The organism is Pseudomonas sp. GW821-FHT11G12, assembly GCF_058808055.1.
The window spans coordinates 522,297-578,528 of record NZ_JBXARH010000003.1; the positions used below are offsets into that span (position 1 = coordinate 522,297).

Annotated in this window: 53 protein-coding genes and 1 tRNA gene (2 of these 54 running past the window's edge); 14 read left to right on the top strand and 40 right to left on the bottom strand. The window is 60.8% G+C overall.

All coding sequences use genetic code 11. The features are described from left to right. The 4 genes from AC1RR7_RS13670 to AC1RR7_RS13685 form a co-directional block, all read right to left on the bottom strand. Positions 1-436 carry the start of a glycoside hydrolase gene (locus tag AC1RR7_RS13670; RefSeq protein ID WP_493157689.1) on the bottom strand. The gene continues 1,817 nt to the left of window position 1, outside the view, so only the first 436 of its 2,253 coding nucleotides appear in the window; the start codon lies at positions 434-436; the stop codon falls past the left edge of the window. A gap of 90 nt (positions 437-526) precedes the next feature. Continuing rightward, the gene (locus AC1RR7_RS13675) at positions 527-3,592 is read right to left on the bottom strand and encodes an efflux RND transporter permease subunit (protein ID WP_493157691.1); all 3,066 of its coding nucleotides are present in this window, start codon (positions 3,590-3,592) and stop codon (positions 527-529) included. Then, positions 3,589-4,653 (bottom strand): efflux RND transporter periplasmic adaptor subunit, encoded by a 1,065-nt coding sequence (locus tag AC1RR7_RS13680; RefSeq protein ID WP_096821882.1) that lies wholly within the window; start codon positions 4,651-4,653, stop codon positions 3,589-3,591. Before AC1RR7_RS13680 ends, AC1RR7_RS13675 begins: the two co-directional genes overlap by 4 nt. Next, positions 4,650-5,753, bottom strand: a complete 1,104-nt coding sequence (locus tag AC1RR7_RS13685; protein ID WP_192559479.1) for an efflux RND transporter periplasmic adaptor subunit — start codon at positions 5,751-5,753, stop codon at positions 4,650-4,652. Before AC1RR7_RS13685 ends, AC1RR7_RS13680 begins: the two co-directional genes overlap by 4 nt. 144 nt (positions 5,754-5,897) lie before the next feature. Between AC1RR7_RS13685 and AC1RR7_RS13690 the strand changes: the two genes are divergently transcribed. Continuing rightward, the gene (locus AC1RR7_RS13690; RefSeq protein ID WP_493157693.1) at positions 5,898-7,094 is read left to right on the top strand and encodes an AAA family ATPase; all 1,197 of its coding nucleotides are present in this window, start codon (positions 5,898-5,900) and stop codon (positions 7,092-7,094) included. 45 nt (positions 7,095-7,139) lie between these two features. On the opposite strand, the gene AC1RR7_RS13695 is transcribed toward AC1RR7_RS13690, so the two are convergent. The 13 genes from AC1RR7_RS13695 to AC1RR7_RS13755 all read right to left on the bottom strand — a co-directional run bounded on the left by AC1RR7_RS13695 (position 7,140) and on the right by AC1RR7_RS13755 (position 19,896). Continuing rightward, a complete protein-coding gene (locus AC1RR7_RS13695) occupies positions 7,140-8,018 on the bottom strand; it encodes a transporter substrate-binding domain-containing protein (RefSeq protein ID WP_305833345.1) in 879 nt (292 codons plus the stop codon). Beyond that, the gene (locus AC1RR7_RS13700) at positions 8,015-8,812 is read right to left on the bottom strand and encodes an amino acid ABC transporter ATP-binding protein (protein ID WP_493157696.1); all 798 of its coding nucleotides are present in this window, start codon (positions 8,810-8,812) and stop codon (positions 8,015-8,017) included. The genes AC1RR7_RS13695 and AC1RR7_RS13700 overlap by 4 nt, the downstream gene beginning before the upstream one ends. Further along, positions 8,809-9,468: an amino acid ABC transporter permease gene (locus AC1RR7_RS13705; protein WP_493157698.1), complete on the bottom strand. Its 660-nt coding sequence runs from the start codon at positions 9,466-9,468 to the stop codon at positions 8,809-8,811. The genes AC1RR7_RS13700 and AC1RR7_RS13705 overlap by 4 nt, the downstream gene beginning before the upstream one ends. Beyond that, positions 9,449-10,114 (bottom strand): amino acid ABC transporter permease, encoded by a 666-nt coding sequence (locus AC1RR7_RS13710; protein ID WP_096821876.1) that lies wholly within the window; start codon positions 10,112-10,114, stop codon positions 9,449-9,451. Before AC1RR7_RS13710 ends, AC1RR7_RS13705 begins: the two co-directional genes overlap by 20 nt. 471 nt (positions 10,115-10,585) lie before the next feature. Continuing rightward, positions 10,586-11,383 carry a MetQ/NlpA family ABC transporter substrate-binding protein gene (locus tag AC1RR7_RS13715; protein ID WP_096821875.1) on the bottom strand — a complete coding sequence of 266 codons (798 nt, stop codon included), beginning with the start codon at positions 11,381-11,383 and terminating at the stop codon, positions 10,586-10,588. A gap of 164 nt (positions 11,384-11,547) precedes the next feature. After that, a complete protein-coding gene (locus AC1RR7_RS13720) occupies positions 11,548-12,480 on the bottom strand; it encodes a sigma 54-interacting transcriptional regulator (RefSeq protein WP_493071524.1) in 933 nt (310 codons plus the stop codon). Positions 12,481-12,535: 55 nt separating this feature from the next. Further along, positions 12,536-13,117, bottom strand: a complete 582-nt coding sequence (locus tag AC1RR7_RS13725; RefSeq protein ID WP_085712674.1) for an alpha/beta hydrolase — start codon at positions 13,115-13,117, stop codon at positions 12,536-12,538. 169 nt (positions 13,118-13,286) lie between these two features. Further along, the gene (locus tag AC1RR7_RS13730; protein ID WP_003220570.1) at positions 13,287-13,688 is read right to left on the bottom strand and encodes an ExbD/TolR family protein; all 402 of its coding nucleotides are present in this window, start codon (positions 13,686-13,688) and stop codon (positions 13,287-13,289) included. A gap of 1 nt (position 13,689) precedes the next feature. Further along, positions 13,690-14,415: a MotA/TolQ/ExbB proton channel family protein gene (locus tag AC1RR7_RS13735; RefSeq protein ID WP_011331927.1), complete on the bottom strand. Its 726-nt coding sequence runs from the start codon at positions 14,413-14,415 to the stop codon at positions 13,690-13,692. A 45-nt stretch (positions 14,416-14,460) separates the two neighbouring features. Further along, positions 14,461-15,273 (bottom strand): energy transducer TonB, encoded by an 813-nt coding sequence (locus AC1RR7_RS13740; RefSeq protein WP_041475106.1) that lies wholly within the window; start codon positions 15,271-15,273, stop codon positions 14,461-14,463. Between the two features lie 379 nt (positions 15,274-15,652). Beyond that, positions 15,653-15,979: a hypothetical protein gene (locus AC1RR7_RS13745; RefSeq protein WP_007952780.1), complete on the bottom strand. Its 327-nt coding sequence runs from the start codon at positions 15,977-15,979 to the stop codon at positions 15,653-15,655. A 189-nt stretch (positions 15,980-16,168) separates the two neighbouring features. Then, complete coding sequence (locus AC1RR7_RS13750) at positions 16,169-17,512, bottom strand: aryl-sulfate sulfotransferase (protein WP_493157700.1); 1,344 nt, start codon at positions 17,510-17,512, stop codon at positions 16,169-16,171. Positions 17,513-17,535: 23 nt separating this feature from the next. Next, positions 17,536-19,896, bottom strand: a complete 2,361-nt coding sequence (locus AC1RR7_RS13755) for a TonB-dependent receptor (protein ID WP_102620575.1) — start codon at positions 19,894-19,896, stop codon at positions 17,536-17,538. A gap of 165 nt (positions 19,897-20,061) precedes the next feature. Between AC1RR7_RS13755 and AC1RR7_RS13760 the strand changes: the two genes are divergently transcribed. Both AC1RR7_RS13760 and AC1RR7_RS13765 read left to right on the top strand, forming a co-directional pair. Continuing rightward, a complete protein-coding gene (locus tag AC1RR7_RS13760) occupies positions 20,062-21,006 on the top strand; it encodes a LysR family transcriptional regulator (RefSeq protein WP_096821871.1) in 945 nt (314 codons plus the stop codon). 101 nt (positions 21,007-21,107) lie between these two features. Then, a complete protein-coding gene (locus AC1RR7_RS13765) occupies positions 21,108-22,718 on the top strand; it encodes an alkaline phosphatase family protein (RefSeq protein WP_273536936.1) in 1,611 nt (536 codons plus the stop codon). Between the two features lie 113 nt (positions 22,719-22,831). On the opposite strand, the gene AC1RR7_RS13770 is transcribed toward AC1RR7_RS13765, so the two are convergent. Beyond that, on the bottom strand, positions 22,832-23,740 hold the full coding sequence (locus AC1RR7_RS13770; protein WP_273536938.1) for a TauD/TfdA dioxygenase family protein: 909 nt from the start codon (positions 23,738-23,740) through the stop codon (positions 22,832-22,834). A 181-nt stretch (positions 23,741-23,921) separates the two neighbouring features. On the opposite strand from AC1RR7_RS13770, the gene AC1RR7_RS13775 reads away from it, so the two are divergent. Continuing rightward, complete coding sequence (locus AC1RR7_RS13775; RefSeq protein WP_039764497.1) at positions 23,922-24,842, top strand: LysR family transcriptional regulator; 921 nt, start codon at positions 23,922-23,924, stop codon at positions 24,840-24,842. Positions 24,843-24,881: 39 nt separating this feature from the next. Here AC1RR7_RS13775 and AC1RR7_RS13780 read toward each other — a convergent pair whose 3' ends face one another. Next, positions 24,882-25,895: an ABC transporter substrate-binding protein gene (locus AC1RR7_RS13780; protein ID WP_011331920.1), complete on the bottom strand. Its 1,014-nt coding sequence runs from the start codon at positions 25,893-25,895 to the stop codon at positions 24,882-24,884. Positions 25,896-26,199: 304 nt separating this feature from the next. On the opposite strand from AC1RR7_RS13780, the gene AC1RR7_RS13785 reads away from it, so the two are divergent. The 3 genes from AC1RR7_RS13785 to AC1RR7_RS13795 are packed head-to-tail and all read left to right on the top strand — an operon-like array spanning position 26,200 to position 30,235. Then, the gene (locus AC1RR7_RS13785) at positions 26,200-27,798 is read left to right on the top strand and encodes an ABC transporter permease (RefSeq protein WP_273536941.1); all 1,599 of its coding nucleotides are present in this window, start codon (positions 26,200-26,202) and stop codon (positions 27,796-27,798) included. After that, complete coding sequence (locus tag AC1RR7_RS13790) at positions 27,795-28,610, top strand: ABC transporter ATP-binding protein (RefSeq protein ID WP_096821867.1); 816 nt, start codon at positions 27,795-27,797, stop codon at positions 28,608-28,610. The genes AC1RR7_RS13785 and AC1RR7_RS13790 overlap by 4 nt, the downstream gene beginning before the upstream one ends. Positions 28,611-28,624: 14 nt before the next feature. After that, the gene (locus AC1RR7_RS13795; RefSeq protein ID WP_493157703.1) at positions 28,625-30,235 is read left to right on the top strand and encodes an arylsulfatase; all 1,611 of its coding nucleotides are present in this window, start codon (positions 28,625-28,627) and stop codon (positions 30,233-30,235) included. Between the two features lie 221 nt (positions 30,236-30,456). Here AC1RR7_RS13795 and AC1RR7_RS13800 read toward each other — a convergent pair whose 3' ends face one another. Continuing rightward, a complete protein-coding gene (locus tag AC1RR7_RS13800; RefSeq protein ID WP_493157705.1) occupies positions 30,457-31,530 on the bottom strand; it encodes a fatty acid desaturase in 1,074 nt (357 codons plus the stop codon). 100 nt (positions 31,531-31,630) lie between these two features. Between AC1RR7_RS13800 and AC1RR7_RS13805 the strand changes: the two genes are divergently transcribed. Beyond that, positions 31,631-32,635: an AraC family transcriptional regulator gene (locus AC1RR7_RS13805; protein WP_102620567.1), complete on the top strand. Its 1,005-nt coding sequence runs from the start codon at positions 31,631-31,633 to the stop codon at positions 32,633-32,635. 15 nt (positions 32,636-32,650) lie between these two features. On the opposite strand, the gene AC1RR7_RS13810 is transcribed toward AC1RR7_RS13805, so the two are convergent. The 4 genes from AC1RR7_RS13810 to AC1RR7_RS13825 form a co-directional block, all read right to left on the bottom strand. After that, complete coding sequence (locus AC1RR7_RS13810; RefSeq protein WP_493157708.1) at positions 32,651-33,874, bottom strand: type II toxin-antitoxin system HipA family toxin; 1,224 nt, start codon at positions 33,872-33,874, stop codon at positions 32,651-32,653. Further along, positions 33,867-34,115, bottom strand: a complete 249-nt coding sequence (locus tag AC1RR7_RS13815; protein WP_085746304.1) for a helix-turn-helix domain-containing protein — start codon at positions 34,113-34,115, stop codon at positions 33,867-33,869. Before AC1RR7_RS13815 ends, AC1RR7_RS13810 begins: the two co-directional genes overlap by 8 nt. A 114-nt stretch (positions 34,116-34,229) precedes the next feature. Further along, positions 34,230-35,618 (bottom strand): heavy metal sensor histidine kinase, encoded by a 1,389-nt coding sequence (locus tag AC1RR7_RS13820; protein WP_493157710.1) that lies wholly within the window; start codon positions 35,616-35,618, stop codon positions 34,230-34,232. Further along, the gene (locus AC1RR7_RS13825; protein ID WP_102620564.1) at positions 35,608-36,288 is read right to left on the bottom strand and encodes a heavy metal response regulator transcription factor; all 681 of its coding nucleotides are present in this window, start codon (positions 36,286-36,288) and stop codon (positions 35,608-35,610) included. Before AC1RR7_RS13825 ends, AC1RR7_RS13820 begins: the two co-directional genes overlap by 11 nt. 136 nt (positions 36,289-36,424) lie before the next feature. On the opposite strand from AC1RR7_RS13825, the gene AC1RR7_RS13830 reads away from it, so the two are divergent. Next, complete coding sequence (locus tag AC1RR7_RS13830; RefSeq protein WP_493157713.1) at positions 36,425-36,907, top strand: GlcG/HbpS family heme-binding protein; 483 nt, start codon at positions 36,425-36,427, stop codon at positions 36,905-36,907. Positions 36,908-36,923: 16 nt separating this feature from the next. Continuing rightward, complete coding sequence (gene uraH / locus AC1RR7_RS13835; RefSeq protein WP_102620562.1) at positions 36,924-37,334, top strand: hydroxyisourate hydrolase; 411 nt, start codon at positions 36,924-36,926, stop codon at positions 37,332-37,334. Positions 37,335-37,352: 18 nt separating this feature from the next. Here uraH and AC1RR7_RS13840 read toward each other — a convergent pair whose 3' ends face one another. Further along, entirely contained in the window at positions 37,353-38,036 is a 684-nt protein-coding gene (locus tag AC1RR7_RS13840; protein ID WP_493157715.1) for a Crp/Fnr family transcriptional regulator, read from the bottom strand. 85 nt (positions 38,037-38,121) lie between these two features. On the opposite strand from AC1RR7_RS13840, the gene AC1RR7_RS13845 reads away from it, so the two are divergent. Continuing rightward, entirely contained in the window at positions 38,122-38,646 is a 525-nt protein-coding gene (locus tag AC1RR7_RS13845) for an Mpo1 family 2-hydroxy fatty acid dioxygenase (RefSeq protein ID WP_096821862.1), read from the top strand. 84 nt (positions 38,647-38,730) lie between these two features. Here AC1RR7_RS13845 and AC1RR7_RS13850 read toward each other — a convergent pair whose 3' ends face one another. The 6 genes from AC1RR7_RS13850 to dibA form a co-directional block, all read right to left on the bottom strand. After that, a complete protein-coding gene (locus AC1RR7_RS13850; protein WP_102620559.1) occupies positions 38,731-39,720 on the bottom strand; it encodes a sulfate/molybdate ABC transporter ATP-binding protein in 990 nt (329 codons plus the stop codon). A 3-nt stretch (positions 39,721-39,723) separates the two neighbouring features. Next, the gene (gene cysW, locus AC1RR7_RS13855; RefSeq protein WP_493157717.1) at positions 39,724-40,596 is read right to left on the bottom strand and encodes a sulfate ABC transporter permease subunit CysW; all 873 of its coding nucleotides are present in this window, start codon (positions 40,594-40,596) and stop codon (positions 39,724-39,726) included. Between the two features lie 13 nt (positions 40,597-40,609). Continuing rightward, positions 40,610-41,428 carry a sulfate ABC transporter permease subunit CysT gene (gene cysT, locus AC1RR7_RS13860; protein WP_007952818.1) on the bottom strand — a complete coding sequence of 273 codons (819 nt, stop codon included), beginning with the start codon at positions 41,426-41,428 and terminating at the stop codon, positions 40,610-40,612. Between the two features lie 70 nt (positions 41,429-41,498). After that, positions 41,499-42,512: a sulfate ABC transporter substrate-binding protein gene (locus AC1RR7_RS13865; RefSeq protein ID WP_096821860.1), complete on the bottom strand. Its 1,014-nt coding sequence runs from the start codon at positions 42,510-42,512 to the stop codon at positions 41,499-41,501. Positions 42,513-42,644: 132 nt separating this feature from the next. Next, positions 42,645-42,827, bottom strand: coding sequence for a sulfur starvation response protein OscA (oscA, locus tag AC1RR7_RS13870; protein ID WP_085733386.1), 183 nt, complete (start codon positions 42,825-42,827; stop codon positions 42,645-42,647). A 190-nt stretch (positions 42,828-43,017) separates the two neighbouring features. Next, complete coding sequence (gene dibA, locus AC1RR7_RS13875) at positions 43,018-44,937, bottom strand: phosphodiesterase DibA (protein ID WP_096821859.1); 1,920 nt, start codon at positions 44,935-44,937, stop codon at positions 43,018-43,020. Between the two features lie 146 nt (positions 44,938-45,083). On the opposite strand from dibA, the gene desA reads away from it, so the two are divergent. Then, complete coding sequence (desA, locus tag AC1RR7_RS13880; RefSeq protein ID WP_493065909.1) at positions 45,084-46,268, top strand: delta-9 fatty acid desaturase DesA; 1,185 nt, start codon at positions 45,084-45,086, stop codon at positions 46,266-46,268. 145 nt (positions 46,269-46,413) lie between these two features. Beyond that, entirely contained in the window at positions 46,414-47,403 is a 990-nt protein-coding gene (locus AC1RR7_RS13885; protein WP_493157719.1) for a GGDEF domain-containing protein, read from the top strand. A 25-nt stretch (positions 47,404-47,428) separates the two neighbouring features. On the opposite strand, the gene AC1RR7_RS13890 is transcribed toward AC1RR7_RS13885, so the two are convergent. The 3 genes from AC1RR7_RS13890 to gabD form a co-directional block, all read right to left on the bottom strand. Then, positions 47,429-48,640: a response regulator gene (locus AC1RR7_RS13890; RefSeq protein WP_102620557.1), complete on the bottom strand. Its 1,212-nt coding sequence runs from the start codon at positions 48,638-48,640 to the stop codon at positions 47,429-47,431. 141 nt (positions 48,641-48,781) lie between these two features. Beyond that, positions 48,782-50,059, bottom strand: a complete 1,278-nt coding sequence (gabT, locus tag AC1RR7_RS13895) for a 4-aminobutyrate--2-oxoglutarate transaminase (protein ID WP_493157721.1) — start codon at positions 50,057-50,059, stop codon at positions 48,782-48,784. A gap of 185 nt (positions 50,060-50,244) precedes the next feature. Then, entirely contained in the window at positions 50,245-51,687 is a 1,443-nt protein-coding gene (gene gabD, locus AC1RR7_RS13900; RefSeq protein WP_085712649.1) for an NADP-dependent succinate-semialdehyde dehydrogenase, read from the bottom strand. Positions 51,688-52,132: 445 nt separating this feature from the next. Between gabD and AC1RR7_RS13905 the strand changes: the two genes are divergently transcribed. Further along, positions 52,133-52,209: transfer RNA gene (locus AC1RR7_RS13905), tRNA-Arg, on the top strand. A 66-nt stretch (positions 52,210-52,275) separates the two neighbouring features. On the opposite strand, the gene AC1RR7_RS13910 is transcribed toward AC1RR7_RS13905, so the two are convergent. The 6 genes from AC1RR7_RS13910 to pgaD all read right to left on the bottom strand — a co-directional run. Further along, on the bottom strand, positions 52,276-52,545 hold the full coding sequence (locus AC1RR7_RS13910; RefSeq protein WP_219737388.1) for a hypothetical protein: 270 nt from the start codon (positions 52,543-52,545) through the stop codon (positions 52,276-52,278). Between the two features lie 20 nt (positions 52,546-52,565). After that, positions 52,566-53,063: a hypothetical protein gene (locus tag AC1RR7_RS13915; RefSeq protein WP_493157724.1), complete on the bottom strand. Its 498-nt coding sequence runs from the start codon at positions 53,061-53,063 to the stop codon at positions 52,566-52,568. Further along, entirely contained in the window at positions 53,060-53,641 is a 582-nt protein-coding gene (locus tag AC1RR7_RS13920; RefSeq protein ID WP_493157774.1) for an RNA polymerase sigma factor, read from the bottom strand. Before AC1RR7_RS13920 ends, AC1RR7_RS13915 begins: the two co-directional genes overlap by 4 nt. Before the next feature lie 29 nt (positions 53,642-53,670). Beyond that, positions 53,671-55,362 (bottom strand): vWA domain-containing protein, encoded by a 1,692-nt coding sequence (locus tag AC1RR7_RS13925; protein ID WP_493157726.1) that lies wholly within the window; start codon positions 55,360-55,362, stop codon positions 53,671-53,673. An 88-nt stretch (positions 55,363-55,450) separates the two neighbouring features. Next, positions 55,451-56,011 carry a YbhB/YbcL family Raf kinase inhibitor-like protein gene (locus AC1RR7_RS13930; RefSeq protein WP_085733396.1) on the bottom strand — a complete coding sequence of 187 codons (561 nt, stop codon included), beginning with the start codon at positions 56,009-56,011 and terminating at the stop codon, positions 55,451-55,453. 103 nt (positions 56,012-56,114) lie between these two features. Continuing rightward, positions 56,115-56,232, bottom strand: the final stretch of a protein-coding gene (gene pgaD, locus AC1RR7_RS13935; protein ID WP_096821852.1) for a poly-beta-1,6-N-acetyl-D-glucosamine biosynthesis protein PgaD. 413 nt of this gene lie beyond the right edge of the window; only the last 118 of its 531 coding nucleotides appear in the window; the start codon falls outside the window, past its right edge — the gene reads right to left on this strand; it ends in the stop codon at positions 56,115-56,117.

The following is a 56,232-nucleotide window of genomic DNA, read 5'->3' on the forward strand; positions in this document are numbered from 1 at the left end:
GATTCAAAAGAAACGAATGCCACACCGGATCGCCGCGCGGCACGTAGTGCCCCTCGGCCAGAGGCCAGATCAGCCCCTTTCCCATCGCGCTGGCGGGCTGACGGAGAAACTCCAGTTCTGCGGGCTCACGCGCCGTGATCGAGAAGGACAGATCACGTTGATCGAGCGTGGCGCTGAGGGTCCAGGCTCCGTCATCCCATTGCCAGTCGACGCGGTTGTCGCGCCTGATCAACTGACTGACCTTGTGCGGGGCAATCCCCGTCGACGCCTGCACCGTCTCCCGGCCCACAGGAGTGATACGGACAGCCAGCGTTGCCGGATCGAGTTGCACGCGCCACAACGAGTTTTCCAATAGCGTGTCGGCCCACGACAGGGACGACAGGCATAAACCGGCAATCAGCAATAACGCGCGCAGCCAGCAAGTAACGGTAAGCATCAGACGTCCCTTCTCCTAAAGGAGGAGGGACGTTAACCGAATACGCCGACGCTGTAAGTCAGGCCCTTCGCAAATATGTAACAAGCGCACTCACTGTGCCGATGACGAGGCGTCCTTCTTCGGCTCGCGAATCTTGTACCAGGCCACATACAGCGCCGGCAGAAACAGCAGCGTCAGCAACGTCGCAATCACGATCCCGCCGATCATCGCGTAGGCCATCGGCCCCCAGAACACTTCCCGGGCGATCGGGATCATGCCCATGCTCGCCGCCGCCGCGGTGAGCAGGATCGGCCGGCGCCGGTGCTCGGTCGCTTCCACCACCGCATCCCAGGGCGCGTAGCCTTTTTGCTCGTACTCTTCGATCTGCGTCACGAGGATCACCGAGTTGCGGATGATGATGCCGATCAGCGCCAGAATCCCCAGGATCGCCACGAAGCCCATCGGCGTACCGGTCGGCACCAGCGCCAGCACCACGCCGATCAGCCCGAGCGGCGCGACACTGGCCACCAGGAACAGCTTCTGCACGCTGTGCAACTGGATCATCAGGAAGGTCGCCATCAGGAACAGCATCAGCGGCAAGACCTTGGCAATCGGCCCCTGCGCCTTGCCGCTCTCCTCGACCGTACCGCCAGTGGCGACTTTGTAGCCCACCGGCAGTTTGGCCGCGAAGGCATCGATGGTGGGCTTGAGGACTTTCACCAGATCGGTCGGCTGGATTTCATCGCGCACCGAGGCCTTGATGGTGATGGTCGGCAAACGGTCGCGACGCCACACCAGCGGCTGCTCCAGTTCATATCGCACCGTGGCGAAGGCCAGCAGCGGAATCGACGTGCCGTTGGGCGTGACGATCTGCAGGTTTTGCAGGGTTTCCGGTGTACCGCGTTCGGAATCCACCGCGCGACCGACCACGTTGATCAGGTAGATATCGTCGTCGACCTGGGTCAGCGGCGAGCCACTGACAATGCTGTTCATCAGGTTGGCCACATCTTCCGATGACAGGCCGAGCTGACGCGCCTTGTCCTGAGCGATGTCGATGCGCAGGACTTTGCCGGGTTCGTTCCAGTCGTAAATGATCTCGCCGATATGCGGGCTCTTGTCCAGTTCGGTGGCCAGGTCGATGGCGTGCTTGCGCACCTGATCGACGTCCTTGCCGCTGACCCGGTACTGGATCGGACGGCCCACCGGCGGGCCCATTTCCAGGGCTTGCACGTAACTGCCGATGCCGACGAAATCCTTGCGCAGACGATCACGCAGGCGCTGGCTCAAGGCTTCGCGGGCCTTGAAGTCTTTGCTGACGATCACCAGTTGCGCGTAGTACGGGTTCTGCAATTGCTGATCCAGCGGCAGGTAGAAACGGATTGCGCCCTGGCCGATGTAAGTGCTCCAGCGCACGATGTCCGGGTCGCCCTTGAGCGAGGCTTCGAGCTTGTCGACGGCCTTGCGGGTTTCATCGATCGAGGCGTTTTGCGGCAGGTTCAGGTCAACCAGGATTTCCGGGCGATCGGACGACGGGAAGAACTGGTTCTGCACAAAGCGCATGCAGAACACTGCAAGGACAAAACACAGCACCGTGATACCGATCGCCCACCAGCGATTGCGCATGCACCACAGCAGACCGCCATTGAACGCCCGCCCGATGCGTCCGGGTTCGGCTTCATGGGGTTTTACGTTGGTGCTGAGGATGTGCACGCCGATCACCGGTGCGAAGAACACCGCCACCACCCACGACACGATCATTGCCACCGCGATCACCGCGAACAGCGTGTAGGTGTACTCACCGGCGGAGCTGGCGTTGAGACCAATCGGCACGAAACCGGCCACTGTCACCAGCGTACCGGTGAGCATCGGAAACGCTGTGGAGGTGTAGGCGAACGTCGCCGCCTGCTCCTTGCTCTCGCCCATCTCCAGACGCGTCACCATCATCTCCACGGTGATCATCGCATCGTCCACCAGCAACCCGAGGGCGATGATCAATGCACCCAGAGAAATCCGCTGCATGGTGATGCCGCTGTACTCCATGTACACAAACACCATCGCCAGCACCAACGGGATCGAGCACGCCACCACCAGCCCGGCACGCACGCCGAGGCTGATGAAACTCACCACCAGCACGATGACCACCGCTTCGAACAGCGCACTGGTGAAGCCACCGACCGCCTCTTCCACCACCACGGCCTGATCGGAAACCGTGTGCACGCCAACCCCCACCGGCAGGTCGGCGGTGAGTTCATCGATGCGCGCGTGCAGGGCCTTACCGAATGCCTGAACGTTGCCACCCTTCTGCATCGCAATGGCCAGGCCAATGGCCGGCTTGCCGTCGAAGCGGAACTCCGGCGTTGCCGGGTCGACATAACCGCGACTGATCTCGGCGATGTCGGCCAGACGATAGAAGCGGTCATTGAGCTTGAGATTGACCTCGGCCAGATCCTTTTCCGAGGCGAACTGCCCGGAGGTGCGCACCGAAATGCGTTCCGGTCCGGCCTCGATCACACCTGCCGGGGTCACGGCGTTCTGCGATTGCAGGCCCTGCACCACCTGACGCTGGTCGATGCCCAGCGCCGCCAGTTTGCGGGTCGAGAAGTTCAGGTACAGCACTTCGTCCTGCTGGCCGATCATTTCGATCTTGCCCAGCCCCGGCACACCGCGGATCTCGGCGCGGGCCTGCTCCACATAGTCGCGCAACTGACGCATCGTGAGGCCGTCAGCCGTGAACGCATAGACCGAACCGAAGACGTCACCGAACTCGTCGTTGAATCCCGGCCCCTGAATGCCCTGGGGAAACTGGCCGCGAATGTCGTTGATCTTCTTGCGTACCTGGTACCAGATTTCCGGAATGTCCTTGGCGCTGGTGGTGTCGCGCAGGTAGACGTAGACCGTTGACTCGCCGGGGCGCGTGTAGCTTTTCACGTAGTCGAGGGAATCGAGTTCCTCGAGTTTTTTCTCGATGCGGTCCGTGACCTGCTTGAGCGTTTCCTCCTGGGTCGCACCCGGCCACTTGGTCTGGATCACCATGGTCTTGATGGTGAACGACGGGTCTTCCTCGCGCCCCAAATTGATGTACGAGAACACCCCCATCAGCAGCCCGACGAACATCAGGTACCAGACGAACGACTGATGCTTGAGGGCCCATTCGGAGAGATTGAAAGACCCTTTCATTGACTGTCCTCGTCGAGTTTCACGGCTTGTCCGGGTTTGAGGCTGTTGACGCCGGCGCTGACCACACGCTCGCCGGACTTGACCCCACCGGCCAGCACCACGGTGCTGTCGGTGCGGCTGGTCACGCTGACGTCACGCGGGGCAACGGTTTTGTTTTGCGGGTCGATCACCCAGATCCGGGTTTTGCCGTCGGCCTCCTGCAAGGCTGTCGCGGGCAATTCGATTCGCGGCTTGATCGCCGAACTGAGGGTCACGCTGATCGCCGTACCGAGGCGGAATCCGGGCGGCGTTGAAGCCAGCGTCAAACGCGCGCGGCGGGTACGGGTGGCGCTTTGTGCCTGAGGCTCGATTTCACGGATGACGGCCGTGGTGTTGATGCTCGGATCGAGTTGCCCGGCCACCAGAAACACCACGTCGCTGGGAATCTGGTCGACCAGCGTGTCCGGCAGATCGATCACCGCTTCCTTGATGTCCGGTTGCGCCAGCGTCACCACTTGCTGGCCGGCCGTCACCACTTGCCCGGCCTCGGCGTTCCAGGCGGTGACCACGGCTTTGTGGTCGGAACGCAGTTCGGTATAGCCGAGCTGATCCTTGCTCTGGTTCACCGCCGCCCGCGCCTGATCGAGGGACGCCTGGGTGGTCTTCAGATCAGTGGTGGCGATGTCCAGTTGCGCCTGGGCGCCGACGCCGCGATCAAACAGCGCCTGCTGCCGCCGAGCGTTGGCCTGGGCGTTGATCAGTTGTGCTTCGACTTTCGCCAGATCGCCCTGGGCCGAACGCAACTGGTTCTGCTGGTCGGACGGATCGAGGGTGGCGAGCAAGGTGCCCTTCTGCACCTCGGCGCCGACATCGACGTTGCGGCTGGCGATGCGCCCGCCGACGCGAAAACCGGTGTTGCTCTCGTAGCGTGCCTGAATGCTGCCAGCGAAACGGCCGAGGTTTTCCTCGCTCAGCGCTTCGACCTTGATCGACAGCACCGGGCGCACCGGCTCCGGCGGTGGCTCGTTCTTGGAACAGGCACCCAGCAGCAGCCCGATCGACATCACCCACAAAGGCTTCATGGCTGCGCTCCCGATTGCAGATCCTTGTAGGTGTTCTCGGCGATCTCGACTTTCATCCCCGGATGCAGCAGTTGCCCGCCGGCAATGATCACTTTCTCGCCGCCCGTGAGGCCGGCGCTGATAATCACGTGCCCGGTCAGGTAGCGGCCGACGGTGACGTTGTGCAGTTGCGCCTCACCTTTGTCGTCCACCATCCACACCGCAGGTTCGCTGATGTTTTTGGTCAGGGCCGACCACGGCAATTCCACCGCCGATTTGCCGCTGCCCTTGGCGGTGGCGCTGACCACCGAACCGAGCTGCATGCCCTGCGGCAGACTGTCGAGGGTAACTTTGACCTGCACCGTGCCGGACTGCGCCGACACCGCCGGGGTGATTTCGCGCACGGTGCCGGTGGTCTTGATTTGCGGATTGTCGAGCAGGCTGACGACGATCGAACGCTCCGCCGGGCGCTCGGCCAGCAGCGATTCGTAAACGTTGAACACCGCGTCGCGGTCGCCGTCCCGGGCCAGGCTGAAAATCGGCGCGGTGGCCTGAACCACCTGGCCGACTTCGGCCTGACGCTCGGTGATGATGCCGGGTGCATCGGCGATCAGCGCGGTGTAACTCAGTTGATCCTTGGCATTGGCCAACTGCGCCTGGGCCGCGCTCAAGGCACTCTGGCTGCTGCGCAATGCGGCTTGTGCGGAATCGTATTCGCTCTGGCTGGTGTAACCCTTGGGCAACAGTTTCTGCTGACGGACGAATGCGGCGGCGCTCTGCTTGACCCGCGCCTGCTCGGCCAGCACCTGGGCCTGGGCGGAGTCGACGTTGGTCTGCAAGTCCTTGGGATCGAGTTTGGCCAGCACTTGTTTGGCCGAAACGCGGTCACCGACATCGACCATGCGCTGGATGATCTTGCCGCCGACCCGGAACGACAATTCGGTCTGCACCCGCGCCTGAACGTCACCGGTGAGGGTCACGGACGCCGCGAAGTCCGCGGGTTTGACCTCTTGTACAAAGACCCGTGGCAGGTATTCCTGAGGCGGCTTCTTTTCGCTGCAGGCCGCGAGCAAAGCGAGCAGGCTCAGCATCACCGCTGTTTTCAATCCGGGACTCGCCATGCAGACTCCTTCCTGTGTACGAACGTGCAAGTGACGGTACGACTGTGAGCTTAGAACAGGGTTCAACCTTCGTCCGGGCGATATATGCATTTATGTGCAGCAGGTATCCTGACCCGGAATTCGGGGCACCCAAGAAGGATTTTCATGCTCAAGACCCTCGCGGTAGCCAATTACCGCTCGATCAACAAATTGGTAATCCCGCTGGGTTGGCTGAACCTGATCACCGGCCCCAACGGCAGCGGCAAGTCCAATCTTTACCGGGCGCTGCGACTGCTGGCGGAAACCGCTCAGGGCGGCGTGGTCAATGCGCTGGCCCGTGAGGGCGGGCTGGACTCGACGTTCTGGGCCGGGCCGGAAACCATCAGCCGGCGCATGCGCAATGGCGAAGTGCCGATTCAATCGACGGTCCGCCAGGGCGTGAAACGTCTGCGGCTGGGGTTTGCCGGAGAGGATTTCAGTTACTCGATCAGCCTCGGGCTCCCCGACTCCAACGGGCATTTCATGCTGCCTGGAGACCGTGTACCGACCCCTTCGCGCTTCAGCCTTGATCCGCAAATCAAGCGGGAATGCATCTGGGCCGGGCCGCTCTATCGACCTGCCAGCTTGCTGGTGGACCGCGACGGGCCAATGATTCGCACCCGTGATGGTCGCACCTGGGATGTCATGGCCCAGCACACGCCGACATTCGACAGCCTGTTCGATCAGGTCGGCAGCCTGCGCACCTCGCCGGAAGTGTTCCAGATGCGCGAGTTCATCCGCCGCTGGCGCTTCTATGATCACTTTCGCAGCGACGCCGACGCCCCGGTGCGCCAGCCACAACTGGGCACGCGCACGCCGGTGCTGCATCACGACGGCCGGGATCTGGCGGCAGCCTTGCAGACCATCCGCGAAATCGGCGACCCCGAGGCGCTGCAGGCCGCGATCAGCGATGCGTTTCCCGGCGCACGGTTGAACATCGCGCCGCTGGCGGGCGGACGCTTTGCCATCGAGTTTTTTCAGGAAGGGTTGTTGCGACCGCTGTCGGCGGCAGAGTTGTCGGACGGCACGCTGCGTTATCTGCTGCTGGTCGCCGCACTGCTGACGCCACGTCCGCCGTCGCTGATGGTGCTGAACGAACCGGAAACCAGTCTGCATCCGGATCTGTTGCCGGCGCTGGCGCGGTTGATCATTCGCGCATCGCAGGAGTGTCAGGTGTGGGTGGTTTCACACGCACGGCGATTGATTTCGGCGTTGCAGGAAGATGAGGAATGCAATTGCATCGTGCTGGAAAAAACCCTCGGCCAGACCGGGATCGTCGGGCAGAGGGTGCTGGATGAGCCGGCGTGGAACTGGCCGGATTAGCTTGTTGATGATCGTTCCCACGCATGCGTGGGAACGATCATCGGCTTAGCCCTGCCACTTCCCGCCTTCGACAATCACGCTCTCAGGCTTGGTGTCATCGCTCAGCTCTTTACGCACATATTGGTCATACAGCTTGAGCAGGTATTTCTCTTCTCCAAGCTTGGCCAACTCCGCATTCACCCAATCGCGCAATTCGATGTTGCCCTTCTTCACCGCCGGTGCAATCGGGGCTTCAGCACCGAGTTTTTCATCCAGCACGCGGTAGCCCGGGTTCTGCTTGGCCCAGCTGAACAGCACCAGATTGTCCTGCGCGTAAGCATCGCCACGGCCGTTGGCCAGGGCTTGCAGGGACTCGGAGTTTTTCTCGAACTTCAGCAGTTTCCAGTCCGGGTGATTCTTGGTCAGCCAGATATCGGCAGTGGTGCCGGTGGTTACGATGGTGGTGCGGGTCGCCAGGTCATCCAGTTTCTTCACTTCGCTGCCCTGAGCCACCAACGCCTGCACCGCGACTTTCAGGTTCGGGTTGGTGAATTCCACCGCTTCCTTGCGCTCCGGGGTCACGGTCATGTTGGCGAGGATCAGGTCGACCTTGTCGCTTTGCAGGAACGGAATGCGGCTCGCCGGCTCCACGGCCACGAACTCGACCTTGTTTTCATCGCCCAGCAGATCCTTGGCGAATTGACGGCCGATGTCGGTATCGAAGCCGACATAGCGACCGGCTTCATTGACGAAACCGAACGGCGGTTTGTCGGTGAATACGCCGACGATCAGTTTGTCGCGGGCCTTGATCTTGTCCAGATAACCGGCCGGCGCGGTGCTTTCGCTGGCGACTTTCGGCTTGGCCGGTTCTTCGGTCTTGTTGCAGCCGGCCAGCAGCGCGAGGCTGATCAGCGGTAATGCGAATAGAGCTTTGGCAGTTTTCATGGCAGTTCCAGTTCCTTGGTTTGAGTCGTTTTAGACGAAGTCGTTGAAGGCAGGGCTTCGACGTAGGAGAACTTCTCCAGGAACTGCTGCGCGCGTGCGGTTTGCGGGTTCGTAAAGAAAAGCTCGGGCGGGTTCTGTTCAAGGATGCGCCCGGCATCCATGAACACGATGCGATCGGCCACTGCGCGGGCGAAGGCCATTTCATGGGTGACGATCAACAGGGTCATGCCTTCGCGGGCCAGGCCCTGAATCACTTCCAGCACTTCCTTGACCATCTCCGGGTCGAGGGCAGCGGTGACTTCATCGAAGAGCATGACCCGCGGGTTCATGCACAACGAGCGGACGATGGCGATGCGTTGCTGCTGGCCGCCGGAGAGCTGGCGCGGGAAGGCATCACGTTTGTCCAGCAGACCAACGCGTTCGAGCAATGCTTCGGCTTGCTGCCGTGCTTCGCGGCGTTCGCGTTTCTGCACCTTGAGCGGGCCGAGCAGCAAGTTATCGAGCACGCTCATATGCGGGAACAGGTGATAACTCTGGAACACCATGCCGATCTGCTGGCGCACTTCACGCCAGTCGGTGGCCTTGTCCAGCAGTTCGCGGCCGGCGAATTTCAAGTGACCGCTGTGGGCGGTTTCCAGGCCGTTGAGGCAACGCAGCAGTGTGCTTTTTCCGCAGCCGCTGGGGCCGAGGATGACGATGACTTCGCCGGATTTCACTTGCAGGTCGATGCCCTTGAGCACCTGCTGTTCGCCGAAGAATTTGTTGAAACCCTGAAACTCGATCAATGCGCTCATGCTTGCGTCCAGCGCCGCTCCAGCACGCGCGAGGCGGCCGACAGCGGGTAGCAGATGAAAAAGAAAAACAGGAACAGCGCACCGTAGATCAGCACCGATTCGTAGGTGCGCTCGATGATCTGCTGGCCAACCTTGATCACATCCACCACGCCGATCAGCACCGCCAGCGAACTGGTCTTGATGATCCGCGTGTAGACGTTGATGGTCGGTGGCGTCATGCGTTTCAGCGCCTGGGGCAACAGCACGTAGCCATAGAGCTGCGCCGCGTTCAGACCGACCGACAGCCCCGCTTCACGCTGCCCGCGCGGCAACGAATGCAGCGCACCGCGCGCCACTTCGCCGACCTCGCTGGCGCCCCACAGCGACAGCACCAGCACCGCGCACCAGAAACTCGGCAGGCTCAGGCCAAAGAAAATCGGCAAGCCAAAAAACAGCAGGTACAACCAGACCAGCACCGGAATCGCCCGGAACAGCTCCAGATAAATTCGCAGCACCGCGTTCAGCCACGTCACGTTGAGCGTGCGCAGCACACCGTAGAGCACGCCGCCGACGGTACTGATGGCGATGCTGAGGAACGAGATCGACAGGGTTTGCCCGGCGCCTTTTGCCAATTGCGGCAACGACACCCAGAGCAGTTCAAGACCCGAACTGGCCATGCTGGAGCCTCCTTTCCAGACGGCTCAACAGCAGCGACAGCGGCAGGAACAACAGCACGCAGATCAGCGTCAGCACGGCGAGCATTTCGTAGGTTTTGTAGTAGAGCGCGATGTAGCTCTTGGTGGTGTAGAGAATCTCCGGCACCGCCACGGCCGAGACCACGGTGGTCTCCTTGAGCAGGAAAATGAAATTGGCGAACAGCGACGGCAGGCTGAGGATCCCCGCTTGCGGCAGGATCACGTAGCGCAGCAACTGACCGTGGGACAAGCCGATGGAACGACCGGACTCCAGTTGCGCCTGAGGCACCGCATCGACGCCGGCGCGCAGCACTTCGGTGAGGTAGGCGCCGCCGAGAAAAGTCATGGTGATGATTGCGGCAGTGAAACCGGAAACCTTGATCCCCAGTGCCGGCAAGGCGAAGTAGACGAAGAACAACTGGATCAGCAGTGGCGTGTTGCGCGCCAGCTCCACATACAGCCCGACCAGCTTTTGCAGGTAAGGCGTGCGGAACACCAGAATCGTCGCATTGAGCAACGCCACCAGCAGCGAGGTGCCAATGGCGATCAAACCGACCTGCAGCGTCACGCCCACGGCTTTGAGAAACGCCGGCAGGGTGCTGAGGATAAATGCGTAATCGAAGTTCATGAAACATCCTGACGCCGCTCGGTAAGCGACGGTGGTGCAGTCCATGGGCAGCGGATAGCTGTCCGGCAGGCACCGACTTTAAAGGTATAAAAAGAAGAATTTAAATACCGATAAAGCATATTGATATCACACAAAAAACTAATCGACGGGTTTGCCGGGAAGGAGGAGGAAGGCTATTGTCCCCAGCGCTGTAGGACGGATCTTTTTTTCATCAAAGCCCTCCAAGGACGAACAGCTTTTGGCCAGACTCCCTCGGCCGAACCCCATAACAAGGAAGAGAACATGGACGTAAAAGTGCCGCAGCGACTGGATCCGCATGAGATTGTGAAATTGTTGGTGGCGTTGCGCCGGGCGTTGAAGACCGGGATAGCGTGAGCTTAAAAACCCCTCACCCGCACACACAAAAACGCCGATGACCATCACTGGCCATCGGCGTTTTCATACCTGAAGGGGTTGTGTTGCTGCGTCAGATCAGAACGCCGGCAGTACCGCGCCGTTGTACTTCTTCTCGATGAACGCTTTGACTTCCGGGCTGGTCAGGGCCTTGGCCAGCTTCTGGATCGCGTCGCTGTTCTTGTTGTCCTCACGGGCCACCAGGAAGTTCACGTAAGGCGAATCGGCACCCTCGATCACCAGAGCATCCTTGGTCGGGTTCAACTTGGCTTCCAGCGCGTAGTTGGTGTTGATCATGTCCAGGTCGACTTCTTTCAGAACACGCGGCAGCAGGGCCGACTCCAGTTCCTTGAACTTGAAGTTGTGCGGGTTCTTGGCGATGTCTTTTGGCGTCGCCAGGGCGTTCTTCGGATCTTTCAGTTCGATCAGGCCAGCCTTCTGCAGCAGGATCAGTGCACGACCGCTGTTGCTGCCTTCGTTCGGAATGGCGATGGTGGCGCCGTCCGGCAGCTCGGCCAGGGTCTTGTACTTGCTCGAGTAGCCGCCAAACGGTTCAACGTGCACACCTTGCACGGTCACCAGGTACTTGGCTTTGTCGTCCTTGTATTTGCCCTGGTTGAAGCTGTTCAGGTACGGCAGGGTCTGGAAGTAGTTGGCGTCCAGACGCTTCTCGCCAACCTGTACGTTCGGCTGTACGTAGTCGGTGAAGACTTTGATTTCCAGATCCACGCCTTCTTTGGCGAGGGTCGGTTTGATCAGTTCGAGGATCTCGGCGTGCGGAACCGGGGTCGCGGCGACAACCAGTTTCTCGCCGGCCTGCGCCAGGGAAGCCGTCAGAGCAGCCGCCAATGCGGTAAACAACAGAACCTTTTTCATGCAGTGTCCTTATCGAAAATCGGTCGTCATCGACGACGGCATTAATACGTGTGCCAGCGATGTGCTACTGCTGGCGTGAAGCGGACAATACCGGGATTTTTTATTCCCGGACAATAACGTTTATTCAGCTTCATATTCCATTTTGTTCATGTTGAACAAAATGGTTACAACGCCTCGCTCAGGCTCAACAGTAATTTTTTCAATGCCTTACGTTCCTCGGCTGTCCCTTTGGCAGTGATGCTCGCCACCTGACGTTCGATCTGAACCAGCGTCCCAGACACCTCGGGCAGGTTCAGGTGCTCCGGCAGAATTTCCTCGCCAGTGCTCACCAGCAACGCAAAATGAATGACGTTTTCCAGCTCCCGGGTGTTGCCCGGCCAACTGTGTTGCTCCAGCACCTCCTGCGCCGCTTCGCTGATCAGCGGCACCGGTAGATCCAGGCGCTGGCTGTAGATGCCGAGGAAGTACTCGGCCAACGACAGAATGTCGCCGACCCGCGCGCGCAACGCCGGCAGTTCCAGATGCCCCTCGCTGAGATAGTGATAGAGCCGCTCGTGGAATTTCCCCGCCGCCACCGCTTGCGCCAAATCGATGCTGGTCGCCGCCACCAGGCGCACATCCACCGGGCTCGGTTGATGGGCACCGACGCGGGTGACTTCGTGGTTTTCCAGCGCGGCGAGCAACTTGATCTGGATCGGCAACGGCAGGTCGCCGATTTCATCCAGGTACAACGTGCCGCCGTTGGCCGAACCGAACCAGCCAGCGCGGCTGCTGGCCGAGCCGCTGTAACTGCCGGCGGCGTAGCCGAACAACTCGGCATCGGCATACGTCGGACTGATCGCCCCGCAATTGACCGAGACAAACAAGCCGCTGCGATCACTGGCGCGGTGGATATGGCGGGCGAGCAATTCCTTGCCGGTACCGGTCTCGCCACGAATCAACACCGAAATCGAGCGCGGTGCGAGTTGGGCCATTTCCTCGCGCAGCTGGCGCGAGCGTGGATCGACGAACACCAGCGCCTTCGCGCGAATGCTCAGGGGACTTTTTTCCGCATCGGGAAAGGTCAGCAACGGCTGACCGAAGGTTTCGAAACTCATGGCAGACTCCCGCCCCAAATCGCCGGGAGACGGGGGCGCTGAAAAAAAAAAATGGTCAGGCACGACGCCGGGCGTGGTGTTCCATGCGGTTTTGCAGGCGATACAGATAAGCGAATCCCTGCTCCCAGCGTTGATGCCCGGACTTCACGTTGATATGGCCGGCACCCGCGAGAATTCCCGCCTCGGCACCCCAGTTGCGTGCCAGCTCCAAGGCACGCGGTGCACTGACGGCGGCGTCGTTGTCGGAGCTGACGACCTGGCTCGGGAACGGCAGCAGGTCGGTCGGAATCGGTGCGAAATTGCGCAGTGCCGGCACGCAGGCCGGACGTTCTACATCCGCAGGCGCGACCAGCAGCGCACCGCGCACCTGACGCAAATGCTGCAACGGCGCGGTGGCCGCCCAGTGCGCCACGGTGATGCAACCCAGGCTGTGGGCGATCAGGATCACCGGCGTGCTGTCGGCGGCAATCGCCTCGGCCAGCGCCGCGACCCAGTCTTCACGACGCGGCGTCAGCCAGTCGGCCTGCTCCACCCGCGCGCTGTTCGGCAGGCTGTTCTGCCAGTGGCTTTGCCAATGATCTTCTGGCGATCCTTGCCAGCCCGGCACAATCAGATAGCGGATTGATTCGTTGCGCATGGGGGAGCTCTCCTGCGTCGTGTCTGTTCCTGAAGGAGTATAGGGACGGGATTTATATTCGTTAAGGAATAAGAAGCTATTTATTAAGACCTGAAAAGAATATAAATCCTCGGGCAAAAAAAGGGGCCGCACCCTGCCAAGGAGACGGCCCCGGAAAAACGTGAAACCCTTATCGTGCAGTGATCACCGACAGTTTGGTGATGCCTGCCCGCTCAATCGAAGCCATGGCTCGCGCCACTTCGCCGTAATTCACCCCGTCGTCAGCCTGCAATTGCACGCGCACTTCCGGGTCCTTGGCCTTGGCCGACTTGAGGTTGAACTCCAGCAGGTCCGGCTGGATTTCGTCCTTGTTGATAAACAGTTTTCCAGCACCGTCGATACTCACCACCAACGGGTCTTTCTGCTCGACCGGCGCCACCGCTTCGGTCTTCGGCAGGTTGATCGGTATCGCGTTGGTCAGCAGCGGCGCGGTGACGATGAACACCACCAGCAGCACTAGCATCACGTCGACCAGCGGCGTCACGTTGATCTCGCTCAGCACCTCGTCGCTGTCTTGCGTGGAGAAGGCCATATCAGGACGCCTCCTTCACTTTTGTTGCGTTGCCCTGGGCCGCAGCCTTGTGCGCGGTCGGGTGGATCAGCACGCGGAACGAACTCTTTTGCGCCAGGCTGTAGAAGTCGTGGGCAAAGTCGTCCAGGTCCGCCGCCGTCAGTTTCAGACGACGCAAAAAGTAGTTGTAAACCAGCACCGCCGGCACCGCGACCGCGATCCCCACCCCGGTGGCGACCAGCGCTGCACCGATGGGACCTGCGACCGTTTCCAGACTCGCCGAGCCTGCCGCGCTGATGCCTTTCAACGCTTCCATGATTCCCCACACCGTGCCGAACAGACCAATGAACGGCGAGGTACTGCCAATACTCGCAACCACCGCCAGACCGGTTTCCAACGAACGACGCTCGCGGACGATCTGCTGACGCAAGGCACGTTCGAGGCGATCCTGATGGTTGATCGCCTGGCTCAGGTCATTGGCCTGAGGCGCCTCGCCCACTTGAATCGCCGCATAACCGGCCTGTGCCACCCGCGCTGCTGCGCCGGGCTGGGTTTCGCTCAACTCGGCGGCGGAGTCCAGACTCGACGCCGCCCAGAAGCGCTTGTGAAATTTGCGATCCTGCGCCTTCAACCGGCCGAACTGCACAGCCTTGAGCAATGCCAGGCCCCAGGTGGCGACAGAGAAGACCACCAGCAGCCAGATCACCGCGCTTTCGATGGATTCCAGTGGAGATGCCAGTAACGTCATGATGTGTTCCCTCGTGTAAACGTTTAGCGCGAAATTGGTTTCGGTTTAATGAATCTTGAAATCGATGGGCACGCTGACCCAGCCGTCCTGGGCGACATCACCCTGCTTGGCCGGCACGAAGCTCCAGCGCTTCACGGCGTCCAGCGCCGCGTCGTCGAGCTGTTGCCGGCCACTGCTTTTCTGAATCTGGATCTCGCCCGGTTTGCCGCTGGCCAGTACGTGCACCCGGAGCAACACCGTGCCTTCCCAACCGCGACGCTGGGCCAGCGACGGGTATTCCGGCGCCGGGTTCTTCAGGTACGCGGCGTTGGCCGAGGCCGGGGTCACCGGAGCAGGCGCCGGTGGTGCAGGTGGCGCTGGTGCGGCGACCGGGGCCGCCGGTTGTGGCGGAGCCGGGGGTTGCTCGACGGCTTTGGGGGCCGGTTTTGGTACGGGTTTGGCGACCGGTTTCGGCTTGGGAATCGGCTTCGGTTTTGGTGGTGGCTTGGTTGCCAGTTCGTCTTCCACCGGTGGCGGTGGCTCGACCACAGGTGCCGGTGGCGGCGGTACAACCACAGGTGGTGCCGGTGGTGCCGGGCGCGAAAACTCGATGGTCATCGGTGGAATTTCCGGCGGCACGATCGGCAGCGCCGGCGTCGGGTGCTGATTGATCCAGTAGATCACCGCGCCATGCACCACCAGCGCCAGAACGCCGAGCAGAATCGTTTCGCGGCGGCTCAGAATGCCCTTGGGCGCGCGCTGCAAACGCAGTTGCCCCAACGGCACACGATGGGGCCGGCCGAGATCGACCAACTCGCCGCTCGGCGCCTGGCGCCACAGCACCTCCTGTGCACTGGCGGCGGTCTGGACATTGCCCATTGATTTACTCCCTGCGGTCTCTTTGCGTTTTTTCGCGTAGCCGATGCGCCGCTTGTTGAATCCCCCACGGCGTGATCGATGGGTTAATCATTGGGCTAGAGGCTTATCTCCGAAAGTAATCTTTCATGTTATGGATAGATGTTTATGGAATATAAAAAACGGTCATTTCCGCCAAAGCCACGGCCCGCAAGGCTTCCAGCGATTCGCCAGAATCGACATGCTTTCCCGGCATAAAAAGTATTCATCCAAGGCATCGGGTTATCGACGCCCCGGCATTCAGTGACAACTAATACCAAGGTGATAGTTGACGAACTTTTCAAGAGGCAAATAAAAAGGCCGATGCATGCTTAATGCATCGGCCTTCGACTTACAGAATTTCTTATTGCTTCACAAACTCCCCGGCCAGACCGACTACATCACCGTCAAAGTTGGTGCGTGAACCCACCGCACGAACTTTCGAGTAGTTGTGATCCGGCGAGAACAGGGTCCAGGACTGATAGCCAGTGCCGTCATTCAGAGCCGCGAAAGTAATGATCGTAGGCTGCCCGGTGCTGTTCTGGAAGTGGTAGTGACCGTACGCGATGTCGTAGTTCACGCCGTTCTGGCTGAATTTGCCGCTGAAGGTGCCGTTGGAGTCGTTGCCATCGGTAATCGTCAGTTTGGCGCCAGCGTTAGCGTTTACATAGTTGCCATTAATGCTCGACATAACGAGATTTCCTTTATCGTTGGATAAGTGTCTTCCGATGAGAGCAAGTTTCCTCCTGGAAACTCACAACACTCAGGATGGTTGGACATTTACTTATTGTCCACGCGACTTTTCAACGATATTGCTATATGCACTATTCATGTCGCTCATAACTTATTTCGAATCTGAAGAGTGTTAATAGCATTTAAACTAACGGCTGGCGTTGGTCTGTTGCACACCGACTACCGGCGCAATCACTGCCGTCTCCGAACGCGGCGTTCCGGCCGGTACCCAGTCATAACTCACAGGCAGTGCTCGATACACCCAGTTGCTGATCGCATCGCTGCCCGGCGCCTTGCCCAGATAAGGGCTGACGTATTCCCAGACGTTTTCACCGCTGGCCGTTACCTGGAAAAACCGCCCGTTCATGCCCTCGTCGATCAACGTGTTGCCGTTGGGCAAACGCCGCGCGCTGCTGATGAACGAGCTGTAGAACGCCCACCCCGGCTGCTTCGAATTGGCGGCGCTGTACTGCCAGACGATTTCGTTTTTCACCGGGTCGATTTCCAGAACCCGCGAGCCGGAAATCAGCCCCAGCGTGACGTTTGGATAACCCGCCGAACCCTGGTTGTCGAACACCAGCAGATTGCCAGCGCCAGGCAGCCCGGCCGGGATGATGTGTGCGTCATGCTGGCCGACGAACTGGTCTACCGGGCGCGGTATTTTCTGCGCGGTTTTCGGGTTGGCCAGCGGCAGGTTCGGCCCCAGGCGCCAGACCACTTTGCCGCTGTGTTTGTCGATAATGGCGATGAAATTGGCGTTGCGTGAGTCGAGCAGCAGATTGTCCGGATTGAAGCGCTTGTCGCCTGAGTCAAACCATTTGTTCGGCCCGACCAGGCTGAGGTTGTTGATGTGCAGGTAATCCGGATTTTCACTGGCACGCACCAGCTTCAATTGCTCGGCAGTGAAACCGAATTCGTTCAAGTGATCCGACGCCAGCCACTGCCATTTCACCTCGCCTGCGGGGCTGACTTCATAGATCGCATCGTCGATCACCTCGGGCACTTTGAAGCCTTTGACCTTGTGCACCTTGTTCGCCAGCACCACGGTGTTGCCGTTGCTCAGGCGACGCTGGTCGTGATGCTGTTGCGCGGCGCCACCGGGTGCCTTGTCGCCCCACTGCCAGACGACTTTGCCGTTCCAGTCCAGCTCGCCGACACTCTGATTGCCCAGGCCGTTACCGGCGGAACCGAGCTTGCCCGGATCCTTTTCGCTCAGTTGCAGCAGGACGTGACCGCGCTCACCACCGACCAGTTTCGGGTCGATGACTGCTGACGGGAAACCGGCCTGAGGCCAGCTCTTCACTTCGTTGCCGTTCATGTCGATCAGGTGCGTCTGCTTGTCGGCACCGCTGAAGATCACATATTGGTTGAAGGCCTTGGCCGGGTCGTATCGGGTGACGCCTGTGGGATAGACGCTGGGCGCGGCGAGCGCTCCGGCACTGAGCACTGCGCCGGACAACAACACCGGTAAAGCGGTTTTGATGCGCAACATGATGCAGCTCCTTGAAGGATCGATCAGAAGTCGTAGCGACCGGTGACGCCGAGGGTGCGCGGCGTGCCGAGCAGGCCTTCATAACCACCGTTGCCGCCGGTCCACAGGGTCGTGTAGTAGGTTTTGTCGAAGGCGTTTTTCAGCCACAGCGAGACATCCCACTGTCCCTGATTGAAATCGCCGCGCAGGCCGGTGGAGAGATTGACCACCGCGTAACTCGGGATCTGGCCGTAGTCGGAATCCTCGACGGTGCCCACCGCTTTTGAGCGGAATGCGTAGCTGCCGGTGACGTAAGGTTGCAGCCCGTTGGCCAGATTCCATTCGTATTTGCCGTTGGCGTTGCCGATCCATTTCGAGGCACCGACGACCTGATGACCGCTGAGGTCGCAAGAGGCCGGAGCCCCCGGTGCCAGGCTGACTTCCGGCGGGCACGGCGCGTCTTTGTACGAGAGGTAACTGACGTCGTTGAACGAGCCGTTGAAGTTCAGGGTCAGGCCACGCAGCGGGATCACGGTGCTTTCGAATTCCACACCACGCGAGCGCACAGAGCCGGCATTGGTCAGGTATTGCACGCGGTTGACGTCGTCGTAGGCGTTGGTCTGGTAGGCGTTGACCTGAGTCCAGAACAGGTTGGCGTTGAGCTGCAGTCGGCGGTCCCACAGGGTGCTCTTGAAGCCGAGCTCGGCGTTGTTGGCGCGCTCGGTGCCGATCAGCAGCGAGTCGGCGCCAGCGGTCGGAGCGGAACCGACCACGAGGTTGACCCCGCCGGATTTTTCGCCGTGGGACAGCGTGGCGTAGCCGAGCAGATCATCGGTAATGCGATAGCTGAGGTTGAGCAATCCGGATGGGCTGGAGCTGTACTGGTTCAGATCGCCAGAGTCGTAAGCGCCGGTACGTCCGCGTCGTGCAGTGGCCGCTGCACCGGTGACAGCGGCGCCGCCGACCGGTGCATCGCGAGTGACCCAGGCATTCTTTTCTTCATAGGTGCCGCGCACCCCGGCGGTGAAATCCAGGCGTTCGGTGAGGTGCCAGGTGCCTTGGGCGAACAGGGCGAAACTGTCGGTCTTGATGTGACCGTTGCCGACGCTGCCGACATTGGCCAATGCGCCCCGTGGCGTGCCGTTCCAGATGTCGGCCTGCGGGCCGTAATAGGCGAAGGATTTGTTGTCCAGATCCGAACCGAAGTAGTACGCGCCTAGCACGTAATCAAAGAACTCCCCCTTGGGCGATGCGAGGCGAAATTCCTGCGAGTACTGTTTGTCCTCGACGGAAACCCCGGCGTTGTAGGTCGCCGCGACATTGAGGCCATCGTCGTTGGCCGGGGTGAAATTCCAGAAGCGATAGGAGCTGATCGACGTCAGGGTGAAATCGCTCGGCAACGTCCAGTTAGCCTCCACCGATGTGCCGCCCTGATGCACCGTGACGTGCTGGTCGTTGTCCAGATTGACCTTGCGGTGCGAACCGTTGACCAACGTTGCGCCGGCGGCGTTGGCCCGCGACTGATAGAGGTTGACGCCGTTGATGGTCGGCCCGGTGTTGTACAGCACGCGGGTGCCGGCGCTGGAGTCCTCTTCGTTGTAGTCACCGATCCAGCGCAGATTGAAATCTTCGTTGGGCTTGAACAGCAACTGCGCACGGAAGCCGTCGCGGGAACCGCCGTTCAGGTCATGACCGTTGAATTCGTTTTTGATGTCGCCGTCGCTGCGGGTGCGATAAGCGGAAATGCGCCCGGCCAATTGATCGTTGAGCGGTCCGGAAAGCGTGCCCTTGGTCTGGAAATAACCGTCCTCGCCGACCGAGGTTTCGATGCTGCGTTCCGGGGTGAAACTCGGCGCGCGGGTGCTGATGTTGATCACCCCGGCGGTGGTGTTTTTGCCGAATAAAGTACCTTGCGGCCCGCGCAGGACTTCGAGCTGTTCGATGTCCATCAGGTCGAACACCGCCATCCCCGGACGGCCCAGATAAACGTTGTCGATGTACAGGCCGACGCTGCCTTCCAGACCGTCGCTGGCCGGGTTGTTGCCCAGGCCCCGGATTGACACGCTGGACTGGCGTGCATGCATGTAGGCGACGTTGACGCTGGGCACCAGTTGCTGCAGATCCTGAATCCGATAGACCCGCTGCGTCTCCAGAGTCTGGCCGCTGACCACGCTCATCGGCGTCGGTACATCCTGCGAACTTTCTTCGCGACGGCGAGTGGTGACCGTCACGGTCTCCAGTTGCGAAGTGGCGGTGGCGTTTTTGCCTGCCGGGGTCGGTACAGGGTTTTGAGCTTCATCGGCGTAACCCTGATTCCAGCTGGCACTCCCCGCCAGCAACAGGGCCAAAGGCAAGCGTTTGAGCCGTCGTGGCGGCGGCGGTGAAGCGAGGTTCAACGGACTCATGGGGCTGCTCCTGGTCAAAAAACACGCTGACATCTTCTGTGCCGCATATTCTTTTAAGTTATTTATTTATGTTTTTACAAAGATTTACTGCATAAGAGATTGCCTTTATAAGGAGTCGACCTAATGCATATCCAATGCATTTCCCGGATATTTTTTATGTGAAAAATGCATATCGACTTGCGCCAGCTCCGCCACTTCATCGCCCTCGCCGAACAACGCAGCTTCGTCGCGGGCGCGCAGGCGGTGAACCTGTCGCAGTCGGCATTCAGCCGCAGCATTCAGGCGCTGGAGCACAGCGTCGGTTGCCAGTTGGTGGATCGCGGGCGCAAGGAATTGCCGCCGACCAAACAGGGCCAGGTGCTGCTTGAACACGCACGGCGACTGGTTAGCGGCGCCCAGCAAATGGCCAATGAGATCAGCCAGTTCAACGGGCTGGAGGCGGGAGAGTTGCGCTTCGGTTGCGGCCCGGCGCCGGCGGCTGGATTGATCCCACGGGCGATCGGCAGTTTCATCGGCCGATACCCGAAAGCGCGGGTGCATTACCAGGTCGATGACTGGCAGAGCCTGAGCAAAAGATTGCTGAGTGAAGAGTTCGAATTCTTTGTCGCCGACACTCGCCACTTCGAGGCGGATCCAGATTATCTGACCTACCGATTGCGGCCACGCAAATGGCATTTCTGCTGCCGCGCCGGCCATCCGCTGGCCGCTTTTGAGCGGGTCTCGGCCGAGCAATTGATGAGTTATCCACTGGCGGTCAGCATTCGCCCGCCGAATCTGCGCAAGGTCATCGTCGACCTCAGTGGCCGCCCGGATTTCATACCCAATGTCGAGTGTGAGAACAGCGCCAGTCTGCTCGGTGTAGTGCTGCGCTCCGACGCGATCGGCATCGTCGGTGCCTATTCGGATGCACTGCATCAGGCCCGGGGTGAACTGGTGTGTTTAAAAATCGAGGGGTTGGCGGATGATCTCGAGGAGCTGTACACGCGCTACGGAATTGTCAGTCGCGCCGGGTATCGGTTGTCGCCATTGGCCGAGGCGATGATCGAGCAAATCAAGGCGATTGATGCGGTGGATGAGGAGGTGTGCTCGCTGGCAAACCTCGCCGTCTGAGCCCATGCGTTTCATGCATCACAAGCATTCCCCGAATGCACTTGCCGAACACCCTCGCCGAAAGCGAAAAACCTCGCCTGTCTTTCTGACTGGTGAACCCCATGTCCAACCCGCAAAACCCCGTGCGCAATGTGCTGTACATCATGTGCGATCAACTGCGCCGCGATTACCTGTCCTGCTACGGCCACCCGCACCTGCACACCCCGAACATCGATCGCCTGGCCGCTGCCGGCGTGCGCTTCAGCCGCGCCTACACCCAAGGCACGATCTGCGGGCCGTCGCGGATGTCGGCCTACACCGGGCGTTACGTCAGCAGCCATCAGGTGGCGTGGAACGCCGTGCCGCTGCCGCTGGAAGAACTGACCATCGGCGATTACCTGCGGCCCCACGGCATTCGTACTGCGCTGGTCGGCAAGACCCACGCCACGGCCAACGTGGATGCCTTGCAGCGGCTGGCGATCAACCCTGAAAGCGCACAGGCCGAAGTGCTGAATGAAGTCGGCTTCGAGCCGTACTTTCGACACGACGGCATCTTCCCCGACGACCCGCTGTTCGATGACAAACGCGAATCCGCGCCGTACACCCATTACCTGCGCGAGCAGGGGTTCGAGGGGCGTAACCCCTGGCACGACTGGGCCAACGCTGCCGAAGGTGACAACAGCGAAATTCTCAGCGGCTGGAAAATGCGCAACGCCCATTTGCCGGCGCGAATTCCCGAGCAACATTCAGAGACTGTCTACACTACAAATCGAGCCATCGACTTCATCGGTGAGCAAGGTGAAAAACCGTGGTTTTTACACCTGTCCTATATCAAACCCCACTGGCCCTACATCGTACCGGCGCCGTACCACACTTTGTACAGTACGAAATCGATTCTCGAACCGGTACGTAATGCCTCTCCAAGCGACCACCCGGTCTATCAGGCCTTTCGCCAGCATGAGGAAAGCCTGAACTTCTCCAAAGATCCGGTACGACAGAACGTGATCCCGACGTACATGGGCCTGGTCAAACAGGTCGATGACCAGTTGGGGCGGCTGTTCGATTTCCTGCAAAGCAACGGTCGCTGGGATGACACCTTGATCGTGTTCACCAGCGATCACGGCGACTTCCTGGGCGATCACTGGCTGGGTGAGAAGGAGTTTTTGCTGGAGCAAGCGGTGGGCGTACCATTGATCGTGCGCGACCCGCGTGCGGCGGCGGACATCACACGGGGCACGGTGGACGAACGCCTGGCGGAAACCATCGACGGCGTGCCGACCTTTCTCGAAGCACTGGGCGTGACGGGCGCGGAGCATCGACTGGAAGGTCGCTCGTTGATTCCATTGCTGCACGGTGAAAACCCTGACTGGCGCCACTATGCGATCAGCGAATACGACTACGCCTTCCAGGCCCCGGCACGGGAGCGACTGGGCCAGCCGATCGACCGTTGTCGCATGACCATGGTGCGCAGCGAGCGCTGGAAGTACCTGGCGTACGACGGCTTCCGGCCGCAGCTTTTCGATCTGTTGAATGATCCACAGGAGCTGCAGGATCTGGGCGCTGATCCGGCGTATGCGGCGGTGCGCGAGGAGCATGCGGGGTATCTGTTCGAGTGGGTGCGCGGGCTGAAGCGGCGCACGACGATCAGTCATCAGGAGATTGATTTGCGTGGGCAGCGGTTTCGTTATGGGGAGCCGGAGACGGAGAAAATGGTGCAGATCGGGGTTTGGTGACAGTGATCGTTCCCACGCTCCGCGTGGGAATGCAGCCCGGGACGCTCTGCGTCCCAAAGCGGACGCAGAGCGTCCATTGAGGCATTCCCACGCAGAGCGTGGGAACGATCATCTTAATCGCGCCCTTTGATGGTCTGGCTACGCTGCCCGTTCGCCCCGACCGGCACTTCCCCTTTGAGCGTCACCCGACGCACCACCCGGTCCTGAGTGCCGTAATCATCAATCGCGTAATGCTGCGTCGAACGGTTATCCCAGATCGCCACATCACCGGCCTTCCAGCGCCAGCGCACGGTGTTTTCCTGACGAATCACATGACTCTGCAACAAGCCGAACAGGTGCGCCGAATCAGCCTGGGAGTAACCCTTGATGCGTTTGACGAAATGCCCCAGCAGCAAGCTTTTTTCGCCGCTGATCGGGTGTACGCGGACCACCGGATGCTCGGTCTCGTAGACGGTCGAGGTGAAGATCTTGCGATAGCGCTCAAGCTTCTCCGCCGACACGTCCGGCTTCGCCCCGGCGTAGTCGTACTCGTTGCTGTGCACGGCCACCAGTTTGTCCGCCAGCTCGCGCAATTCGGTCGGCAGTTCGTTGTACGCGGTCGCGGTGTTCGCCCACAGGGTGTCGCCGCCGAATGCCGGAGCCGCCACCGAACGCAGGATCGACGCTTTCGGGTAGGCATCAACGAAGGTCACGTCGGTGTGCCAGGAGTTGGCTCGCTGCCCTTCGGCGCCATCCAGCTCCAAGAGATAACGAGTGCCCTCGCGGGACGGCACAGTCGGATGCGCCACCGGCTCGCCGAGCAAATGTGCAAAGGCTTCCTGGCGCTGATCGTCAAGCTGAGTCTGCTCGCGGAAGAACACGACCTTGTATTGCACCAGCGCCTGTTGAATGGCTTCAACCGTCGCGGCATCCAGCTCACCGGACAGGTGCACGCCCCGGATTTCGGCGCCGATACGGCCGGCCACCGGATGAATCTCCAGCGCGTGGACAGCGGGTTTTACAGCGAGTGCGGCATTGCTCATGGGTAGACCCTCATCGACTGCTTGCGGTTGGACGGCAGCGAAACAACGCTCTATCTATATTCCATTTACATCTAATAGATATTCACATGCTTCGTTGACGGAATAAGAGCTTGCATTTAAAACCTCAAGCAACCCTCGTCGCAAATGCCTTCGAGCTATTTTTAGGATGCCGGAAAAGCATATGGATCTTCGCCAGTTGCGCTACTTCATCGCCCTCAACGAACACCGCAGTTTTGTCCGCGCGGCCGATGCCATGGGCATCACTCAACCGGCGTTCAGCCGCAGCATTCAAGGGCTGGAGCAGGAGTTCGGCTGCGTGCTGGTGGATCGCGGCAACAAGGATCTGCGCCCCACGCCCGAAGGCCAGGTGGTGCTGCAACACGCCCTGACCCTGGTACAGGGCGCGGCATTGCTCAGCGCCGAGGTGACGCAGATGACCAAGCTCGACGCCGGCGAACTGCACTTCGGTTGCGGACCGGCGCCGGCGGTGAAACTGGTGCCGGATGCGGTGGCGCAATTCATCAATGCGCACCCGAAAGTGCGCACCTGTTTTCAGGTGGATAACTGGGAAAAACTCAGCCGCGCCCTGAGCCGCGAGGAGATCGAGTTCTTCATCGCCGACATCCGCCATTTCGAGTCCGACCCGAACTTCCAGACCCAGCCGCTGACACCCAAGCGCGGGGTATTTTTCTGCCGGCCGGGGCATCCGCTGCTGGCCAAGGAAAGCCTGTCGACCAACGACATGTTCGACTACCCGCTGGCGACCACGCTGATCCCGCCGGGCATTCGCAAACTGCTGGCGAACCTCAGCGGCCGGATCGACTTTTCCCCCACCATCGAGACCGAGCATTTTCCGGCGCTGGTGAAAGTGGTGTTGCAATCCAACGCGATTGGCGTGGGCACTGAAGAGGCGTTTGTCGAAGACATTGCCCAGGGCTCGCTGGCGCTATTGCACTGGCGCAACCTGCCGCAGAATCTGGAAAGCATGAATGCGCGGTGCGGGATTGTGAGCCGCACGGGATTCCGGCTGTCACCGGCGGCGCGGGCGATGATCGAGACGTTGGTGGCGGTGGATAAACAGGAAATCAGTGTCGCGGTTTAAGGATCCTTCCCACGCTCAACGTGGGAAGGATCACATCACTCAGAGCTTCGCAGCCGCCAGCTCAGGCGCCACCCACTCGTTCACCTTGAACGGCTTGCGGATCAGCTTCTGCTGCGCCGCCAGGTCCACCTTGCCCTGCAGGTTTTCGAGGAACAGCGGATCCAGTGTCGACGGGAACACTTCGCTCAGATTCTGATCCTTCAGATCCTGGGTGAGGATGACCGGCGGATAGCTCGCGAGTCCCGACACAAGCTGCACGTAGGCGTCCTTGTTGCTGTCCTGCGTCAGCCACTCCACCGCCTGTTGCTGCGCCTTGAGCAGCTTCGCCACGGCTTCCGGGTGCCCATCGACAAACTTGCCGGTGCCCACCAGCACCGACTGCACACTGCCGGCACCGCCAAGATCCTTGGTGTTCAGTGGCAACTCGGCCAGGCCCTTGGCCTGCAAGGCGGTGAGCCCGGAGCTGCCCCACGACGCATCGATCTGCTTCGCCGCCAGCGCGGCAACCGCTGCGTTGAAATCGAGGTTGATCACCTTCACGTCCTTCTCGCTCAGGCCCACGCTGGCCAATGCCGCATCGAACGACAACTGGGTCGCGGTGCCCCGGAAGATCGCCACGCGCTTGCCCTTGAGATCCTGCAACGTTTTGATCCCCGAACCCGGCACCACGCCCAGGTATTGCTTCACACCCCGGGCGCTGGCGCTGAGCAGACGCGTATCCAGCCCGTTGGACTTGCCGATGATGGCCGCCAGATCACCCAGATACGCCAGGTCCACCTGACCGTTGGCGAACGCCTCGTTGATCACCGGCCCGGCGCCCTTGAAGAAACTCCACTGAATCTTGATGCCCTGATCGGCGAAGGCCTTTTCGAAGATCTGCTGATCGCGCAGCACGTCCACGATGCCCCCGCCGCTGTGCTGGGTGCCGGCGCTCAGATCAGGCACGGCGATCCTGATTTCCTTGAGCTCGTCGGCCTGGGCAGAGAACGCCAGCAGACCCGCCAGTGCCGGCGCGGCAAACAGGCTGATGACACGTTTGAAGGGAAGGTTCATGGGTGCGGCTCCTGATCACGGCGGGCATTGAGGAGCCGAAAGTAGGCGCAATCCGCACCAGCGCTTAAATACTTAAAAAGCACATTTTTATAGCTTTTAAAGCTAAGCCAGCAAAGTCGGGACATGCAGAGCGGTATGCATGGAGAGCATCGAAAATATTCTTCGAATGCATTGGATGCGTGCAGGGCTGGAGGCCTTAAATGGCGCTGCTTATCTCCAAAATGATTATTTTTTAATTCACTTATAACAATTAGTTTTTAGCTAATTCCGCTGACTCGATCCAACCCGACAACGGAGGTCACCCATGGCCCGTGAATCCCTGCTCAGCCTGCCATTGGCCGCACCGCCGTTGAAAAACCGGCGCACTTGGCCAAGCCTGAGCCACCGCGTTTTACCCTGGCTACTGCCGCTCGGGCTGTTCGCCCTGTGGTGGCTGGCTGCGCGCAATCAATGGATGAGCGAACAGATTCTGCCGGCGCCATCGCTGGTGTGGAGCAGTGCCGTCGAGCTGTCCCAAGGCGAGTTGTGGAGTCACTTGTGGATCAGCCTGCAACGACTGTTCTGGGGCCTGCTCGCCGGGATCTCGGCTGGTGCCGTACTCGGTGCAGCGCTGGGGTTCAGCCGTCGCCTCGAACGCCTCATCTTTCCGACCTTCGCCGGTCTGGCCCAGGTGCCGACGCTGGCGTGGATTCCGCTGTTCATGGTGTTTTTCGGTATCGGCGAAACACTGAAACTGGTGGTGCTGGTCAAGGCCATCGTGGTGCCGGTGACCCTGCACACACTGGTCGGCGTGCGTGACGCACAACCGAAACTGCGCGAAGCCGCCGCCGTGTTGCGCCTGCCGCCACGCCTGCTGATCCGCCGACTGGTGCTGCCCGCCGCCCTCCCGGCGTTCATGGCCGGCGTGCGTCTGGCGCTGGCCGCTGGCTGGACTTCATTGCTCGCGGTGGAACTGCTGGCCTCCAGCGAGGGCATCGGTTACCTGATGGTCTGGGCGCGGCAGCTGTTCATGCTCGACATCGTGTTCGTGTGCATCGTGGTGATCGGCCTGATCGGCGTGGCGATGGATCGCGGCATCGGCCTGCTGGACAGAAAACTGGTGCACTGGCCGCACCCGGCCACGGCAGAAATTCGTCGCGGGCCGCGCTATGAAGGCTGGCAGCGCGTGCAGCCGTGGCTGTTGCCGCTGGGGTTGTTTGCGCTGTGGCAACTGGCGGTCGATCAGCAATGGGTCGACGCCAACATTCTGGTCAGCCCGTTGGCGGTGCTTGAGGCGACGAAAAACGGATTACTCGATGGCACGTTGATCTCGGGCATGGCCCTGAGCCTGGGCCGCACACTCGGCGGCCTGTTGATTGGCGGCGGCCTCGGCCTCGTTCTGGGTTTGCTGCTGGGTCTTTCGCGCACCAGCGAACGCGTGCTCGGCCCGACTCTCGCCGCGCTGCGGCAGATCGCGATTTTCGCCTGGGTGCCGCTGTTGACCGCATGGTTCGGTCTGGGCGAGTTGGCCAAGTGGGTGTTCGTCGCCCTTGCCGCGTTTTTCCCTCTGTTCGTCGCCACCCAGCGCAGCGTCGCCAACCTTTCGCCACAACTCAACGAAGCCGCGCAGGTGCTGCGCCTGAGCCTCGCCCAACGCCTGCACCGACTGGTGCTGCCGGGCGCCGCGCCGGGGATTTTCGCCGGGCTTCGACTGAGCCTGATCTACGCCTGGCTCGGCACCATCGGCGCCGAATATTTCATGCCGTCCAACGGCGGCATCGGCAGCCAGATGATCGGCGCCCAACAACTGCTGCGCATGGACCTGATCATGGCCGGGATGCTGCTGGTCGGCCTCACCGGCGCCCTGCTCAACCTCATTGGCCAACGCCTGGAAATCCGCGCCACCCGCTGGAGACACGCATGAACGCACCGATTGTCAGCTTCACCCACGTAGGCAAATCCTTCGACGTCGACGGCTTCGAACTGGAGGCGATTCGCGAATTCAACCTCGACATCGCCGAGGGCGAATTCGTCGCCATCGTCGGCTCCAGCGGCTGCGGTAAATCCACCTTGCTGCGCTTGCTGGTGGGCCTCGACACGCAGTTTCGCGGGCAGATCACGGTCGATGGAAAAGCCGTCAGCGGGATCGGCGGCGAGCGCGGCATCGTGTTTCAGGAACACCGTTTGTTCCCGTGGCTGACGGTGGCCGACAACATCGGCCTGGGCCTGGTCAACGAGCCGCTGGCTGCCTCCGAAAAGCAGCAACGCATCAACGATTTCATCGAACTGGTGGGCCTGCGCGACTTCACCCGCGCCTACCCGCACCAACTCTCCGGTGGCATGGCCCAGCGCGTGGCGATTGCTCGCGGGCTGGTGGCGAGCCCACGGATCCTGCTGCTCGACGAACCCTTCGGCGCCCTCGACGCGCTAACCCGCCAGCAAATGCAGGACGAGCTGCTGGCGATTCGTGAACGGGCAAAAATCACCACGATTCTGGTCACTCACGATGTCGAGGAAGCGATTTTCCTCGCTGATCGCGTGGTGGTGATGGAACCGCGCCCCGGCCGGATCAAACAAGTGGTGGACATCGCCCTGCCCCATCCGCGCCAGCGCAGCAGTTTCGACTTCCACCAATTGCGCGAAGAACTGCTGCACGAACTGACCAGTGATGACCATTACCAACCGAGCGTGCCGGTACAGATCCGTGATCTGCCGTTGTCGTTCATTGCCTGCTGAACAGGAGCCTGTTGATGCCGCAACGTCCCAACTTTCTGGTGATTCTGGCCGATGACCTCGGCTTCTCCGACATCGGTGCCTTCGGCGGCGAAATCGCCACGCCGAACCTCGATGCCCTGGCCAACAACGGCCTGCGCCTGACCGACTTTCACACTGCACCGACCTGTTCGCCGACCCGCTCGATGCTGCTCACCGGCACCGATCACCACATCGCCGGCATCGGCACCATGGCCGAAACGCTGACGCCGGAACTGATCGGCAAACCGGGTTACGAGGGTTACCTCAACGACCGCGTCGTCGCGCTGCCGGAGTTGCTGCGCGAGGCCGGCTACCAGACGTTGATGAGCGGCAAATGGCACCTGGGCCTGACCGCCGAACTGGCGCCCCACGCCCGTGGCTTCGAGCGCTCGTTCTCGCTGCTGCCCGGCGCCGCGAACCACTACGGATTCGAACCGACCTACGATGAGCACACGCCGGGATTGCTGAAATCCACCCCTGCGCTGTACATCGAAGACGACACTTTCATCGACGAATTGCCCAAGGATTTCTATTCCTCCGACGCGTTCGGCGACAAGCTGTTGCAGTACCTCAAGGAGCGCGATCAGAGCCGGCCGTTCTTCGCCTACCTGCCGTTTTCCGCGCCGCACTGGCCGTTGCAGGCACCCGCCGACATCGTCGAAAAATACCGTGGCCGCTACGACGCGGGCCCCGAAGCCTTGCGCCTCGAGCGTCTGGAAAAACTCAAATCGCTGGGGCTGATCGAGCCGGATGTCGAGCCGCATCCGCTGATCCAACTGACCACTCAATGGGACGCGCTGAGCGATGAGCAAAAACGGATTTCCGCGCGGGCGATGGAGGTCTACGCCGCGATGGTCGAGCGCATGGACTGGAACATCGGCCGCGTCGTCGACTACCTGCGCCAGCAAGGCCAACTCGACAACACCTTCATCCTGTTCATGTCCGACAACGGTGCCGAAGGCGCGCTGCTGGAGGCTTTCCCGAAATTCGGCCCGGAGCTGGTGACTTACCTGAGCCAGCATTACGACAACAGCCTCGACAACATCGGCCGTGCCAATTCCTACGTCTGGTACGGGCCGAACTGGGCGCAGGTGGCGACCGCGCCGTCACGCCTGTTCAAAGCGTTCACCACCGAGGGCGGGATTCGCGTTCCGGCACTGTTGCACTATCCGCAGCTGCCGTTGAAGGGGCAGATCAGCCATGGTTTCGGCACGGTGATGGACATCACGCCGACCATCCTCGATCTGGCCGGCGTGCGCCATCCGGGCAAGCAGTGGCACGGCAGACCGGTGGCGCTGTTGCGTGGCAAATCGTGGCTGGGGTTCTTGTCCGGCGAAACGGCGCAGGTGCATGACGAACACACCGTTACCGGCTGGGAACTGTTCGGGCGTCGGGCGATTCGGCAGGGGCAATGGAAGGCTGTGTGGATCCCCGGGCCAGTGGGGCCGGCGACCTGGCAGCTTTATGATCTGGGCAGTGATCCGGGGGAGATTCATGACCTTGCGTCGAGTCAGCCGCAGAAGCTTGAAGCGCTGATCGAGCATTGGCAGCGGTATGTGGAGGAGACCGGGGTGATTTTGAGTGAGTCGCCGTTTCAGCCGGATTGAGGGCAAGCTCAAAAGCCCTCCCTCACCCCAGCCCTCTCCCGGAGGGAGAGGGAGCTGACCGAGGTGTCTTTCGCTATACATCGACCTGAAATACCGAGTCGATTATGGATTCGGCACATCAAGATCAGGTCGGCGTACCTCCCCAATATCCCCCATTCAGTCCCCTCTCCCTCCGGGAGAGGGTTAGGGTGAGGGCTGGATCTCCAGCCGAAAACACAACGTCAATTCACCTCGATCGCTTTACCCGCCAAAGCCTGATTTTCCTTGCGAACAAACCTGTTCGCCCGCCCGAACGTCCCGAAATCATTGAACCGAACCCCCATCTCCCGCATCACCTTGTGCGCCACCGGCACCGTCAACTGACGAATGTAGAACGGCTCCTTCACCACAAAATGATGAATACCGTGACTGCTGCCGAAGTTGAAGCAAAACGCCTGCAACGGCCACAGCCACCAAGGATTCAACACCTGGCACTGCTGCAGCACATTGCCCGCTTCGATGTCGCCGTAGTAATGCATGTTCGAACTGATGAAGTGCAGGCAGAAAGTGCGCAACACGTTCGGCCCGATGATGACCACAGCGGCGATGTCGATCACTTGCATCACCGACAACGTGGTCGCTGACCATTCAATCGGCGAGCCCATCAAGTAGGCGATGCCGTTGGCCGCATGGAAACCGAGAAACACATACCACGCGCCCCAATGCACCAGCGCCAGCGGCGCGTAGACCTTCAGCGAACGCTTGATGATGCTGAACTTGTGCGTCCATGTCCTGGCCCGCAGCATGCGGATGAACGCCGACATCACGTTGTCGCCGACCATCAGCAACCGCGCAAAACCCCAGGGTTCACCGTTGGTGATCGCCCGCTCTTCCATGTCGGTTTCGGTGCCGGACACCTTGTGGTGATTGAGGTGCAGATGACGACGTATCCACGGGTTGATCGTGCTCGGCCGCGCCAGCCACACCAGCCCCATCATCAGGTTGTGCGGCACGCGCTGTTTGCGGAAATACATGCTGTGAATCAGGTCGTGTTCGAGCTCATGGGTCTGCGAGGCAAAAAACGCGTTCAGCAACAGGCATACCCACCAAGCCATGTGCCCGCTGATGTAGAGCGCCGCCGAACCGATCATCCCGGCCAGCGCGAAGGCCAGAATCCCCGCGCCGAGGGCGTCCTGATGGTTGAGAATCGGGTAGCGCTCGCGCAGCTCGACGCCTTTGGCCAGCACCACTTCGCGAATATGCGCTGATCGCTGGGCAGCATTGTGTCGCTGGGGACTTGCAGAAGTACGGTCCATGCTTCCATCCTCTGGTTATTGATGTTCGTATCCTGCCCCGCGCGGATTCCGAACGCGGTAGCCGAGAACGCCAACCTGTTGACCGGAAGCGCCAATCAGCATGAAGGAACCGACTTCTCTCGCCAGCTGGACCCGTGCCCTGCGCAAGCAACTCGACGCGCTGGGGCTGGACAGCACTGCCCTGTGCCAGCAGGCCGGGCTCGATCCACAATTGATGGACGACCCGAACGCCCGCTATCCGTTGTCCGCCACCACGCGCCTGTGGGAAATCGCGGTGCAGGTCAGCGGTGATCCGGCGATCGGTTTGCGGGTGTCGCGATTCGTCAGCCCCACGACATTTCACGCGCTGGGATACGCGTTGGTGGCCAGCGGCAGCCTGCGGGAGGTGTTCGAGCGGATCGTGCGTTATCACCAGGTGGTCAGCGACGCACTGGAGCTGGAGCTGACGCGCACCGAAGACCGCTACCGGTTTCGCCTTAAGATTCCGGCCGACAACCCGGCCCCGGCGTTCGAAGCCATCGACGCCTTCGCCGCAATCTACGTGCGCACCTGCCGCAATCGCCTGGGCCGCGACTACGCGCCACTGGCGGTGTATCTGCGTCGGCCTGCACCGGCCGATGAGCACCAGTGGCACAAAGTGTTCCGCTCACCCGTGCATTTCGCCGCCGAAGAAGACCGCATCGAATTTGCCCTCACCGACTTCGACAGCCACCTCGACGACGCCAACCCGGAACTGGCCGAGCACAACGAAGCAGTGCTCAAACGCACCCTCGCCCAGCTCAAGCCGCTGACCTGGGAGCGCAAAGTCCGCGACGCCATCGAAGAGCAACTGCCCGAAGGCGAACCCAGTGCCGAACGCATCGCCCAGGCTTTGCACCTGAGCCTGCGCAGCCTGCAACGGCATCTGGCGGACGAGGGTTGTCGCTTCGACACGCTGCTGAATGAGAGCCGCGAGAACCTGGCGCTGCTGCACCTGCGGGATCCGCACTGCTCGTTGAGCGAGGTCAGTTATCTGTTGGGGTTTGCTGATACGAGCAGCTTCAGTCGCGCGTTCAAACGCTGGACGGGAATGACGCCGGGGCAGTTTCGGGATCAGTTGCGCTGATCACACATGGGTCGCTCAACTCTTGGTCAGACTGCGTTCAATCCCGGATTCCCACTGCTCGATCATTGCCACACCCACCTCTGCGAACGACTGATGGGTTCGGCAATGCTCAAGCATTTCCTCCATCGCCGTCTGCATGCCATGAACAACCTGCAGCAGTAGTTCATTGCACCGGCCTTCAGTGAGATTGCACGCCGTACGACCGAAGCGGATGAGCGCCTTGTGCTTGGGCCATGCCTTCGACCCGCCCAACAGCAAGGCCAGGCTGTCGTTCCTGATGTAAACCGATGTGGTGATGATGTCGTAAGCCGGGGCCAGCCGGATCGAAGCCTGCGCACCGCAATGGTCATACAGCACACCGAAGTTCTTCAGATGCGCATCGCCGTTTTTCAGTCCCGCTGACAGCGCTACGATCTTGAAAAAAGCTTCCAGCGCCTGACTCAACAGCGCAGGCGAAACAAAGGCCTTGATCTGTCGGGCAGCGCCTTCGTAAGAACCATCGTACTTGGCTCTGGAAGGCCAACCATTGAGTACGCAAAAGTCCTCGAAACCCAGATAGCCGTGCTCAATCAGGTCAAAACGCTCGACCACCAGAAACTTGCCCTGCTCACTCAATTCAAACTTTGGCACTTCAAGTCCGCTAAGCGCGGCGGCGCGCATACAGAAGTACTCGTTGGTCGCCAGCTCGGGAAACTCTTCGGGACGGAAGGCTTTGAGCAGATGTGTGGAGCCTCGGTGAGTCAGGCGATCAACTGCTGCCGCGCTATCGCGTACCAGCACTTTGGGCTGCACGCCCGAAACCCCGGAGTATTGGCCGTACTTCTGTAACAAGTCATCGAACAGTCCCTGGGCACCGTCATGCACCAGAAGCTCGGCCAGTGATGTTTCGGGCTGACGCTCGGTTGCCGACTCACTGGTAATCGCCAGCCGCCCCAACTGATGCGGTCCGACAATAGCGAGCAAGGCGAAATCATCAAAACCGCGGACGGCCTTACTGAAGCGTCGAACCAGCTCATCGCGCAACGCGCCTTCCGGCAGATTCATTTCGAAAACGGGATGAATGCCCCGCTCCCAGCCGTAGCTCTCCAGCCGGGTCGGCATTGTCAGCGACACCGCGTTTTCGTCGATCGCGTCCTCGCGATAGCTGAACACACTGTCCATGCCCGGCTGCCCTCGACCGAGCGTTCCGACCGGGCTATCCGCGACGGTGATGTGCAAGCGATCTGTCGGCTCAGTCATGGAAATTGACCTTCTGCAACGCGTCGAGTGTCGGGCGTTGTGCTCTCACTGGAACCGCAGTCAGCTCATAGCCAAAGCCGTTGAGGATCGCCTCGACTTTGCGCAGACCAATTTCAGAAATCGTATTGTTTTCGATACCCGAAATGGTGGCGCGGCTCATGCCGTAACGTTGCGCCAGCGCCTGTTGCGAGAGTTTTTGCGCTTTGCGCAGAGTTCTGATCAGTTCGCCCAACTGTTCCATGACACACCAGTGCATTATATGCAGTGCAATAAAGCGTAATTAAAATTATATGCATCGTATTTGATGCCAATTCAGGGCGAGTCTAGCTTAGATGAAACGGCATGTGCGGGCCGATTAGCGACTGGTTACAAATCCAAGCTCAAAAACCGTAACCTGCACATCACTACTCACCCGCACCTGCCCCCCATGCAATTGCATGATCGACTGCACGATCGCCAATCCCAATCCGCCGGAATCTCCCGGTTCGGCGCGGGATGGGTCGACGCGGTAGAAGCGATCGAACAGTCTGCCCAGATGCTCATCCGCGATGACCGGGCCAAGGTTGTGGACTTGCAACCAGCACACGCCTGGCTCATCGCGCCGGCACAGGCTGATGACCGAACCTGCGTCGGCATGGCGTACGGCGTTGGCCAGCAGATTGCCCAAGGCGCGTTGCAGCAGTTGCTGATCGGCCAGCAAATCTCCGCTGAGCGTGTTTTCGAGGCGGATTCCACGGTCATCGGCCAGGGCTTCGAAGTACTCGCACAACTCATCGCCGATTTCGTGCAGTTCCAGCGTGCGCAGATCGAGCGCTCGCTCAGCTTGCTCGGCGCGGGCGAGAAACATCAGGTTCTCGGCCATGCGCTTGAGCCGTTCGAATTCTTCCATGTTTGACGCCAGCACTTCCTGATACTCCGCGCTGCTGCGTGGGTGATTTAGTGCCTGGCCATTGCTCGCGAGCAAGGTGTGCAGCGGCGTGCGGATTTCATGGGCAAGGTCGGCGGAAAACTGCGAGAGGCGCTGGAAGCCGTCGTCCAGCCGCACGAGCATGCCGTTGAGCGCCTGCACCGGTTCGAGCAATTCCGCTGGTGTGCCTTTTGCGGGCAAGCGTTGATCGAGGCTGCGCAGGTCGATACCGCGCACCGCCTCGCTCAGCTTGCGCAGAGGAAGCAAACCCCGGCGCAACAAAACCAACCCGAGGGCAAAGGCGAGTAAAGCACCGAGTCCGACAGCCAGGTACAAACGCAGGCGATAACTGCCGAGCATCTGCTCGCGTTCGCTCAATACCTTGCCGGCGATCACGGTCAGCGATTCGCCATTCGGGCCTTGGGCCTGACCTGACAACAGCGCCAACTCGACACCGTCGGGCGCCTGCCAGGTCAGCACATCGCTGCGTTGCGGAGGTTGCTCTCGCGGAATGGCCCGCACGGTCGGAAGTGCGCGTTGGCGGGGGTTGATCGCGATCACGTTCGAGCCGTCCGCACGTTGCACCAACAGCAGACTGTCGAGGTTGCCAAGCATGTTCTGGTACAGCCGTGGCCGTGCCTGCAAGGCGTCGAGGCTGTCGCTGTCGGCGAGTAGCGCGCGTACCTGTTCCAGACGACCGAGCAAGGCCATGTCGTCGCGCCAGGCGATTTCCGAGGCCAGCGAGCGATACAGGAACACGCCAATCGCGCTGAGCACCAAGGCACAGACTGCAGCGAATGCCAGCGCCAGGTGCCAGGCAATGGATCTAGCGCGCATCGTCGGGCGCTTCCAGTTGATAGCCGACCCCGCGCACCGTGTGGATCAGTTTGGGCATGTACGGATCATCGACTTTCGAACGCAAGCGGCGCACTGCGACTTCGACCATGTTGGTGTCGCTGTCGAAATTCAGGTTCCACACTTGCGAGGCAATCAGCGTGCGCGACAGCACTTCGCCCTGACGGCTGGCGAGTAAATGCAGCAGGGCGAATTCCTTGTTGGTCAGGGCGATACGCTGACCGCCTCGGCTGACCCGGCGGCGCAGCACGTCGATTTCCAGATCGGCGATGCTGTACGACTCGGCTTCGCGCATCGGCCCGCGCCGCAACAACGTGCGCACCCGCGCGAGCAATTCGGCGAAGGCGAACGGCTTGAGCAAATAGTCATCGGCCCCCAGTTCGAGACCGCGCACGCGATCTTCGATCGCATCCTTCGCCGTCAGGAACAGAACCGGCGTGGCGCCACGCTGACGGATCAGTTGCAGCAATTGCCAGCCGTTGAGGCCTGGCAGCATCACATCGAGGATGATCAGGTCGTAGTCCTGCTGCTCGATGAAGTAGCGCCCGTCGAGGCCATTCAGCGCCACATCCACGGCAAAACCCGACTCACCCAGCCCTTTGGCGAGGAAATTCGCGGTTTTGGCTTCATCTTCTACAACCAGCAAACGCATGGCACACCTCGATTATTCAGAGGCACAGGCTAGGCCCCTTCCGCGGCGTTGCCCATTACAAACTTGTAATCCGACTGACGAGGTTTCGACGGGGACCGGCGGATAAGGTGGCGGCCTTCGCTTCTGGAGCCTGTCCATGTCTGCTAAATACTTGATCGCCAGCCTGGCAATCAGCTTCGGCACTGCCGCAATCGCCGCGCCTGAGCTGCCCCGTCACGCCGATCTCGATCTGAAAACCGCTCGGCTGCTGGCCGATGCGACGCTGGAAAACTGCACCGGCACGGTGTCGGTGCTCGACCGGGGCGGCAACCTGTTGGTGACCTTGCGCGGCGACGGTATCGGCCCGCACAACACCGTCGCCAGCCAACGCAAGGCCTACACCGCGCTGTCGACGAAAACCCCGACCCGGTTGTTCGCCGAGCGTGCCCGAAGCAACCCGGAAGCCGCCAACCTCAACACTCTCGATAAATTGCTGTTGCTCGATGGCGGCATCCCGTTGTTTGCCGGCAAAGAACTGGTCGGCGCCATGGGCGTGGCCGGTTCCGGTGGCGGCGAGCAGGACGAAAAATGCGCGATCAAGGCCGCCGAAATCGTCGGCCTGTCCATCAACCGTACTTGAACCCAGGAGCATCACCATGACCCCACTGCGCATGACTTTCGCCGCGCTCGGCCTGAGCGCTTTTTCGAGCCTGGCGCTGGCCGCCGGCAACCCGCTGAGCGTACACGTACTCAATCTGGAAAACGGTCTGCCATCGCCGGGTATCAACGTGACGCTGGAACGCCACGTGGGCCAGAACTGGCAGCCGCTGGCGCAGGGCACTACCAATGAACAGGGGCGGATCGCCGAACTGTTCCCGGCGAACAAACCGTTCGAGGCGGGTGAATATCGAGTGGTATTCAAGACCGGCGAGTACTTCGAGAAGACGAAGCACGAGACGTTTTTCCCGGAGATTCCGGTGATTTTCAAAGTGGAGCAGACGGATCAGCACTACCACATTCCGTTGCTGCTGAGCCCGTATGGCTTCTCCACTTATCGCGGTTCGTAAGCCATTGATCGGTAGCGATCAGAGTGTCGCCAGCGCGCGCAATCGCGTGGCGTCAAGGATTTCGATTTCGCCATAACTCAAGCCGATAATCCCCTGCCCCTGCAGCTCCTTGAGGATCTGGTTGGTGGTCTGGCGCGACAGCGACAGCATCGATGCCAGTTGCTCCTGAGGCAGTTGCAGCACCCGGCGTGGCGGATCGAGTTCGCCGTAGCCTTCGGCGATCATCAGCAAGCGATGAGCCAGACGCGCCGGGGCCGGCAGCAGGCTCAGCTGTTCAAGGTTGATGAAGGTCAGACGCAGTTTGTGGCTCATCAGCAAGGCCAGATGCCGCCAGTAAACGGGGTGTTCGTCGAGCAGCTTCAGTAGCGTGGCCTGAGGAATGTTCAGCAGGGTACAAGGACCGACCGCATAAGCATCGTGGGTGCGTGGCTGACCGTCGAACAAGCAAATTTCGCCGAACCAGTGCGGCGCCTCCACCAGGCTCAGCAAAGCCTCCTTGCCCTGCTCGCTAACCGCACCGATGCGCACTGCGCCGTCGAGTACCGCATACAGCCCGCACGGCGCATCGCCGCGCTGGAACAGCCGCTGCCCCGCCGCCAGCCGCCGCTCCTTGGCCGTCGCCAGCAGACTATCCTGAAAGGACGAAGGCAGATGACTGAACCATTGCCCGGTCAGCAGGCGCTCGCGCAAGACCTTTTCCATGCGTTCTCCTAAAGATTGTCGCCTGCCTGACAGAGCGAACCGTTTACCCGGGGCATGATTCGATCACCCTACAGGAGGAACAACAATGAAAAGCCTCGTCGATCATTTGAGTCAATACGCCGCTTACCACCGTGACCCGCGCAACATCGCCAGCCACTTTATCGGGATTCCGCTGATTGTGGTGGCGGTGGCCGTGCTGTTGTCGCGGCCGGAATGGTCGGTAGGCGGATTGTGGATTTCGCCTGCCGTTATCTTGGCGCTGGCCTCGGCGTGGTTTTACCTGCGACTGGAAGTGAAACTCGGTGTGTTGATGACGGCGCTGATGGGGCTTTCCGTCTGGGCCGGGCATGCTTTGGCACAGCAAAGCACCCTGGTCTGGCTGAGCAGCGGCCTGGCGATGTTTGTGATTGGCTGGGTGATCCAGTTTGTCGGGCACCACTATGAAGGGCGCAAACCGGCGTTCGTCGATGACTTGAGCGGGTTGATTGTCGGGCCGCTCTTTGTGGTGGCCGAGTTGGCTTTCATGCTCGGGATGCGTCATGAGCTGAAAGAGCAGATTGAAGCGCGGGCAGGTGTGGTGCGGGTCAATCCGAATCGTGCGGCTGTCTGAATACAGGCTGATTCGCTCGTTCCCACGCTCTGCGTGGGAATGCATCCCGCGGCGTTCCCACGCAGAGCGTGGGAACGCGCAAGATCAAACGTTGGCGACTTTCTGCCACACCTTCGGCTTGAAGAACAACGTCTCCCCCTTCGCCAACCCGGTCAGGCTGTCGTGGTCTTTCACCACTTCAGCCTCGATCAGATCCGTCTGGCCTTCAACCTTCAACGTCACTCGCGTGGTCGCACCTAGCGGCCGGATATCGCGGACTTCAGCGGCGTGGTGATCCTCCAGCTCATGCCGCGACAGCGACACTTCGTGTGGACGGAACAGCACGTGGTTGTCATCGCCCAGATGCAGACGGTTCGAATCGCCGAGGAAGTGATAGACGAAATCGCTGGCCGGGTTTTCGTAGACATCGCCCGGTGAGCCAATCTGCTCGATCACACCCTTGTTCATCACCACGATACGGTCGGCCACTTCCATCGCCTCTTCCTGGTCGTGGGTCACGAACACCGAGGTCAGGTTGATGTCTTCGTGCAGACGCGCCAGCCAGCGGCGCAGCTCTTTACGCACCTTGGCGTCGAGGGCACCGAACGGCTCGTCGAGCAGCAGCACTTTCGGTTCTACCGCCAGGGCGCGAGCCAAAGCGATACGCTGACGCTGGCCGCCAGACAGTTGCTCCGGATAACGATCCGACAACCAGTCCAGTTGCACCATGTTCAGCAGCTCGTGAACCTTGGTCGCGATCTGGCTTTCGCTCGGGCGCTGGTTTTTCGGCTTCATGCGCAGGCCGAATGCGACGTTGTCGAACACGGTCATGTGGCGGAACAAAGCGTAGTGCTGGAACACAAAACCGACGTTGCGATCCCGCACGTCGTGGCCGGAAACGTCTTCGCCGTGGAACACGATGTTGCCGTTATCCGGGGTTTCCAGACCGGCAATAATGCGCAGCAAAGTGGTCTTGCCGCAGCCGGACGGGCCGAGCAGCGCCACCAGCTCGCCGCTGTGGATATCCAGGCTGATGTTGTCCAGCGCCTTGAACGCGTTGAAATTCTTGCTGACGTTACGCACTTCGATCGACATGAATTATTCCTCCGCGGCGCTGGCGCGCAGGCGGTTGATACGGTTTTCGCTCCACTGCTTGAGCAGCAGGATGAAGAGCGCCAGGATCAGCAACAGGCTCGCCACGGCGAACGCGGCCACGTGGTTGTATTCGTTGTAGAGGATCTCGACGTGCAGCGGCAAGGTGTTGGTCACCCCGCGAATGTGCCCGGAAACCACCGACACCGCACCGAACTCACCCATGGCCCGCGCGGTACACAGCACCACGCCATAGATCAGGCCCCATTTGATGTTGGGGACGGTCACGTGCCAGAACATCTGCCAGCCATTGGCGCCGAGCAGACGCGCGGCTTCCTCTTCCTGAGTGCCTTGTTCCTGCATCAGCGGGATCAGCTCACGGGCCACGAACGGCACGGTAACGAAGATCGTCGCCAGCACGATGCCCGGCAGGGCGAAGACGATCTGGATGTCGTGATCCTGCAGCCACGGCCCGAACAGGCCCTGGGCGCCGAACATCAACACATAGACCAGACCTGCGATCACCGGCGACACCGAGAACGGCAGGTCGATCAGCGTCACCAGCATACTCTTGCCACGGAACGAGTATTTGCTCACGCACCACGCGGCGCTGACACCGAACACCAGGTTCAGCGGCACCGAAATCAGCACGGCGATCACCGTGAGTTTCAGCGCCGACAAGGCATCCGGTTCAAAGATCGCGGTGAAGAACGCACAGAGGCCGTTCTTCAAACCCTGCGACACCACGATGAACAGCGGCAACAGCAGAAACAGGAAGAAAATCAGCCAGCCGAGGCCGATCAGGATTCTGCGCGAAGTGGCGCTGCCACGGCGGGCGGCGTTGGCCGAGGAAGCGGCCGCAATAGACGATTGGGACATGGTTCGCGCCTCCTTATGGGGTTTCGATGCGCCGCTGCAGCAAGTTGATCAGCAGCAACAGGACGAAGGAAACCACCAGCATCAGCACGCCGATGGAGGTAGCGCCGGTGTAGTCGTACTGGTCGAGCTTGACCATGATCAGCAGCGGCAGGATCTCGGTTTTCATCGGCATGTTGCCGGCGATGAAAATCACCGAACCGTACTCGCCGACGCCCCGGGCGAACGCCAGGGCAAAACCGGTCAGCCAGGCTGGCAACAATGCCGGCAGCAGGATGTGGCGGAACACCTGCAACGGCTTGGCACCGAGGCACGCCGCCGCTTCTTCGACTTCACGCGGAATGTCAGCCAGCACCGGCTGCACCGTGCGCACCACGAACGGCAGGGTCACGAAGGTCAGTGCCAGGGTAATCCCGAGCGGGGTGTAGGCAATCTTGAAACCGAGGTCGGCGGCGAACTGCCCGACCAGCCCGGTCGGCGTGTACAACGCAGTGAGCGCGATACCGGCCACTGCGGTCGGCAGGGCGAACGGCAGATCGATCATCGCGTCGATCACCTTGCGCCCCGGGAACGTGTAGCGCACCAGCACCCAGGCCAGCAACGTGCCGATGATGCCGTTGATGATCGCGGCGCACAGCGCAGTGCCGAAGCTCAGCTTCAGTGCGGCGAGAACGCGGGGCGCGGAGATGATCGTCCAGAACTGATCCCAGGTGAGTTGGGCGGCGTGGACGAACATCGCCGCCAGCGGGATAAGCACAATCAGGCTGAGGTACACCAAGGTGTAGCCCAGCGTCAGCCCGAAGCCGGGTATGACGGGGGAGATACGACGCGACATAAAAGTCCTTGGTTTGAGAACGCGCAAAGCCCCGAACATAAATCCGGGGCTCGTTTTAGGCTATTGAAACTTACTGCGCCTGATAGATCTGGTCGAACACGCCACCGTCGTTGAAGAATTTCGGCTGCGCGGTTTTCCAGCCGCCGAAGTCCTTGTCGATGGTCACCAGTTCCAGTTTCGGGAACTGCTGGGCGTACTTGGCAGCCACGTCCTTGTCACGCGGGCGGTAGAAGTTCTTCGCCGCGATTTCCTGGCCGGCCGGGCTGTACAGGTGCTTGAGGTAGGCTTCGGCGATCTGCTCGTTGCCCTTCTTCTCGGCGTTCTTGTCGACCACCGCCACCGGTGGTTCGGCGAGGATCGACAGCGAAGGCACGACGATGTCGAACTTGTCCTTGCCGCCGTCTTCTTTCAGCGCCAGGAAGGCTTCGTTTTCCCAGGCCAGCAACACGTCACCCTGACCGTTGTTGACGAAGGTGATGGTCGAGCCACGGGCGCCGGTGTCCAGAACCGGAACGTGCTTGAACAGGGTCTGTACGTATTCCTTGGCTTTGGCTTCGTTGCCGCCGTTGGCTTTAAGGCCGTAGGCCCACGCCGCGAGGAAGTTCCAGCGTGCACCGCCGGAGGTTTTCGGGTTCGGGGTGATCACCGAGACGTCGTTCTTGACCAGGTCACCCCAGTCCTTGATGCCTTTCGGGTTGCCCTTGCGCACCAGGAACACGATGGTCGAGGTGTACGGGGTGCTCGCGTCCGGCAGACGCTTCTGCCAGTCGGCCGGCAGGGTCTTGCCGAGCTTGGCGATTTCGTCGATGTCGCCGGCCAGGGCCAGGGTCACGACGTCGGCGCGCAGACCGTCGATCACCGCACGGCCCTGCTTGCCCGAACCGCCGTGGGATTGCTGGATTTTCACGGTGTCGCCGGCATGCTCTGCCTGCCAGTACTTCACGAATTCGGCGTTGTAATCCTGATACAGCTCGCGCGTCGGGTCATACGAAACGTTGAGCAGTTCGTAATCCTTGGCAACCGCGGAACCGGCAAACACAGCGCTGGCCAGGGCGGCCAAAGCGTAACGGCGAATCGACGACATGGTGAAAGCTCCTGGAATTCTTGGTGGTGGCTTTTTCTTATGTATTGCTGGAATCGGGTTGCTCATTCAACGACCGCAGCCTGTGGCAGCTTCTGCCAACAGCTCCCCGCAGGAGCTGCCGCAGACTACGAATCAGGCCGGTTTGTTACCCGGTTGCTGCAGACGGAATTTCTCTTTGCGTTCGATCTGGACCACTTGGGCGTTGTGCACAGTGATTTCCACCGCGCCGAAACGCAGGTCGCGCAAGGCGCTCTGGATTTCGCGCAAGATGGTGGTTTCGTCCTGACCGTCAACGCTACGCAGGGATGCGCTCATGGTGCTGCTCCTTTGTATGGGATATGCCTGGCAGTGGGCGGCACTGCGTTCGGCGTGGGAGCAATATAAGAGAGGCGCGGATATTCTTAAAAAGACTATTTAAGAATGTTTATATAACTGGAAAACATTATGTGATGCAGCAAGGGTTTGCGGCGGATTTGCCCGATTACAAACCCGCTGTGCACATCCGTCAGCCGATTGCCGGCGCTCGGGTCCAGTCGATTTGAGCTTCGGGCACCGGCCGCCCGAACCAGTAGCCCTGCCCCAGATCGCACGCCTGCTCCAGCAGGAACGCCGCCTGCTCGGCCTGCTCGATGCCCTCGGCATGCACCTGCATGCCCATGCTGCGGGCCAGGGCGATGATTACCCGGACGATCGCTGCGTCGTCCTCGTCCCACGGCAGGCCGGCGACGAAACCCTGATCGATCTTGAGCTTCTGCACCGGCAGGCGCTTGAGCCGCAGCAGCGACGAATAACCGGTGCCAAAGTCATCGATGGCCAGGCGAATGCCCAGTTCGCGCAGACGATGCATCTGTTCCAGCGCGACTTCCGGATCGTCCATCACCGCGCTTTCGGTAACCTCCAGTTCCAGATAGGCCGGGTCCAGCCCGGTGTCGTGCAGCACCTGGGCCACCTGTTGATACAACTCGCGACGGGCGAACAGCCGTGAAGACACGTTCACCGCGACAAACGACAGCACGACCCCGGCCTGCTGCCATTGGCACATCTGCCGGCAGGCTTGCTGCATGACCCAAGCGTCGATTTCCGAGATCATCCCGGTGCGCTCGGCAATCGGGATGAACTCCGCCGGCGACACCAGCCCCCGCTGCGGATGCTCCCAGCGCACCAGCGCCTCGACGCCGATCAGTCGGCTGGTTTTCAGGTCGTGCACCGGTTGGTAGTAAACCCGCAGTTCTTGCTGCTCCAGCGCACGGCGCAGTTCGAAGGCGATCTCGACCCGCTGCTGGGCGTGGGCGGTGAGTTCTTCGGTGTACAGCGCGTAGCCGTTGCGGCCGCTGCTCTTGGCCTTGAACAGCGCCGCATCAGCGTTGCGCAACAGCTGTTCGGCGCTCAAGGCATCGCTGGGGAACAGGCTGATGCCGAGGCTCGCGTTGATGAACAGTTCATGGCCGTCGAGGCAGAACGGCTCCTTGAGCGCATCGAGAATGCGCTGCGCCAGCGCCGCCGCTTGCGCAGGCTGTGGACAACTTTCCGCCAGCACCGCGAATTCATCGCCACCCAGCCGCGCCAGGGTGATACCTGACCCGAACAGCGCCTGCAAACGCGCGGCAACAGCCTTGAGCAAGCGGTCACCGATGTTGTGGCCGAGGCTGTCGTTGATCAGTTTGAAGTGGTCCAGATCGATCATCAGCAGCGCACAGCCGCGCTTGTGGGTCTGCGCCGACGCCAGCGCCTGTTCGGCGCGATCGCTGAACAGCAGGCGATTGGGCAGATCGGTCAGCGGATCGTGGTGGGCCAGGTGCTTGAGTTCATGCTCGGAATCCTTGATCGCGCTGATATCGGAAAACACCGCGACGTAGTGGCTGAGCCGACCGTCTTCGTCCCGAATGACGCGGATCGTCTGCCATTGCGGATAAATCTCGCCGCTTTTACGACGGTTCCAGATCTCGCCGCTCCATTCATCCTGCGCCTGCAATGTGGCGAACATCGCCTGATAGAACCCCGGAGGATGGTGCCCGGACTTGAACAGGCTGGGCTGCTGGCCAATGACTTCTTCACGCTGATAACCGGTGATTTCCATGAAGGCGCGATTGACGTGCACGATCAGCCCCTGCCGGTCCGTGACCAGCACGCCTTCGCGGGTGCAGTCGAATACCGCAGCCGCCTGACGCAGGCGTTCGCGATCGGCCTGGCGCTCGCGCAACCGGGCACCAATGCCAAGGCATTCGAACAGGCGCGCCCGGGCAAGAAAGATCAAACCGGCGCTGAACACCACAAAGGCATAGCCGTTGATCAGTTGCCAACGCAGCAACTCATCAGAGCTATCGAAGAAACTGTTCAATAAATAGCCAATGCCTTGCAGCCAGACAACGGCAAGGACCAGGTAAAGCAGCGCTGCACGCAAGGCATCGCGGTATGAGGCAGACATTCGGCCGTCCATGTCCCTACAAAAATGTCGGGATTATAGGTCAAGAAACATCCAGCCATCTCTTATCTGAAAGGGCGACTGGTTTTATCTGTGTGCTTGGTGATAATGCAACGGCTGTTTTTTCTTTATCGAGGGCCCTATAGCCTATGTGGTACGAAGGTTTTCTTGGCTTGTCGGCCTGGTCACTGGTCGCCGTCACCCTGCTGATGACCCATGTGACGATCGTTGCCGTCACGGTCTACTTGCACCGCTACTCGGCCCATCGCTCCCTGGAGCTGAATGCCGGCCTGAAGCATTTCTTCCGTTTCTGGCTGTGGCTGACCACGGCGCAGAACACCCGCGAGTGGACGGCCATCCACCGCAAACACCACGCCAAATGCGAAACCGCCGATGACCCGCACAGCCCGGTCGTCAAGGGTCTGTCGACAGTGCTGCGCAAAGGCGCCGAGCTGTACCGCGAGGAAGCGCAGAACGCTGAGACCCTGCGAATCTATGGCAAGAACTGCCCGGAAGACTGGATCGAGCGCAACCTCTACAGCCGCCACCGGTTGCTGGGCATTGCAATCATGGCGGTCGTCGACCTGCTGCTGTTCGGCACCATCGGCATCACCATCTGGGCGATCCAGATGATGTGGATCCCGGTCTGGGCGGCCGGCGTGGTCAATGGTCTCGGCCATGCCATCGGCTACCGCAACTTCGAATGCCGCGATGCCGCGACCAATCTGGTGCCATGGGGCATCCTGATCGGCGGCGAAGAGCTGCACAACAACCATCACACCTACCCCAACTCGGCCAAACTGTCGGTCAAGAAGTGGGAATTCGACCTCGGTTGGGCCTGGATCCAGGTCTTCAGCTTCCTGCGTCTGGCCAAGGTGCAGCGCGTTGCGCCGATCGCCCACCGCGTCGAAGGCAAGGGCAGCCTGGACATGGACACCGCCATGGCGATCCTCAACAACCGCTTCCAGATCATGGCCCAGTACCGCAAGCTGGTGATCGGGCCGCTGGTCAAGCAGGAGCTGGACAAGGTCGATCATTCGGTACGCCATCAGTTCCACCGCGCCAAGCGTCTGCTCTCCCGTGAAACCAGCCTGCTGGAGGATCGCCACCACGCGCGCATCCAGAACATGCTCGAGCACAGCCAGGCGCTGAAGGTAATTTACGAGAAACGTCTGGCCCTGCAGCAGATCTGGGTCAAGACCAGCGCAAATGGCCACGACATGCTCGCGGCCATCAAGGAATGGGTACACGAGGCCGAGGCCAGCGGTATCCAGTCCTTGCGCGAATTCGCCGACCAGTTGAAAACCTACTCGCTGCGCCCCGCCGCCGTCTGATGCCGTTGATCGGTGCGCCCGGTTCCCGGGCGCACCCTTCGGAACTTCACCCCCGATCCCCTATCTCAAAGACACTTCGCCACCCCCGGCGGGCTGTCCCGTGGCCGTTGTCGACTGATCGGCACGCCCTTTGAGATCCGTGTCGATGGTCAACAACAATCAAAAAGACTCATCCCTTCCCCAGTGGCCAGAGGCCGCACAAACCCTGATGGCGCTGATGCACGCCCAGGGCGAAGTGGCGCGCCTGAGCGAACGCGAACAGCTGTTCAGTTCGCTGCTGGTCAGCGTCAACGCCGTGCTTTGGGCCTTCAACTGGGAAACCCGTCAGGTGCTCTACGTCAGCCCCGCCTATGAACGGATTTTCGGCCGTTCGGCCGCCCTGTTGCTCGCCGATCATAACCAGTGGCGCGACAGCATCTACCCCGAGGATCTGGAATACGCCGAACGCAGCCTCGCCGAAGTGCTGCACAAAGGCGCCGTGGAAGACCGCGAATACCGGATCATCGACGCCGACGGTCAGGTGCGCTGGATCAGCGACAAGTGCTTCATCAACCGCCAGGAAGAACCGGGACAACCGGTGATCATCGTCGGCATCGCCGAAGACATCACCGAGAAAAAACAGATGGAAACCGAGCTGCAACGCCTGGCCACCACCGACGTGCTGACCCAAAGCAGCAACCGTCGACACTTCTTCGAATGCGCCAACCGCGAGTTTGAAGAAGCCCGTTTGCAGGGTGCGCCACTGGCATTTCTGTTGCTGGACATCGATGACTTCAAAGTGATCAACGATACCTACGGCCACCCGGAAGGCGACCACGTGCTGCAACGAATCGCCGAAAGTGGCCGCGCCTCGTTGCGTCGGGGGGATCTGTTCGGACGGATTGGCGGTGAGGAATTTGCTGCGGTTTTTCCGGGCTGCGCGCCGGACATGGCGATGCAGGTGGCCGAGCGCCTGCAACAGGAAATCCAGCGCCTGAGTTTCAACCACGGCGAACAGACGTTCGGAATCACCGTCAGCCAAGGCCTGACCAGCCTCACCCCGGAAGACGAAAGCCTCGACGACCTGTTCGCCCGAGCCGATGCGGCGATGTACGAGGCCAAGCGTCAGGGCAAGAACCGGATCATTTCCGGCTGAACACAGCGCTGATGCGGAACAAGCGCTATTTGCGCATCCGCATCAGCTCCGGCAGCCCGATCTTGAGCAGGCGCGCCGTGCGGCTCTTCGCCAGCTCCTCGACGCCCTCGTGCTCGGTCAGCCGCGCCATCTGCGCCGCCATGTTCATCACCAATGCTTCGCGGGAGTACACCCCGCCACCGAGCTGGTAGACGGATGCAATCAACTCGCGCAGCTCCAGCGGCAAACGCCAGCGAGTACGCAACGCCGAGCCGTACGCCGCACCGAATTCCGCCAGCGCATCGCCGACTTCCTCCAGTTCATCCAGCTCGCCACCGGCCTGCTTCCACTCCTGCAAACAACGCAGCAACGCCAGATCGCCGAGACGATGGAGCATCCCGGCGCAATAGCAGCGTTCCTGATCCAGATCGAGCAGACGCGCCAGGGTACGCGCGTATTCAGCGGTGTGCAGCGACAGGCCCCAATAGCGCTCCGCGTAGTCCGCCAGGCATGGATCGCTGAGTCTGGCGCTGCGCTTGAGGGCCAGGCCGAGGATCAGGTTCATGCTTTGCCCGGTGCCCAGGCGATGCAGCGCCTGAGCCAGGGTCTGCACCGCCGCACCGTGATGCTGAGCGGCACTGTTGGCTGCGGCGATCAACACGGCGGTGATCTGCGGGTCGGTGCGGACTTCCTCTTCCAGCAGCTTCAGATCCAGCCCGTTGGGGTTGAGGCTGCGTTTGACCGCCACCTGTACGTCAGTCATCAACGGTGCGCCGTCGGCCTGCTCGCGGCGACGCTCGAGGAACACCGACAGGGTCATGCCCGGCGCCAGTGCGGGCACTTCGCAGAACACTTCCTCGCCGGCATTGAGCAGCAGCCCCTGCAAACGCTCGGTCAGGCTTTCCATGTTCAGGGGTTTGGCCAGGTAGGCCGTCGGCGCCAGCGGCAGGGCTTCGCGTACGCTGGCGCTGTCGTTGCGGCTGCTCATCAGAATGAACGGCAGCGGCGGATTGCGTTTGCGCTGGCGGACACTGCGCAACACGTTCAAACCGTCGACACCGGGCAACTCCCAGTCGACGATCGCCAGGTCATAGGGGACTTCACTGAGCAGCGTCATAGCCTCCTGGCCATCGGCGCACAGATCCAGCCGCGCATCGCAGCGCACATTGAGCAAAACCTGTTTGAGCAGGTCACGAGACCAGGGGTCGGCCTCGGCAATCAGGACTCGGGGTACAGCGGGTAATTCGACGGCAGGCATGCTCGCCCTCCCTTGCAATGCTTGAACCTTAGCCAATGCTGGCGTTTCGATACAGCTCGAATGCGGGGTATGTGTTTCAGCAAGCGTAAAAAAACCCGCCGAAGCGGGTTTTTTGTCGATCCGATCACACAGTGCCCGGGCTTACAGCTCCGAGAAGCACTCTTCGATGATCGCCAGGCCTTTGTCCAGTTGCTCGTCCGGCGAGGTCAGCGGTACCAGGACGCGCAGAACGTTGCCGTAGGTGCCGCAGGACAGCAGGATCAGGCCCTTGTCACGCGCCTTGGCCACGACGGCAGCGACTGCGGTCGGGTTTGGCTTGTGACTGTCGCCGTTTTCGAACAGCTCGACGGCAATCATGGCGCCCAGGGCACGGACTTCGCCGATCGCCGGGTACTTGGCCTGGATGGCCTTCAGGCCGGTTACCAGACGCTCGCCGACAGCCTTGCAGCGGTCCAGCAGTTTTTCTTCTTCGAACACTTCCATCACGGCCAGGGCCGCGGCGCAAGCGATCGGGCTACCGGCGTAGGTGCCGCCCAGGCCGCCTGGCGCGATGGCGTCCATGTATTCGGCCTTGCCGCACACACCAGCCAGCGGGAAGCCGCCAGCGATGGATTTGGCGAAAGTGGTCAGGTCGGCGGCAACGCCCATCTGTTCCATGGCGAAGAAAGTACCGGTACGGCCAGCGCCGGTCTGCACTTCGTCAGCGATCAGCAGGATGCCGTGCTGGTCGCACAGGGCACGCAGACGCTTCATGAATTCCTTCGGCGCGACGTAGAAACCACCTTCACCCTGCACAGGCTCGATGATGATCGCGGCGATGTCTTTCGGCTCGGCGTCGTTCTTGAAGATGCGCTCGATGGAAGCGATAGAGTCGTCGATGCTCACGCCGTGCAGTTCGTTCGGGTACAGCGCGCGGAAGATGCCGCCTGGCATCAGGCCCATGCCGGCCGAGTAAGGCACGACTTTACCGGTCAGGCCCAGGGTCATCATGGTGCGACCGTGGTATGCGCCGGTGAAAGCGATCACGCCAGCACGGCCAGTGGCAGCACGGGCGATCTTCACGGCGTTTTCAACGGCTTCGGAACCGGTGGTCACCAGCAGGGTTTTCTTGGCGAAGTCACCCGGTACGCGAGCGTTGATTTTTTCGCACAGCTCAACGTACGGCTCGTAGGCCAGTACCTGGAAGCAGGTGTGAGTCAGCTTGTTCAGCTGTTCGGTCACGGCGGCGATGATTTTCGGGTGCACGTGGCCGGTGTTCAGCACGGCGATACCGCCGGCGAAGTCGATGAATTCACGACCTTCAACGTCGGTCACGGTCGCGTTCTTCGCGGACTCGGCAAAAATCGGGTGGATCTGGCCAACACCACGTGGAACAGCTGCGGTACGACGGGCCATCAGTTCAGCGTTAGTCTTGCTCATTACAGTCCTCATTCACCGCTCATCGGGCGGCGTGGTTCAAGGATTAAGCGGGAGGAATCGGCGGTGGCAGCATGCGATGATCGACTGCCACGGCGTTCCCGGCCGCAGAGAAAATTCCGGTTTGAAACGACGCAAAGGGACAGCGCTCTCGTGCCCTTTGCGTTTGCAGCGATCCCTTTCCCGGCTTAGATGCCCAGGCAGAGGTATTTGATTTCCAGGTAATCTTCGATGCCGTACTTGGAGCCTTCACGGCCCAGGCCCGAGGCCTTGATGCCGCCGAACGGCGCGACTTCATTGGAGATCAGCCCGGTGTTGACGCCGACCATGCCGTATTCCAGGGCTTCCGCCACACGGAATACACGGCCCAGGTCGCGAGCGTAGAAGTAGGAAGCCAGACCGAACTCGGTGTCGTTCGACATCGCGATCACTTCGGCTTCGTCTTTGAAGCGGAACAGCGGCGCCAGCGGACCGAAGGTTTCTTCCTTGGCCACCGCAGCGTTTTTCGGCACGTTGGTCAGGATGGTCGGCTCGAAGAAGTTGCCTTCCATCTGCTTGCCACCGGCCAGCACGGTTGCGCCTTTGGCAACGGCGTCAGCGATGTGCTCCTGCACCTTGGCCACAGCTTTCTCGTCGATCAGCGGGCCAGTGGTGGTGCCATCTTCCAGACCGTTGCCGATCTTCAGTTTGGCGACGGCCGCTTTCAGCTTCTCGGCGAAGGCGTCGTAGACCGAATCCTGAATGTACAGACGGTTGGCGCAGACGCAGGTCTGGCCGTTGTTGCGGTACTTGGAAATGATCGCGCCTTCGACAGCCTTATCCAGGTCCGCGTCGTCGAACACGATGAACGGTGCGTTGCCGCCCAGTTCCAGCGAGACTTTCTTGATGTCCTTGGCGCATTCCGACATCAACTGACGACCGATTTCGGTCGAACCGGTGAAGGACAGTTTGCGCACGATCGGGTTGCTGGTCAGCTCGCTGCCGATGTCGCCGGCGCTGCCGGACACCACGCTGAACACACCTTTAGGGATGCCGGCGCGCTGGGCCAGTTCGGCCAGGGCAAAAGCGGAGAACGGGGTTTGCGAAGCAGGTTTGAGCACCATGGTGCAACCGGCAGCCAGGGCCGGGCCTGCTTTACGGGTGATCATCGCCGCCGGGAAGTTCCACGGGGTGATGGCGGCGGTCACGCCGATCGGTTGTTTGATCACGATCAGGCGCTTGTCAGGCTGGTGGCCCGGAATCACGTCACCGTAGATGCGCTTGGCTTCTTCGGCGAACCACTCGATGAACGAAGCGGCGTAAACGATCTCGCCCTTGGCTTCGGCCAGTGGCTTGCCCTGCTCGAGGGTCATCAGGCGAGCCAGGTCTTCCTGGTTCTCGATGATCAGTTCGAACCAGCGACGCAGCTTGCCTGCACGCTCCTTGGCGGTCAGTGCACGCCAGGCCGGCAGCGCCTTGTCGGCAGCTTCGATGGCACGGCGGGTTTCGGCAGCGCCCATCTTCGGCACGGTGCCCAGGATTTCGCCAGTGGCCGGGTTGTTGACCTTGATCGTCTGACCGTTGTCCGCGTCGACCCAAGCGCCATCGATGAAGGCTTGCTGGCGGAACAACTGGGTGTCTTTAAGCTGCATGTCGGCTTTCCTTAACAGCACCGCGGCCAGCGCGGAGCAAAATTATGATTGTAGAAAGGCGCCTCGCAAGGCTGCCGTCAGGGAAATCATTCACCGGGCTGAAGCACCTGAAGTGTGCACGGTTGCAAACACGTGCGGCTCGGCACCCGATCAAAGAGCGTTTGAAATCTCAAACGGATCGTAGGATCAAAGGGGGTAAAGGACAATAGGTCGTTCGAAAAAAAGAACAAAAACGCCGCTTTTGCCGGATTTTTCAGATCAACGAGCAAACCAGCCTGCGCCGCAACGAAACCTTAGTTCAGTCCCGCCAAAGCGCCAAGCGAGCCTTTTGCAGGACGTTACAGCTTTATGGAATGCAGCGCTTTCGACCGACACGCGCACTGACAATAAGCGCCAAAACCCGGCATGGACGCCCCGAGCCGACCTAGGTATGATGTCGCCCGCTGCACCAGTAGCTCAGCTGGATAGAGTACTGCCCTCCGAAGGCAGGGGTCGTGGGTTCGAATCCCGCCTGGTGCGCCATGAACAGAAACGAAAAAGCCTCAGGCCGTAAGGTCTGGGGCTTTTTTGTGGGTGCTGATTGGCGACTCACTCCGTCGTCCAGTCAAACTCGTCATATTCATCATCGTCTTCGTCGTCCTCGATCAACTCATCATCAAGAACGTCTTCCTCCAGATCCTCTTCTGCCTGTTTCGCCAGAAGAAACTCCTTGCGACTCTCGGTCACTGCTCGCCGCAGTTCCTCACCCTTCACCGGGCAGTTGAGCATTTGGGCGATGCGGTCGATTTTTTGGGCCACGGCATCCTCCAGCGCATCGGCAATGGCCTGATAGTGCGCGTTTTTGCGGGGCAATGCCAAATGGCTGAGAGATCACCCGGTCAGTTCTGGCGGATTTGTTCGAGGCGCAGGTCCAGATTCACGCTCGGGTAACGCTTGTGCAGATTGTTGTACAGGGTATCGGCAGCCTGTGATTGACCGGATTCGCGCAGGCGCAGGACTTCGCGCAGTTGCTCGTCGAGGCCATTGGCCGGGGCAGCGGGTGCTGATAATGTCCGGGATTCGATGGCCTCTTTACGAGCCATTGGCGCAGCAGGTTTGGCGGCTGGGGCGAAATCGTAATGAGCCACGGGTTCCGGCGCGCGATGCACCAGCGACAGCATCAGCGCGATGCCGACCAGACTGGCGAAAGCTACCTGATAGCGCGGTGTCTGGCAGGCCTTGATCCAGCGCTGCCACAGGCTCGGTTTCGGTGCCGGGATCTGGCGATGCGCGGCGTTGAGAATCAGCGCGTCTAGATTCGCCGGCGGCTCGCCGTTCTGTTGCTCGCGGTAATGCTTGAGCAGTTGCTCTTCGGGTGTCTGGCGGGTGTCCGTCATGTCAGTACCTCCTCGGCCAGCAGCCGACGCAATTTTTGCTGGGCGTAGCGCAAGCGGCTCTTGACGGTTTCCAGCGGTGTTTCGGTGAGGCTGGCGATTTGCGCCAGGTCGAGGTTGCCGTGGGCGCGCAGCAGGAACACTTCGCGCTGGTCGGCGGGCAAGGTTTGCAGGGCGCTGTCCAGGCGTTGGCTGTCGCGGCTGAGGCTCAGCAGTTGCTCCGGGTCGCTCGCATCGTCACTGACCGCATGGGCCTGTTCGTCGTAACTGTCATGCAGCGGTTGATGGGCGCCATGCTTGCGCCAGTGATCGATCAGACGGTTGCGGGCAATCTGGAACAGCCAGGTACGAAAAGTCGCCCGGCCTTGTGGCTGACTGCTGCTGCGGATCAGGCTCAGCCACGTTTCCTGATACACCTCGTCGGCCAGTTCCGGTTTGCCGCTCAATCCGAGCAGAAACCGGTAAAGACTCTGGCGATGGCGGGCGTACAGGATCTCGAACGCCTTGCCGTCACCCTCGCGATAACGGGCCAGCAGCGATTCGTCGCTGCTGGCCTCAAGGCTGTCTGCGGAGGCAAACAGCTGGCTGATAAACCCCTTCAGGCGGCTCACTATTCAATCCGTCGCTCGGTCGGCATCGTGTTGGAGGCGGTCGAAGTCCGCAGGCTCTGCGCCAGTTCCACCAGTTGCACGAACTCGTTGCGCAGGCCGAAGCGGTCATCGCCACGGGCACCTCGGGCCAACGCTTCGGTGTCCTTGAGGCTGAAATCGCCGGTGTAGCGACCGTCCTTGAGTTGCTGGGAGAACGCTGCGACGGCGGCAGCAAAGCGCAGGTCTTCGCTGGCGGGCGCAACCTGACTGGCAATCGGCCGCTCGATCAGCAGACTTTTCCCACCTTCAGGCTTTTGATATCTCACACGCAGCATTGCCAGTTCTCCTTTCTTTTCAGAAACCACTGCATCGGTTTTTCCGTAACGCAGCGGTTCCAGCCAGCCCTTCTCGCCTGCGGGGACAATTTCGTACAACGCCGTCACTGTGTGTCCCGCGCCGATCTCACCGGCATCGACCTTGTCATTGCTGAAATCCTCACGCTTGAGCGCGCGGTTTTCGTAGCCGAGCAGCCGGTATTCGCTGACCTGCGCCGGGTTGAATTCCACCTGCAATTTGACGTTTTTCGCCACCACGGCGAGGGTCGAACCGAGCTGATCCACCAACACCTTGCGCGCCTCGCGCAGATTGTCGATGTAGGCGTAGTTACCGTCGCCGGCATCCGCCAGTTGTTCCATCAGATGTTCATTGTAGTTATCCACACCAAAACCCAGGGTGGTCAGGGAAATCCCGGTCTTGCGTTTATCCACAGCCATTTGCTTGAGGCTGTCGAAGTCCCTGACACCGACGTTGAAGTCACCGTCGGTGGCCAGCAGGATGCGGTTGATGCCTTTGGGGATGAAGGCTTGTTGTGCCATTTGATAGGCCAGCTCGATGCCGGAGGCGCCTGCGGTCGAGCCTCCCGCCGTCAACTGCTCGATGGCTGTGCGAATTTTCGCCTTTTCCCGTCCGGAAGTCGGTTCCAGCACGACTCGTGATTCGCCGGCATACACCACAAGCGACACGCGATCCTGTTCGCGCAGTTGATCGACCAGAAGCTTCAGGGTGCTTTTGACCAGCGGCAGCCCTTCGCGACGATCCATCGAGCCAGATACGTCCACCAGAAACACCAGGTTGGCCGGGGCCAGTTCCGCCACCGCACGATCAGAGGCCTTGATACCGATGCGCAGCAGGCGGGTGTGCGGGTTCCACGGCGAAGCGGCCAGTTCGGTGGTTACGCCGAACGGCGATCCGTCAGTGGGCAACGCATAGTCATACGGAAAGTAATTGACCATCTCCTCCAGCCGCACCGCGCCTTCCGGCGGTAGGCGTCCCTGATTGAGCAGACGCCGGACATTGGCGTAGGCGCCGGTATCCACATCGGCACTGAAGGTCGAAACGGGCGTTTCGGCAACGCTGTGGATCGGATTATCCGCCAGGGTTTCGTATTGCTCACGCGGCTCGGCGCGATAGTCCTGTGGATAACTTTCCCCGGCCGGCATCGGTGCAAAACTGGCCATCGGCACCGCCAGCGCGCTGCGCTTGGCCAAGGAGTGATCGGCCATGACCACTTCTTGCTGCACCACCGGTTTCGAGGGGAGCTGCGCCGGTGGCGGCACGGCGGCGGATTCCGGACTGGAGGAAATGCCGCAACCGGCGACGGCCAACAGCACACCGGCAGCAAGGGGTCGCAGAAGCATCGAAGGAAGAGACATGGGGCTGACCTCGAGGAAGAATTGATCCATTCAACCTCTGAGACGGACAGCCCTTTCAGTTCGGGTTAAACGCCGCCGAAATTTTTTTTCAGCGGTGATAACGCCGCACTGCACTGCTGTTGCGCAGCACATGGCCTTTGATTTTCTCCAGCAGCTGTGCGCGAGTCAGGCCGGCCGGCAAGGCGTCGGGGGCCAGGTCCAGGGCGTAGATCTGAATGATGTAGTGGTGCGCGCTGTCGCCGGTCGGCGGGCACGGGCCGACATAGGTGGTCGTGCCTTTGCTGTTGGTGCCCCCCAGGCCTTCGAAGGTCGGCTTGGTGCCAATGCCGGCCGGGATCTGCCGGGTCGTGGCCTTGATGCCGTAGTGAACCCAGTGATCGACGCCCAGGCCTTTCTGGCCGTCCGGATCGTGCATCACGATGGCGTAGCTCTGGGTTGCGGCCGGGCCGGCGTTCCAGCTCAACGCCGGCGACTGGTTCTTGCCGCCACAACCGGCTGCGTCACTGGCTGCCGCCGCCGTGAACAGACGGTTGTCCGAAACACCGGGAATGCTGAGGGTGAAGCGCTCCTGGGCCTGCGCCGGAAACTGCACGCAAAGGGCGACGGCAACGGCCGCCAGCCAAGGGTTGAGAGAGGTCAATCGGGTCATTCCGGGAGCACCTTGTGCAGTTGGGCCGTCTTCGGCCTGCAGACTATAGCTGTACCGTTCGTGCCGTGGCAGTGGCAAATGACGCCCATTGGTATCACCGCGCTTACAGACGGTTCACCGGCTCACGGTTATCGTCGTCCTCGGCATGCAGAAAGATCACCCGCGGATGCTCCAGTGGCGCCAGCGGTGGCGGCAATTCCGCCTGTTCCACCGGCCACAGG

Bases quoted from the DNA above. Each gene is read 5' to 3' on its own strand.
- AC1RR7_RS13695 (WP_305833345.1), bottom strand. From the start codon at position 8,018: ATGAAAACTGCCAAAGCTCTATTCGCATTACCGCTGATCAGCCTCGCG.
- AC1RR7_RS13795 (WP_493157703.1), top strand. From the start codon at position 28,625: ATGCCGCAACGTCCCAACTTTCTGGTGATTCTGGCCGATGACCTCGGC.
- AC1RR7_RS13750 (WP_493157700.1), bottom strand. From the start codon at position 17,512: ATGTTGCGCATCAAAACCGCTTTACCGGTGTTGTTGTCCGGCGCAGTG.
- AC1RR7_RS13800 (WP_493157705.1), bottom strand. From the start codon at position 31,530: ATGGACCGTACTTCTGCAAGTCCCCAGCGACACAATGCTGCCCAGCGA.
- AC1RR7_RS13845 (WP_096821862.1), top strand. From the start codon at position 38,122: ATGAAAAGCCTCGTCGATCATTTGAGTCAATACGCCGCTTACCACCGT.
- AC1RR7_RS13730 (WP_003220570.1), bottom strand. From the start codon at position 13,688: ATGGCCTTCTCCACGCAAGACAGCGACGAGGTGCTGAGCGAGATCAAC.
- AC1RR7_RS13685 (WP_192559479.1), bottom strand. From the start codon at position 5,753: ATGGCGAGTCCCGGATTGAAAACAGCGGTGATGCTGAGCCTGCTCGCT.
- AC1RR7_RS13705 (WP_493157698.1), bottom strand. From the start codon at position 9,468: ATGGCCAGTTCGGGTCTTGAACTGCTCTGGGTGTCGTTGCCGCAATTG.
- oscA (WP_085733386.1), bottom strand. From the start codon at position 42,827: ATGAGCGCATCCCTGCGTAGCGTTGACGGTCAGGACGAAACCACCATC.
- uraH (WP_102620562.1), top strand. From the start codon at position 36,924: ATGACCCCACTGCGCATGACTTTCGCCGCGCTCGGCCTGAGCGCTTTT.
- AC1RR7_RS13715 (WP_096821875.1), bottom strand. From the start codon at position 11,383: ATGAAAAAGGTTCTGTTGTTTACCGCATTGGCGGCTGCTCTGACGGCT.
- AC1RR7_RS13925 (WP_493157726.1), bottom strand. From the start codon at position 55,362: ATGTCTCTTCCTTCGATGCTTCTGCGACCCCTTGCTGCCGGTGTGCTG.
- AC1RR7_RS13790 (WP_096821867.1), top strand. From the start codon at position 27,795: ATGAACGCACCGATTGTCAGCTTCACCCACGTAGGCAAATCCTTCGAC.
- gabD (WP_085712649.1), bottom strand. From the start codon at position 51,687: ATGCAGCTTAAAGACACCCAGTTGTTCCGCCAGCAAGCCTTCATCGAT.
- AC1RR7_RS13770 (WP_273536938.1), bottom strand. From the start codon at position 23,740: ATGAGCAATGCCGCACTCGCTGTAAAACCCGCTGTCCACGCGCTGGAG.
- AC1RR7_RS13740 (WP_041475106.1), bottom strand. From the start codon at position 15,273: ATGGGCAATGTCCAGACCGCCGCCAGTGCACAGGAGGTGCTGTGGCGC.
- AC1RR7_RS13710 (WP_096821876.1), bottom strand. From the start codon at position 10,114: ATGAACTTCGATTACGCATTTATCCTCAGCACCCTGCCGGCGTTTCTC.
- AC1RR7_RS13805 (WP_102620567.1), top strand. From the start codon at position 31,631: ATGAAGGAACCGACTTCTCTCGCCAGCTGGACCCGTGCCCTGCGCAAG.
- AC1RR7_RS13865 (WP_096821860.1), bottom strand. From the start codon at position 42,512: ATGTCGTCGATTCGCCGTTACGCTTTGGCCGCCCTGGCCAGCGCTGTG.
- AC1RR7_RS13890 (WP_102620557.1), bottom strand. From the start codon at position 48,640: ATGCCTGCCGTCGAATTACCCGCTGTACCCCGAGTCCTGATTGCCGAG.
- AC1RR7_RS13780 (WP_011331920.1), bottom strand. From the start codon at position 25,895: ATGAACCTTCCCTTCAAACGTGTCATCAGCCTGTTTGCCGCGCCGGCA.
- AC1RR7_RS13765 (WP_273536936.1), top strand. From the start codon at position 21,108: ATGTCCAACCCGCAAAACCCCGTGCGCAATGTGCTGTACATCATGTGC.
- AC1RR7_RS13825 (WP_102620564.1), bottom strand. From the start codon at position 36,288: ATGCGTTTGCTGGTTGTAGAAGATGAAGCCAAAACCGCGAATTTCCTC.
- AC1RR7_RS13775 (WP_039764497.1), top strand. From the start codon at position 23,922: ATGGATCTTCGCCAGTTGCGCTACTTCATCGCCCTCAACGAACACCGC.
- AC1RR7_RS13815 (WP_085746304.1), bottom strand. From the start codon at position 34,115: ATGGAACAGTTGGGCGAACTGATCAGAACTCTGCGCAAAGCGCAAAAA.
- AC1RR7_RS13735 (WP_011331927.1), bottom strand. From the start codon at position 14,415: ATGACGTTACTGGCATCTCCACTGGAATCCATCGAAAGCGCGGTGATC.
- AC1RR7_RS13930 (WP_085733396.1), bottom strand. From the start codon at position 56,011: ATGACCCGATTGACCTCTCTCAACCCTTGGCTGGCGGCCGTTGCCGTC.
- AC1RR7_RS13760 (WP_096821871.1), top strand. From the start codon at position 20,062: ATGCATATCGACTTGCGCCAGCTCCGCCACTTCATCGCCCTCGCCGAA.
- AC1RR7_RS13840 (WP_493157715.1), bottom strand. From the start codon at position 38,036: ATGGAAAAGGTCTTGCGCGAGCGCCTGCTGACCGGGCAATGGTTCAGT.
- AC1RR7_RS13885 (WP_493157719.1), top strand. From the start codon at position 46,414: ATGGTCAACAACAATCAAAAAGACTCATCCCTTCCCCAGTGGCCAGAG.
- dibA (WP_096821859.1), bottom strand. From the start codon at position 44,937: ATGTCTGCCTCATACCGCGATGCCTTGCGTGCAGCGCTGCTTTACCTG.
- AC1RR7_RS13725 (WP_085712674.1), bottom strand. From the start codon at position 13,117: ATGCGCAACGAATCAATCCGCTATCTGATTGTGCCGGGCTGGCAAGGA.
- desA (WP_493065909.1), top strand. From the start codon at position 45,084: ATGTGGTACGAAGGTTTTCTTGGCTTGTCGGCCTGGTCACTGGTCGCC.
- AC1RR7_RS13675 (WP_493157691.1), bottom strand. From the start codon at position 3,592: ATGAAAGGGTCTTTCAATCTCTCCGAATGGGCCCTCAAGCATCAGTCG.
- AC1RR7_RS13690 (WP_493157693.1), top strand. From the start codon at position 5,898: ATGCTCAAGACCCTCGCGGTAGCCAATTACCGCTCGATCAACAAATTG.
- AC1RR7_RS13755 (WP_102620575.1), bottom strand. From the start codon at position 19,896: ATGAGTCCGTTGAACCTCGCTTCACCGCCGCCGCCACGACGGCTCAAA.
- AC1RR7_RS13700 (WP_493157696.1), bottom strand. From the start codon at position 8,812: ATGAGCGCATTGATCGAGTTTCAGGGTTTCAACAAATTCTTCGGCGAA.
- AC1RR7_RS13720 (WP_493071524.1), bottom strand. From the start codon at position 12,480: ATGAGTTTCGAAACCTTCGGTCAGCCGTTGCTGACCTTTCCCGATGCG.
- cysW (WP_493157717.1), bottom strand. From the start codon at position 40,596: ATGTCCCAATCGTCTATTGCGGCCGCTTCCTCGGCCAACGCCGCCCGC.
- AC1RR7_RS13785 (WP_273536941.1), top strand. From the start codon at position 26,200: ATGGCCCGTGAATCCCTGCTCAGCCTGCCATTGGCCGCACCGCCGTTG.
- AC1RR7_RS13915 (WP_493157724.1), bottom strand. From the start codon at position 53,063: ATGACGGACACCCGCCAGACACCCGAAGAGCAACTGCTCAAGCATTAC.
- AC1RR7_RS13745 (WP_007952780.1), bottom strand. From the start codon at position 15,979: ATGTCGAGCATTAATGGCAACTATGTAAACGCTAACGCTGGCGCCAAA.
- AC1RR7_RS13850 (WP_102620559.1), bottom strand. From the start codon at position 39,720: ATGTCGATCGAAGTGCGTAACGTCAGCAAGAATTTCAACGCGTTCAAG.
- AC1RR7_RS13830 (WP_493157713.1), top strand. From the start codon at position 36,425: ATGTCTGCTAAATACTTGATCGCCAGCCTGGCAATCAGCTTCGGCACT.
- cysT (WP_007952818.1), bottom strand. From the start codon at position 41,428: ATGTCGCGTCGTATCTCCCCCGTCATACCCGGCTTCGGGCTGACGCTG.
- AC1RR7_RS13810 (WP_493157708.1), bottom strand. From the start codon at position 33,874: ATGACTGAGCCGACAGATCGCTTGCACATCACCGTCGCGGATAGCCCG.
- gabT (WP_493157721.1), bottom strand. From the start codon at position 50,059: ATGAGCAAGACTAACGCTGAACTGATGGCCCGTCGTACCGCAGCTGTT.
- AC1RR7_RS13680 (WP_096821882.1), bottom strand. From the start codon at position 4,653: ATGAAGCCTTTGTGGGTGATGTCGATCGGGCTGCTGCTGGGTGCCTGT.
- AC1RR7_RS13820 (WP_493157710.1), bottom strand. From the start codon at position 35,618: ATGCGCGCTAGATCCATTGCCTGGCACCTGGCGCTGGCATTCGCTGCA.